This is a genomic window from Streptomyces sp. NBC_01217 (genome assembly GCF_035994185.1).
In the GTDB taxonomy this organism is placed as follows: Bacteria; Actinomycetota; Actinomycetes; order Streptomycetales; family Streptomycetaceae; genus Streptomyces.
Genome location: NZ_CP108538.1, coordinates 8,076,980 through 8,134,650, shown reverse-complemented (window position 1 = coordinate 8,134,650; position 57,671 = coordinate 8,076,980). Strand labels below are relative to the sequence as shown.

Here is a 57,671-nt window from a genome sequence, read left to right as displayed (position 1 = left end):
TCAAGCGGTTCACGTCCGACGCGCTGCTGGAGTGCTATACGGCGGAGCGCGACATCGTCGCCCGCCATACCCCGGGTGTCCCGGTGACCACCAACTTCATGCCGTTGTGGTCGGGGCAGGACGCCTGGGCGTGGTCGGCGCAGGAGGACATCGTCTCCGTCGACATCTACCCGGACCCGAAGGACCCGCTGGGTGGCCAGTACAACGCGATGCTCGCCGACATGACGCGCTCGCAGGCCGCGGGTCCCTGGATGCTGATGGAGCAGGCCGCGGGCCCGGTCAACTGGCGAGGTGTCAACCACCCCAAGCCGGCCGGACTGAACCGGCTCTGGTCGCTGCAGTCGGTGGCGCGCGGCGCCGATGCGGTCTGCTACTTCCAGTGGCGACAGTCCCGGCAGGGCTCGGAGAAATTCCACTCCGGGATGCTCACGCACGCGGGCGAGGAGGGCCGCACGTTCCGGGAGGTCAAGCGGCTCGGCGCGGAACTGGCCACGATCGGGGCGGCCGTCAGCGGCGCGGACGTGCCGGCCGAGGTGGCGGTCCTGCACGACTGGGATGCCTGGTGGGCCGGTGCACAGGAGGGACGCCCGTCCTCCCTGCTCGACTACACCGAGGTGGTGCGGAGCTGGCACCGGGCGCTCTGGGAGACCGGGACCACCACGGAATTCGCCTGCCCGGAGGGTGAGTTGAGCCGGTACAAGGCGGTTGCCGTACCGCAGCTGTATCTGCTCACGGATGCCGCGATCGACAACCTCGTCGGCTATGTACGAGGTGGCGGGACGCTGGTCTGCGGTTTCTTCACCGGGGTCGGCGATGTCGACGACCGGATCAGACCGGGCGGCATGGACGGACGGTGCGTGAGCTGCTCGGCATTCGTACGCTTCATGAGTGGTGGCCGCTCGACGCGGACACGACGGTGCAGTGCGAGGGGTTCCGCGCCCGGCTCTGGTCGGAGGAGCTGGAGCCGGACGCGGAGGTGATGTCCGCATACCGCGAGGGCGAGCTGGCAGGGCTGCCCGCGGTGCTGCGCAAGGGCCGGGCCTGGTTCGTATCGACTCTGCCGGAGCCCGAGGCACTGCGCACCCTGCTCGGCCGGGTGGTACGGGAGGCGGGCGCGCGCCCGGTCCTGGCGGGGCTGCCCGAGGGTGTGGAGGCGGTCCGCCGCGGCGAGCCGCTCTTCCTGCTGAACCATGGGCGCTCCACCGTCACCGTGTCCGTCCCCGGCGAGCAGGTGGATCTGCTCACCGGTGGCACGGTGGACGGCCGTGTGGAGCTGGGCCGCTACGGCGTGGCCGTACTGCGAAGCCGCGGCGTGCGATGAGCGCCGCGCACGCCATGGGTGCGGGGTCCGTCGACGCGCCGTTCCCCGGCACCTGGGAGCCGTGCCCCGCCACCCGCTGGGAGGATGCCTTCCTTGGCGGCAACGGGCGGCACGGCGCCATGGTGTACGGCGATCCGGTGGACGACCGGGTCATCGTCAACCATCACACCCTGGTCCGCCCCAACGGCAGCGAGCACGCCCGTCCGCCGCACCTCGCCGACCGGCTCGAACGCCTGCAGAACGCGCTTCTCGCCGGGGACACCAAGGCGGCGGAGGGGTTCGGGGCGGACCTCCCCCTGCTGTGGGTGCAGCCGTTCCACCCGGCGTTCCGGACCCGGATACGCAGCACCCCGTACCCGGCCCGGCAGTCGGCCGGGGCAGCCGCACCGGAGGCGTACCGGCGTACGGTCGACTTCAGTACGGGCGAGATCGGTGCGGTGCACGGGGACTGGCGCAGCCGGGTCTTCGTGTCCCGGGCCGACGACGTCATCGTCCAGTACGTCACCGGGTTCGGGCCCACGGCGGACCTGATGCTGGACCCGGCCCTGCCCGGCGCCCCGTCACGCCTGGCGATCGGGCGGAGCACCGTACTGACAGCGGACGGGGCCCGGTTGGCGCTGCGGGCGGGCTATCCGGGGAGCGAGCTCGCGTACACGGGGCTCGCCGTGGTCCGGGTGGACGGCGGCAGGGTGTCGGTGGCGGACGAGGGCATCCGGATCGAAGGAGCGCGCGGTGTTCTCCTGCTGACCCGGGTGCGGCGTCACGCGGGGAGGCTGGACCTGGCGAAGGAGTGGGCCGCGCTGCCCCGCGCCGACTACGCGACGCTGCTCTCCCGGCATCAGCCGCTCCACCGCCCCGCCTTCGCACGCGCCACGCTCGCCCTGCGCTGCGATCCCTCCGAACGCGCTCTGCCGGGCAGCGAGCTGATCCGGAGGCACAGGAGCCCGGCGCTCCTGGAGAGGCTCTTCGCGGCGGGCCGGTACCATCTGCTCTCCTCCTCCGGACTGTTCCCGCCCCGGCTGACCGGCCTGTGGACGGGCGACTGGAACACTGCCTGGTCGGGGGCGTTCACCACCGACGCCAATCTCAATCTGCAGATCGCATCGGCCGCCGCGGTTGCGCTGCCCGAGGTCTCCGACGCGCATGCGGCCCTGGTTCACGGCCAGTTGGCGGACTGGCGCGACAACGCCCGGGAGATCTTCGGGGCGCGCGGGATCGTCGCCCCGTCCCACACCGACGGCGAGTCCGGCCACACCCGCCACTTCCAGCGCGCCTATCCGCTTCATCTGTGGACCGCGGGTGCGGACTGGCTGTTGCAGCCGCTCCTGGAGCACACCGAGGTCACCGGCTGCACGGAACCGTGGCTGACCGAGGCATTCACCGAAGTGGCGCAGTTCTACGAGGACTTCCTCACCCGGTACGCCCCGGACGGCACCCTCGCCATCGTTCCCTCGTACTCACCGGAGAATCGCCCGGCCAACGCGAGCTGGGGAACGATCAACGCCACCATGGACGTCGCGGCGGCCCGGCATGCCCTGACCACCGCCGCCGAACGCTCCCCCGGTCACCCGGCCGCCTCCCGCTGGCGCGCCCTCGCCTACCGGCTCCCCCGCTACCGCGTCAACAAGGACGGGGCGCTCGCCGAATGGGCGTGGCCGGGTCTGGAGGAGACGTACGACCACCGGCATCTCAGCCACCTCTACCCGGTGTGGCCGCTGGGCGAGATCAACCCGTACGACACTCCCGAGCTGGCCGGCGCCGCACACCGCGCGCTGGAGCTGCGCGGCGCGGAGAACGACTCCGCCCACGGCCATCTGCACCACGCCTTGATCGCTGCACGGCTGCGGGACGGTGGGCGGGCCCTGGACGCGCTGAACGCCGTGCTGGCGGGCGACTTCTTCCACAACTCGCTGATGAGCTCCCACTATCCGTCCCGCAATGTCTACAACGCGGACGCCGCTCATGCGCTGCCCGCGGCGGTCGTCGAGATGCTCGTCCAGTCCTCCCCGGACCGTCTGGTACTGCTGCCCGCACTTCCCGGCACCTTCCCGTCCGGTGAACTGCACGGGATTCGCACCAGGTTCGGCGCCCGTATGGATCTGTCCTGGTACGACGACGGTCACGCCACGGCCGTACTGCACCCCACCCGTGACGCCCGCGTCGATATACGCGCGGGCGGCGGACTCACGCTCACGGAGCCCTCCACCGAGACCTCCGCCGGAACTCCCGTCACCTTGCTGGACCTGACGGCCGGCGTGGACCGCGTCCTCACTCTGAGACCGAGGTAGCACCTCTCTCCGCCCCATCCCCCCACCCATGGAAGGGACAACCATGGCACGACGCACCCTCAGCAGGTTCGTACTGGCCCCGGCAGCCGCGGTGGCCGCCCTCATCGGCTTCGCCGCAGCCCCCGCCCAGGCCGCGATCTGGTCCTCCTCGGACCAGTGGGGCAACTACACCACCTCCGACGGCTACACCCTCTACAACAACATCTGGGGTTCCGGCGCCGGTTCCCAGACCATCTGGGTCAACTCATCGAGCAACTGGGGCGTCTGGGCCGACCACCCGGACACCGGCGGCATCAAGTCGTACCCCAACGCCAAGAAGGTCGTCGGCAAGTCCATCACGTCGCTGGCCTCGCTCACCAGCAGCTACAACGTCACCGTCCCGTCGGCCGGTGACTACAACACGTCGTACGACATCTGGGACACCGACTACGACTACGAGGTGATGCTGTGGGTGAACTACAACGGTGACGTCGGCGCACTCGGCACCTCTCAGGGAACGGTGACGCTCGGCGGCCACACCTGGACGGTCTACAAGGGCGACAACGGGTCCAACCAGGTCTTCTCGTTCCTGCGCACCTCGGACTCCGCATCGGGCACGGTGAACATCCTGCCGATCCTGAAGTGGATCAAGGACACCAAGGGCTGGTGGGGCAACGAGACCATCGGTGACGTCCAGTTCGGCTACGAGATCACGTCGTCGCCCGGCGGTCTGGACTTCACGACGAACGGATTCAGCGTCTCGTCCGGCTGACCCGGGAAACCGGAGCCAGGAGGAGCCGGCCCCCGCACGGGGGCCGGCTTGTACGTCCAAGGCGCCCAGGGGTCGGCCTGTGCACGCTGCCGTCAGCCTGCGGGCGCCGGTCCGCTGCTCGCCCGTACCGTCAACTCCGGTGCCAGCAGCTCCACTTCATCCGTTCCCCGACCGCCCAGCTTCGCGACGACCTGTTCGACGGCGCGCCGCCCCATCTCCTGCGCCGGAATGGCGACCGAGGTGAGGCGGACCGATGCCTGCGATGCCACCTGCTCGGGGCAGATGGCGACCACCGACACATCCTCCGGCACGGCCCGCCCCTGCTGGCGCAGCAGATTGAGCAGGGGCTCCACGGCCGACTCGTTCTGCACGATGAATCCCGTGGTGCCCGGCCGCTCGTCGAAGATCCGGGACAGGGTCTGGGCCATCGCCGCGTACCCACCCTCGCAGGGCCGGTGCAGCACCCGGGCACCGGTCTCCCGCGCCTTGGCCCGCACCCCGTCCACCGTTCGCTCGGCGAACCCGGTGTGGCGCTCGTACACGGCGGCCGCCTCGCCGATCACCGCGATCTCGCGATGCCCGAGCGCGGCGAGGTGCTCCACACAGAGCGCCCCGGTCGCCTCGAAATCGAGGTCCACGCAGGTGAGCCCGGCCGTGTCCGCGGGCAGCCCGATGAGTACGGCGGCCCGGTCGGTCTCACGCAGCAGCGGGAGCCGCTCGTCGTGCAGTTCGACATCCATCAGGATCATGGCGTCGGCGAGGGAGCTGCCCGCGATCCGGCGCACGGCGGCAGGCCCTTCCTCTCCGGTGAGAAGCAGGACGTCGTAGCCGTGCGTACGGGCCGTGGTGGCGACCGCGATCGCGATCTCCATCATCACGGGAACGTACATGTCGGTGCGCAGCGGCACCATGAGCGCGATGATGTTCGACCGGCTGCTCGCCAGCGCCCGCGCACCGGCGTTGGGGTGGTACCCGAGCTGCTGGATGCTCTGCTCCACCCGCTCCCGGGTGGACACCGAGATGGACCGCTTCCCGCTGAGGACGTAGCTCACCGTGCTCGCGGAGACTCCGGCGTGCTGGGCGACCTCGGCAAGGGTGACCATTCAGGGCTCTCCATCACGGAACGACTTCGGGTACCGGGACATACGCCGACACGTACCGACCTGGTGGGCGAAGCGCTTCGATTTCGACCGGTTCAGCCTGTGACATGCGCGGATGAATCCGAGCCTAATCCCGCCCGTGCGAGCTGTCCAGAGAACTGTCGAAGCGCTTCGACACCCTTCTGTCGCCCTTGCGGACCCGTGAGACCGGGCCGGGACCGGGAGAACCGGTAAGACCGGTACGTCCACGATAGGCGCAAGTATCCCCTGCCCCGCCCCCGCCCCCGCCCGCCGTTCAGCCGGTGATCAGAGCCGGGTCGCTGGTGCCCGCCTCGCCCGTCTCGACGTGTCCTGCGAAGCGACGCAGGAACGCGCTGTCCGTGTCGGAGACCACCGAGATGTCGTACCAGCGGCCGCTCCCCCGCAGGTCCACCGAATGGTTCACGCTCGCGCCCGCGGGCACCGTGAAGGTCTGGACGGATCCGCTGTACGCATCGTTGACGGTCAAGTGGGCACTGCCCGACCCCGTATGAGTCATCGTCAGATCGAGATGACCGTTGGTGGCGTTGTGGCGGGCGGTCACCTCGGGCCCCGCCTTCTTGCCGGGCCCCTTGAAGGTGCGCAGGAAGCCGTTCGGACCGTACACGCTGAGGTTGGTCACCCCCTTCGAGTAAGCCGTGTTCCAGGCGTCGACCAGCGACTTGCCCGCCTCGGTGGTGTACGTCCACGGTCCGTCGCTACGGTTCGCGGACGTCACCAGGAACTGCGCCCCGGCTGTGGCGCCGCCGCTGAAGGTGAGGCCGTACTTCCCGGTCGCCGGATTCGCCGATCCGTCCACGAAGGGCGCGTACGGAAGCGGACGGGTGGGCCGGGAGCCCGGTTCCTGCTTCGGAACGCTTCCGACGGCGGGCGGCACCGGCACGTAGTCGGGGTGCCGGTTGCGGTCCGGCGGCAGGTATCCGGCCGTGGAGGGCAGGGCGGCGGGGGCGGTGTCCGTACGGCGGAAGTCGAACGCGGAGGTGAGGTCGCCGCAGACGGCGCGCCGCCAGGGCGAGATGTTCGGCTCCTTCACGCCGAAGCGCCGCTCCATGAACCGGATGATCGAGGTGTGGTCGAAGACCTCGGAGCAGGAGTACCCTCCGGTGCTCCACGGCGAGACGACCAGCATCGGCACGCGCTGCCCCAGACCGTACGGGCCCGCGGCGTAACTCCCGTTGCCCCCGAAGTAGTCGGCGGAGGTGGCCACGGTGGAGAGTCCCTGCGCGGCCCCGGACGGCGGGTACGGCGGCACTATGTGGTCGAAGAAGCCGTCGTTCTCGTCGTACGTGATGAACAGGGCGGTCCTGCCCCAGACCTCCGGGTTGGACGTCAGCGCGTCCAGCACCTGGGAGATGTACCATGCGCCGTAGTTCGCCGGCCAGTTGGGGTGTTCGGTGAAGGCCTCCGGCGCGGCGATCCAGGAGATCTTCGGCAGGGTACCGGCCTGCACATCGGCCCTGAGCCTGTCGAAGAGTCCGTCACCGTTCTTGGCGTCGGTCCCGGTGCGCGCCTTGTCGTAGAGGGGATCGCCGGGCTCGGCGTTGCGGTAGTCATTGAAGTAGAGCAGCGAGTTGTCGCCGTAGTTGCCGCGGTAGGCGTCGCTGATCCAGCCCCAGGACCCGGCGGCGTCGAGCCCGTCGCCGATGTCCTGGTAGATCTTCCAGGACACTCCGGCCTTCTCCAGCCGTTCGGGGTACGTCGTCCATCCGTACCCCGCCTCGTCGTTCCCGAGCACGGGCCCGCCGCCGGTGCCGTCGTTCCCGGTGTATCCCGTCCACATGTAGTAGCGGTTCGGGTCCGTGGAGCCGATGAAGGAGCAGTGGTACGCGTCGCAGACGGTGAACGCGTCGGCGAGGGCGTAGTGGAACGGTATGTCCTCGCGGGTGAGGTAGGCCATCGTCGTCGCCGACTTGGCGGGCACCCACTGGTCGTAGGCGCCCTTGTTGAACGCCCTGTGGCCACCCGCCCAGTCGTGGTTGAGGTCCTGGATGAACTGGAGTCCGAGGTTGTCGGCCGTGGGCCGGAACGGCAGCACTTCCTTGGTGCCCGACGGCTGGTGCCACACCGTCTTTCCGCTGGGCAGGGTCACCGGCCGTGGGTCACCGAAGCCGCGTACGCCCTTCAGCGTGCCGAAGTAGTGGTCGAACGAGCGGTTCTCCTGCATCAGCACGACGATGTGCTCGACGTCCTCAAGGGTGCCGGTGGCGCCCTTGGCCGGGAGGGAGGCAGCACGGGCGATGCTGTTCGACAGCATGGTGAAGGCGGCTGTGCCTCCGGCGAGTTGCATGAAGCGGCGTCGGTCGAGTTCAGCCATGGGTGAGGCCTCTGTGGGGTGAGGAGGTGTGGGTCGAAAGCGCCTGGAGTGTTACAGAGTCCGCCGGGCCGCGAAAGAGTGCCCCGGTGTGGGCGCGGTGGCGATTCACGGAACAGCGGAGGGCGTCCTGGTACCCGACGGTTGCATCCGTACTGCCGCTCCGTCCCCGGTCCGCCCGGACGGACAGGAGGGCCGCCCGTACAGCTCGGGCGGCCCTCCTGTGCATGTCTTCGACGCGCGTCAGCCGTGCAGCAGGACCGGGAATGCCTCCATGTCGTTCTGCGTCATCACCGGCAGCTTGCGGATCTCCTCGTCCGCGACGGCCGGCCGCAGCCCGGGAAAACGCTCGAACAGTGCGGGCAGGGCGATGGCTGCCTCCACGCGCGAGAGCGCCGCTCCGGGGCAGATGTGGGGGCCGTGGCCGAAGGTCATGTGGCGGATCGGGGTCGGCCGGGTGATGTCGAAGGCGTCCGCGTCCGGCCCGTGCTGCTCGAAGTCACGGCCGATGGCGCGATAGGAGATCACCACGCCCTCGCCCTTCGCGATCACGTCGTCGCCGATCTGGATGTCCTCGGTGGCGAACCGCATCAGCAGATGGGTGGTGGGGGTGTCCCAGCGCAGCGTCTCCTCGACGACCGTGTCCCACGGGATCTCGCCGTCGAGCACCTTGCGCAGCTGGTCGGGGTGGCTGAGCAGCGCGCGTACGGCATTGAGGATCAGTCCGATGGTGGTCTCGTGCCCGGCGGCCACCATCGCCTTGAGATTGCCCACCACCTCTTCCTCGGTGAGCGGCTCCCCGCCCTCTTCGGCGAGGATCAGCGCGCTGGTGAGGTCGTCGGCCGGGCGGGCGGTCCTCTCGCGTACAAGGGCGGCGTAGAAGACGTCCAGCTCCGCCAGCAGGGCCATGCGTTCCTCATGGGGCGTGAGCATGGAGAAGAACGCCTTGTACCGCTTCATCAGCATGGGGTGCTCGGCCTCGTCCACGCCCATCAGCATGCCGACGACCCGCATCGGCAGCGGCTGGGCGAACACGGACTTCAGGTCGACGACGCCGCCCTCGTTCTTCTCGCCCTGCTCGGCGAGGGCATCGAGCAGTTCCTCGGTGAACTTCTCGATCTGCGGACGTATCTCCTCCAGTCGGCGCGGGGTGAGCGCCTGGGAGGTCTTGGTGCGCAGCCGCCGGTGCTCGGCCCCGTCCACGGTGAACATGGAACGCCCGGCATCGATCATGCCGATCAGCGGCCAGGCGTGTGTGACCTCCCCGCTCTGCCAGAGCCCCCAGGCATCGAGATCCTTCACCAGGCGCGGGTCGACGAGCAGTTGACGGGCCACGGCATGCCGGGTGACGGTCCAGGCCGGAACGCCGAGCAGTTCGATCCTGGCGATCGGACCGGCGTCACGCAGCCGCGCCGTCTCACCGTCGAGATCCTGGACCAGGGGGTCGATGATGACGACCCCGCCACCCGAAGTGGCCTCATGGGCAGCGGCGTGCGGGCAGTTCAAGAGAGGTCTCCTGTCGGACGTACGGGGGTGAACCGGACGGGCAGCGCGGTCATCCCGCGCAGGAAGGCGGACTGGCGCCGGACCAGCGCCTGCGCCGGAACGGACAGCTCCAGGTCGGGCAGCCGGTCGAGCAGCACCTCGATACCGGTACGGGCGATGATCTCCGCGATCTCCTGGGCGGGGAAGGGGCAGCGGTATTCGCCGTGGCTGAACGCCAGATGTGCGCTGTTGCCGCCCTGTCCGGAGGGCCCGGCCGTGGTCGAGAGATGCTGCCGGATGTGCGGATCGGCGTTGGCGGCTCCCAGGCCGAGCAGCAGCATGTCTCCGGCGCGGATGCTCCTGCCGCCAAGCTGGGTGTCACGGGCCGCCCAGCGGCCGGCGAGGATCTGGGTCGGGCACTCCTCCCAGAGCACCTCGTTCATGGCCTCCGCGACACTGTGCCGCCCGCCGGAGAGCGCGACGGCGAACTGGTCGTCGGTGAGCATCAGCCGCAGCGAGTTGCCGATCCAGTCGGCTGTGGTGAGGTGCCCGGCGGCCGTGATGGCCATCAGATCGAGCATGTACTCCTCGTCGGTGAACTCGCCGGGGTGCGCCAGCATCCGGGAGGTGACGTCGTTCCCCGGTACGGCCCGCCGGGCCGCCACCAGGCTCTGCATGTGCGCCCCGAACCGCTGATAGGCCTCTTGTGCACCCGGTCCGCCGTCGGCGAGGTCCCTGAGCACCTCGGCGATCTGCGCCCCGTCCTCGTCGGGGAAGCCGAGCAGCTGGGCGAGGACGAGCACGGGCAGCGGTACGGCGAAGTCGGCGATCAGATCGGCCGTACCGCGTTCACAGAATCCGTCGATGAGCCGGTCGGCCAACCGCTCGCAATGGCGCCCGAGCTCGAAGGGCTCGACCTCTTCCAGGGCCGGCCCCACCATCGCGGCGTGCCGCCGGTGCTCGGCCCCCGCCGTGAAGTAGATGGACGGCATCGGGCGCCCGACCATGGGCAGCAGCGGCCAGTCCTCGGGAACGCTCTCCCACTGATTCCACAGTCCGACGTCCCGGGGGAACAATTCGCCGTCGCTGGTGACCTGGTGGAGTTCGCGGTATCCGATGATCAGCCAGGCCGGGAACCCACCGGGCAGTTCGACTGGCACGACGGGCCCGTGTTCGCTGCGCATGGCGCGGTAGACGACCTGGGGCTCGGTGTGGAACGCGGGGCCGCTGAGCGGAACGGCGGATGCCCCGGCGGTCACCGGGCAGCCTCCCCCGGATGCCGACGCGGGCGCCGACGCGGAGGCAGAGGTGGACTCGCGCTCGGGCACGGCGGATACGGGCGTCGTCATCGTACGGACTCTCCTGATGCGGATGGTTTCGCGCGTTGCGGCAGGACGATCAACGCGGCTTCACTATAGGGAAATTCGGTGATCCCTTCGGCACCAACCGCGACCATTCTCACCACTTATACGATCACCTGAGCCCGTTTTCGGCGCATCGTCGCCCATAAGGACGGGGTTGCGTGCGACACACGGACTGGAACGCCGCCCCGGACACCGCCCTGGAACGCGACCGATTACTGAACCGGCAGGACCTACCAGGGCCCGACCACGGTCACCGGCTACACCGGCTGGTCTGCAGCCGTCCCCCTGATCCGGCGGTCGCGCCGGTTGACTATCGTGGCCGGTCGCATGGCGGCGGGAGTGAATGAAGGGCGTACGGATGGAGCACGGGCGGGCCGGCTGGGTGCGGGTGCCGGTGGGCGATGACGCGGCCCGGTGGGCGACGCGGGGGAAGTGTCTGCGGGTCCTCGTCGTCGTACACAACGTGACCGCCGCGACCCGACTGCTCGACGTGCTGCCCTTGTTCGACGACGGCTGGCGTGTCCAGCTGCTGGCCACCTGTACCGGCTCCTCGGCCTTCGCGGCCGGCACGGCCGAGCTGCTGGCCGACACCGGGGTGCCGGTCCTGCCGTGGGAGCAGGCGGCCGAGACACCGGTGGATCTGGTGATCTCCGCCAGCTTCGGCGGCCAACTGGAAGCATTTTCCGGGAAGCTGGCCATCCTTTCGCACGGTGTTGGGTACACTAAAAGGCTGGCAACACCGGACACCGGACACCGGACACCGGACACCGGACACCGGGTCGGGGGCGGGGGCGGCGGCGGTGCCTGCGCCCGTCTTCGGGCTTGCGCCGGAGTGGCTTCTGTCGCGGGGCGCTCCTGTCGCGGACGCACTGGTCCTCTCCCATCCCGAACAGCACGAGCGGCTTCGCGTCGCCTGCCCGGAGGCAGCGCCCACCGCCGTACTCGCCGGAGACCCCTGCTTCGACCGGATACTCGCCGCCCGGCCCTACCGCGAGCGCTTCCGCCGGGCGTTGGGGATACGGCCGGGTCAGCAGCTGGTGCTTCTCAATTCGACCTGGAGCTCCGAGTCGCTCTTCGGTGACGGCCCGGGCGGCGGCGATGTCGTCGCCGCGCTGCTGGACCGGGTCGCCGCCGAGTTCCCCGTGGACGAGTATCGGTTCGCCGCCGTGCTGCACCCCAACATCTGGTACGGCCACGGGCCCGGTCAGATCCGCGCCTGGCTCGATCGCGCGCGACGCGCCGGGCTGGCGCTGATCGATCCGCTGAAGGGGTGGCGGCAGGCCCTGCTGGCCGCCGATGCGGTGATCGGGGACCACGGTTCCGTCACCTATTACGCGGCCGCCCTCGGCACTCCCGTGCTCCTGGGGGCCGCGCCGCTCGACGCCCTCGATCCCGATGCGCCGATTTCCGCGTTCATCAGGGAGGCACCTCGGCTCGAACCCGACGCGTCACTGGCGGCGCAGATCGGGGGACTCATCGGCCGTCACAGGCCGTTGCCGGGGCCCGCCGAGTTCACCACCTCCGTGCCCGGCGAATCCGCGGTCCGGTTGCGTCGGCTCTTCTACTCGATGCTGGGCGCGCCGGAGCCCGACGGGCCGGCTTCCCTGAAGCCTCTCCCGCTGCCCGAACACGAGGCCGGAAAGGCCACCGTCCCGTTGCACGTGCGGTCACGGGTCCTCGGTCCCGGAGAGGTCGCGGTCAGTCGCTGGGCGAGCGCTCGGCCGTGTACGGGATCGGCTCACGACGAGGAGCTGCATGTCGCCGTGCACGAGGACACCCGTGAGGTGGACCAGTTGGATCTGGCCGATGTCATCTTCCGTGACGGGGCACCCGACGATCCGCGTTTCGGGTCCACGTCCATCTGGACCGCCGAGGTGCTCCGGCGCCATCCGGGCTGTTCCCTTGCGGCCTATGTGACCGGGCCGTCCGCGTGTGTGGTCCGGGTGCGTGGCGAAGAGCCGCTCCGGATGGCTGCGGCGCCCGGCGCTGATGCGGAGGATGTGTCCGGCGTGGACCCCGCCGCGTGTGCCTCCGCCCTGTACGCCTGGCTGACCACCGGCGGCCCCGACGCGACCGCAGCCGACGAACGGCTCGCGCGCGTCGTGACCGACGGGCTCTCCGTACGGACAGGCGATCGGCTGCACCGCGTACAGGTCGCGCCTCTGACACCACCGGGAAGAGGGCTTACGGAGTGACGCAGCGTTCCCTCATGCGCCGCAGGTACGACAGGTGGTACTCCGCGCGCTGGCCGTCCAGTGTCGTGATCGCCTCGTCGATCAGCGGCAGTGCCGCCTCGATGTCCTCTGCGTCCAGCCAGGTCTCCGCCAGATCGGTGAGCGTCCGGGCCGTGTTGTACGTATCTCCGCTCGTCCGGAAGCGGCCAAGTGCCGTCCCCAGTCGCTCGCGGGCCTCCTCGGCCCGTCCGAGCCCGCGCAGGGCCCGTCCTCGATGGCGTTCCAACAGGGCCTGGGCGCGTGGCAGGTCGGCGGTTCCCACGTCGTGTGCGCCCATCGTGTTCAGGATGCCGCCCGCTTCGCCGAAGCACTCGTACGCTTCCTGGTAGCGCCACTGCCGCAGCCTCAGCAGCCCCAGGAACTCCACGGCCGAGGCATGACCCCGCTTGTGCGTGGCCGATTCCTCAGCCCGCGCCGCGGCCAGTGTCGCCGCCTCCGCCTCCTCCCAACGCCCCAACTCGGTGAGAGAATGCGCCAGTTGGGCATGAAGTGCTCCGGCGTCAGGGCTTGCCGGGAGATGGGCGTCCGCGAGACGCGCTCCGATGCGCAGTGCCGGCAGCAGCATCTCGTGATGGCCCGCCTTGAGCTGCAGCGGCCACAGAGAACGGCTCAGGCGTACGGCGGTTTCGGGGTCGCCGGACTCCTCGGCACAGCGGACGGCCTCGACCAGATTGCCCAGCTCCGCGAGCAGCGCGTCGAGTGCGGCGCCTCGGTCCTCGTACCGCTGTCCGATCCGGTCCTCGGCGGGTGCCGGGACGCGCCAGCTCTCCGGGAGTGCCTGGTGCGCCGCCGATGCCGCCAGGTCCGCGTAGGCGAGCAGTGTGCGGGTGAGAGCGGCGGAGCAGGCCGCGATCCCGTCCTCGCGGATCGCTGTCGCCTCGGCGTGTGCGCGGACCCCGGGGCGGTAGTGGTAGCGCCCGTCGCCGGATCCGCTCCGACTGTGTTCCAGGAGCATCCTGTCGGCGAGGTCCGCCAGCAGTTCCGCCGCGACCGCCGGGTCCAGGCCGGTGGCCCGTCCGGCCGTCGCGGCGTCGAAGGCGGGCCAGCCGCGCAGCGCCATCAGCCGGTACAGTCTGGCGGATTCCGGCGCCAGGAGCTGGTAGGTGTCCTCTGCCGCCCCTCGCACCGGGTCGCCGTCCGCCGCCGCGGGCCGATGCGGCAAAAACATGGGGGCGGAGAGCCGGTCCGCTGCGGCGCGCAGGGCGTACGGCGATCCGCCGCATCGCGCGAGCAGCGAGGGCAGCGTGGCGCGGGCCGCGGCGACGGTCGATTTGTCGGTGATATCGGTGAGCAGACGCACGGCGTCCCTGTCCGTGAGCGGACCGACGGGAACCCGTACGGCGTCGAGGCCGGGGAACGGGGTCCGGGCGACGACGATCGTGAACACCCCGGGCGCCGATGTGAGGAACGGCCTGACCTGCGCCGCGGAGTGCGCGTGGTCGAGTACGACCAGGAGTCTGCGGTCCGCTGTGCACTGGCGGAAGAACTCACCGAGCAGGTCGGTCGCGGTCGGCATCTCTTCGTCCCGCACACCCAGTTGGCGCAGCAGTACGCGCAGTACGGTGCCTACGTCACGAGCGCTCCCGGCGCCTCCATCGCCGAGGTCGGCGTAGATCCGGCCCTCCGGGAAGAGCTTGTTCGGCTTGGAACCGAAGTGCACGGCGAGCGCGCTGGAGCCCATGCCGTCCGGCCCGTGCACCAGGGCGAGCCGGGGCCTTCCGTCCGCGCGGCGGGAAGCCTCCCGCTGGAGCTGTTTCATCGCCTCCTTCCGGTCGGTGAAAAACCTGATGGAGACGGGGAGATGCGAATGCACGGACCGCACCCGTTCGGGTCTGCCGGGCACGCGTGCGGCGAACGCGCTCCAGGAGGCGGCGAGTTGCGGGTTCGTACGGATCTGCTCGTAGACCAGGCGGGCCACGTCGTCCCGTTCCTCCGGGGCGACGGGCGCGGGGACCTCCCGGCCGACGATTCTCCGTACGACGCCGCCGGTCGACTCCCAGGCCCACTTGCCGGCCTCGTTGGCCATCCCCGATCCAACTGCGCCGAGTACCGCCGAAATGGCCGCCACCGAAGCGGGATCCAGCATGTCGCGCACTCCCCGTTCCCGGTGCTCCGCGCGGTGCGCCCTCCCCGGCACCGCCGCTGTCACCGTGCGGATCAACGTTAGCGTCAGACGGGCCGGGATCCCTGGACATGGCGAGATGGTGATCGTCGTGGCTTGATGTGGCAGATCCGCCCGCCCCTCAGGGCGACTTGAACAGCTCCGGGAAGCGGGGGGCGAGCCAGGGCCTGCGGCCCCAGGCGAGGACATGTCCGCGAGCCATGGCGCCCCACGGGTTGCAGCGGCCGAGGGCCATCACGAGGAAGGTGACCGGTTCGATGAGGATGGTGCAGTCCGGTTGGTCGGGCGGCTGCGGGGTGACGGATACGGCTCCGTCGGCAAACGTGACGCCGAAGCGGGCGCCGCCCCGCAGACGGATCGTGTAGCGGGCGGTCAGCCGGGCGGTGGCAGTTGGGTCGGTCACCCGGGGCATCGCCGTGATCATGAAGGGCAGCGACAGCTCGACGCGGGTGCGGTCGATCATGTGCGGGCGGCCGAGCGCACGGGCGAGGTCGTAGCCGTGGCCGAGCATGTGGGTCAGCAGGTACGAGCCCAGCACCGTCTTGTTCATCGGGCCCAGCGGGGTGACCACACTCTCGTCCGTCGTGCATCGCTCCACCGCCGCGAGGTACGCGTCCGCCTGCGTCACGATCATCTCGGCCAGCGGATCGGCGTCCCGCTCCTCGAAGCCCGCGAGTGCGCGCTCGTTGGCCTCGGCGAGACTCTGCGGCGTTCCGTCGCCGTAGCTGCGTTCCTGTCCGGCAGCGAGGTCCGCCATCAGTTCGTTGGCCTGCGCCAGATGCGCCGCCGCCTGCCCGAGGGTCCACTCCGAGCGGGGAACCGGAACGCTCGTGTCGGTGGTCCCGCGCAGCATTGCGGCGATCTCCTCGGCGGTGGCGCGTATCGCGTCGCCGAGCCCTTCGGGCAGCGTGCCTCGTACATCATGACCGGCCACTGATTCCACGTCTCTCCCCGCCCTCGGCCGCGCCTGTGCGCCCGGATGCGCACGGCCCCGCCCGCAGCCCTGTTACGGATCACCCACGGGTGCCCGCGGTACAGAAGACCAGGTGGCGTGACCAGGGACAAGAGCTGGAGCACCGGAGCCGGAACCCGTCGCTCTCCCCCCGTGCCGGCACCGGCCGCCCAGGAAACGATGGCCGGCGTCACGACGGGGGCGGCGTGAGCTCATCTACGATCGCTCATGTGTGCGCAAACGTCATAGTCGCCGAAGACGACGAGAAGCAGGCCGAACTCGTACGCCGCTATCTGGAACACGAGGGCCACGCGGTCAGGGTCGTCGGGGACGGTCTGGCGGCCCTTGCCGAGGTCCGGCACCGGGAGCCCGATCTGCTGGTGCTCGATGTGATGATGCCGCGGGCCGACGGTCTGGACGTGGTACGTGTGCTGCGCGCCGAGCACCGGGAACTGCCGGTGCTGATGCTGACGGCCCGCAGCACCGAGGACGATCTGCTGCTGGGGCTGGACCTCGGTGCGGACGACTATGTGACGAAGCCGTACAGCCCGCGTGAGTTGATGGCGCGCGTACGGACGCTGCTGCGTCGCACCCGGCGGTTCGCGGAAGGTGCCGGTCCCGTCGCGGAAGCGGATCAGGCGCTGAGAGTGGGTGCGCTCACGGTCGACCCGGTCCGGCACGAGGTGTCGGTCGAGGGCCGGTTCGTGGAGTGCACACCCGGTGAGTTCCGGATTCTCGCCGCGATGGCGGCCGAGCCCGAGCGGGTTTTCACCCGGCAGCGGCTCCTGGAGGAGCTGCACGGCTTCGACCGGTACATCAGCTTCCGCACCGTCGACGTACACATCATGAACCTGCGGAAGAAGATCGAGCCCGCACCGCGTCGGCCCGCCCGGCTGCTCACCGTTTTCGGTGTGGGCTACAAGCTGACGGACCCGGCAAGGAATGCCTCGCGTGCGTCGTCGTAGTCGAAGTCGTAGGGACGGCCGGGTACATGACGCCCCTCCCCGTCATGAGCAGCGGGCGCGGCTGCCGCTCCGCAAGAGTCTCTTCGGCCGTCTGCTGGCGGTATCGGTGCTGGTGGCGGCCTGTTCGGTGGCGGCCACCGCCTGGATTGCCGTGCAGACGACCTCCGGCGCCATCAAGCAGGAGCAGGGGCAGAACCTCACCGCCGACGCCCGGATCTACAACACCCTGCTCGGATACGCGGCGGCCCACCCCACCTGGGACGGCGTCGACGGCACCGTACGTGACCTGGCGCGGCAGTCCGGCCGGCGGATCGCCCTCACCACCGAGCAGCGCCGGCCCCTGGCCGATTCGGCCACCAAGCCGTCCCCTCCCGCCCTGCCGCCGCAGGCGTCGGCGATCGTCGATCCGCTGTCGGTGGACACGGCCCTGTCCCAGACGGTGGGCGAGTCGGGTGCCACGGCGGACCGCGTCGATCCGCGCGCGGTCGGTCCGTTCCGGCTGCCCGTGGCCGAACGTACGGCGCTGCAGCGCGCGGCCAAGCGGAGTGTGGCGTGCCTGAACCGGTCCGGGATCGCCGCGGACGCGGTCATGGGCCCGAGCGGGCGCCCGCGCATAGAGGTCGTGGGCAACGATCCCGACCGGGTGAACGACACCAGATGCACGTCCGACGCCCTGGCCCACCCGACAGCGACCGAACGAAGGGCGCTGACGAAGCTCAACCAGCTCGCCGACGCCTGCCTGAAACGCCAGGGACGCACGGGCGTACAGCTCAATCTGGACCTGACCTGGGGTGACGGCTCCGTACCGGTGCCGAGCCCCCGTAGGGACGCCCGGGCGGCCACCCCCGTGCCCGTGCCGAGCGTGCACACCGGCGATGACGACCGGGCCACCGCCTCCTGCGTGGACACGGCCCGCCGCGAGCAGCTCAGTTCCTATGTCGCCTCGCCCGCGCTGCTGTTCATCGGCGACGAGGGCGGCACGACCGTACCCGGCTTCGACCTCTCCCCGGCGAACACCGCGAAGATCGCGGGCGCCGCGGCGCTCGTCCTGGCGCTCACCGTCGGAGCGACGGTGCTGGGCGGTGCCCGGCTCGTACGGCCGCTGCGTGCCCTCACCGGTGCGGCACAGCGGATGCGGGACGGGGCGGACTCCGCGCCCGTGCTCGTCACCGACGACAACGAGATCGGGCGGCTCGCCGCGGCCTTCAACGACATGTCGGCGCACCGCGCCCGCCTCGAAGGACAGCGCAAGGACATGGTCAGCGACGTCGCCCATGAACTGCGCACCCCGCTGAGCAATATCCGGGGCTGGCTGGAGGCGGCGCAGGACGGTCTGGCCGAGCCCGACCCGGCGTTCATCTCCTCGCTCCACACGGAGGCCGTGCAGCTGCAGCACATCATCGACGACCTCCAGGACCTGGCGGCGGCCGACGCGGGTGCTTTGCGGCTGCACCCCGAGCCGATACGTATCGAGGACGTCCTGGGGCAGGTCGTCGCGGCCCACCAGGGGCGGGCCGAGACTGCGGGAGTCACGCTGACGGTCCGTACGACGCCGGCCGGCGCTCCCGCGCCCGGGCTGACGGCCGACCCGGTCCGGCTGCGTCAGGCCATCGGCAACCTGGTCTCCAACGCGGTGCGTCACACCCCGACGGGTGGCCGTGTCACCTTGCAGGCGTACGGCTGCGAGTCCGCGGACCAGGTCGTGGTGGACGTCTCCGACACGGGCAGCGGCATCCCGGCCGCCGATCTGCCCCATGTCTTCGACCGCTTCTGGCGCGCCGAGAAGTCCCGCAGCCGCCGCACCGGCGGCAGCGGGCTGGGCCTGGCGATCGTACGGAAACTCGCAGAGGCGCACGGGGGCTCGGTGAGCGCGGTGAGCGTCGAGGGGAAGGGCTCGGTGTTCACGCTTCGGCTGCCGGCGGACGCCGCGGGTACGGATCCGGCGGGTACGGATCCGGCGGGTACGGAAGCGGATGGGCCGGGCCGGGCCTGATGCGATGACCACAGCGATCTGACAGCTTCTTCATAACTTCACGCCAGCCTGTCGGCATGCCTCGTGCCCGGTGCGAACCGGCATCCGGGCACCACCGAGGCCGACCTGGAATGGAGCCATGCCCATGCCCCACCGTCTGTCCCTGCGCACCGCCGTCCTTGCCGCTGTCGCGGCGGGCGCGGTGCTCGTCCCGTCCGCCGCGGCCCTGGCAGACAGCACGCCCACGCCCGTCCCGTCCGTCGAGCGGTCCGCCGCGGCCGCGCGGGGAGCACAGCCGTCGGCGGTTCCCCGTGGTGGTGTCGCCGCGGGCGACAGGCCCGCCCCGGCACGGCCCGAGCGTGCGGCTGCGGCCGGGCGCGGGCCTTCCGCCGCTCCGCGTGGTGGCGTCGCCGCGGGCGAGCGGCCTGCCGGGACCTCGGGCGACCGCACCACGCCCCTTGCCGGGTCGGCCGCAGCCGCTCTTCTGCTCGCGGGAGCGGGGACGGTCGTGCTGCGCCGCCGCTCCGCCGCACAGCAGGGCCGCTGAACCGCCGACGCGTCGGTCCCTTCACGGCAGCTGACGATGCACGGCGCTTGACCGTGCAGGGCAGTTGACCGTCCTCATGGCGCCGCCCCGTCGCGGGCGGCGCCACTTCCCGTCCCCGACTCCGCTGCTGTCTCTGCCTGGAGCCCTCATGTCCCGTACGCCCGAACCACTCCGGCGCGCCGCACTCCCGGTGCTCGTCGCTCTCGCCCTTACCGGCTGTGCCCCGGACGCTCCCGGCTCACCGAAGGACACACCGTCCACGGGGACGGCGGAGAAGCGCACGACGTCCGTGCGGCCCGAAAGCCCCGGGAAGCCGGAGTCTGCCGCGAGCCCCACCCATGTCACCATCGCCTCGATCGGGGTGAGCAGCACGCTGATGCGGCTCGGTCTGAACGAGGACGGCACCGTCCAGGTCCCACCGGCCGAGAAGGGCATGACGGCCGGCTGGTACACCGGTGGCGCCGTCCCCGGCGAGCGAGGCGCCGCGGTCCTCATCGGGCACAACGACACCCGCTTCGGAAAGGCCGTCTTCCACGATCTGAGGAAGATCGGCAAGGGCGCGGACATCGCGATCCGCAACGACCGGGGCGCGGAGATCCACTTCAGGGTCACCGGAACGGAGACCGTCGGCAAGAAGGCCTTCCCGACCGAGAAGGTCTACGGCTCCACCGGTGAACGCGCCCTGCGCCTCATCACCTGCGACGGCGCCTTCGACCCGCAGGGCCACCCCGTGGACAACCTCATCGTGTACGCCATCCGGAGCTGACGGTAGGGCGGACACCGGAGGACGGCTTCACGGTGTCGACGTCAGAAGAAGACCCCGCACCGCAGCAGCACATTCGCGTACGGCCGTGCCTCGCCCGTCCGCACCACCAGCCGGGCGCCCGCCGACAGCGCCTTGAGCTCCTCGTGCGGTACGTGGGCGAGTTCGGGGAGTCGTTCGGTCAGGAGGCGTGCGGTCGCCGGGTTGGCCTCCCGTACCTCGTGGGCTGCTGTCGCGCCCTCCACGACCAGTTCGTCCAGCAGCCCGTCGAGCACCTCGGCGAACGACGGGACACCGGCCCGGAAGGCCAGGTCCACGACCCGGGGTCCTGCCGGGATGGGCATGCCCGCATCGCAGATCAGTACCCCGTCGCCGTGGCCCAGCTCGGCCAGTGCTCCGGCGAGATGACGGTTGAGGATTCCTGCCTTCTTCACAGCGCGGACACCTCCTGAGCCGTCGGGAAGGACGCCTGCGCGCCCTGCCTGGTGACGGCCGCCGCGCCCACCCTGACGGCGAACGCGGCAGCCTCGGTGAGCTCCTCGCCCCGGCCGAGCCGCCAGGCCAGGGCGGCGGTGAACGCGTCGCCCGCCCCGGTCGTGTCCACGGCCTGTACCTCGGGACTCGGTACGTGGACGACGTCGTCCCTGCGGCCGTCGGCGACGAGCGCGCCCGCCGCCCCCAGCGTGACCACGACCGACCGCGGGCCGAGCCCGAGCAGCGCTCGCGCCCATTCCTCCGGCGTGGCGCCCGCGGCCGATCCCAGGATGTAGCGCGCCTCGTGCTCGTTGACCACCAAGGGGTCGCAGGCGGCAAGGACCTGGCCGGGCAGGGGTGCGGGCGGGGACGGATTCAGGACCAGCCGGGTACCGGGTGACATGGCATGGGCCACCTCGGCCACCGTCTCCAGCGGGATCTCCAGCTGTACGGAGACGACCCGGGCCGCCGCGAACAGCGCTCCGGCCGCCCGGATGTCCTGTGGGGTCAGCCGGGCATTGGCCCCCGGGGACACCACGATGCTGTTGTCGCCGGAGGGGTCCACCGTGATCAGGGCGACCCCGGTCGGTGCCCCGCCGACCAGGACGCCGCTGGTGTCGACGCCCGCCGCCCGCTGCGATTCCAGCAGCAGACGGCCGTGGGCGTCGTCGCCGACCCGGGCCAGCAGGGCGGTGGCGGCCCCGAGGCGGGCGGCGGCCACCGCCTGGTTTCCGCCCTTGCCGCCCGGGTGGACGGCGAGATCGGAACCGAGCACGGTCTCCCCCGGTGCGGGGCGGCGTTCGACGCCGATCACCAGATCGGCATTGGCCGAGCCCACGACCAGCAGGTCGTATCGGGAGTGGTCGTTGACGTGCATTGTTCCTGCTTTCCGGGGTCGGACCCTGTGCAAGCGCCGTTCAGGAGAAGTCGGCGACGTTCTTCTGGGTGACGACCTTGACCGGCACCTTCACCATGCTGTCGACCTTCTCGCCCTCCACGGCCCGCACCGCGTTCTGCACGGCGATCTTGCCGAGCTCCTTCGGCTGCTGGGCCACGGACGCGTACAGCGTGCCTGCGCCAACCGCCTTCAGGCCGTCCGGAGTTCCGTCGAATCCGACGACGGACACCGACTTCCCTGCCTTGCTGCCGAGCGCCTTGACCGCACCGAGCGCCATCTCGTCGTTCTCGGCGAAGACACCGGTGACATCGGGGTGGGACTGGAGCAGATTGGTCATGACGTCCAGGCCCTTGGTGCGGTCGAAGTCCGCGGGCTGCTTGGCCACGACCTTGATGCCGGGGTACGCCTTGATCCCTTCGGTGAAGCCCGCGCCTCGCTCGCGACTCGCGGACGTACCGGCGGTGCCCTGCAGGACGACGATGCTGCCCTTGCCACCGAGCTTGTCGGCCAGCGCCGCTGCGGCGAGCTTGCCTCCCGCGACGTTGTCGGAGGCGACGAGCGTCGCAGTCTTCGCCTTGTTGACACCGCGGTCCGCGGCGATGACCGGGATGCCCGCCTCGTTGGCGCTGCGGACTGCGGGGCCGGCCGCGTCCGAGTCCACCGGGTTGACGATGATGGACTTCACTCCGGAACTCGTGAAGTTCTGGAGCTGGTTGGCCTGCTGTGACGCGTCGTTCTGCGCGTCGGTGACGGTGAGGTCGACCCCGGCCGCCTTCGCCTCGGCCTGCGCACCTTCCTTCATCTGCACGAAGAACGGGTTGTTGAGCGTGGAGAGCGACATGCCCACCTTGGTGTTGCCGCCGGAGGAACCGGAGTTGAAGTAGGACACCCCGCCCACGACGACGGCCACGCAGAGTGCGGCGATACCGAATTTCACCGCTCCCGCCGCCTTGCGCCCCGATCCTGGCGATCCAGGTGCGCCGGAGGAACCGGCCGAGGGGGCGGACTTGGAGCCGGCCTTGCGGCGCAGCGTGTCCAGCAGCACCGCGAGGGCGATGACGACGCCGATGACGACCTGCTGCCAGAAGGCGGACACGGACAGGAGGTTGAGTCCGTTGCGCAGCACGGCGAGGATGAGCGCGCCGATCAGGGTACCGGACGCCTTGCCGACGCCACCCGCCAGGCTCGCACCGCCGATGACGACCGCGGCGATCGCGTCGAGCTCGTACCCCTGCGCGGCCTGCGGCTGGGCGGAGGTGAGACGGGACGCGAGGACGATGCCCGCGACCGCGGCGAAGAGGCCGGACAGGGCGTAGATGGCCAGCTTCTGCCGCTTGACGCGCAGTCCGGAGAGCCGGGCCGCCTCCTCGTTGCCACCGATCGCGTACATCGAGCGGCCGATGTAGGTACGGGCCAGGATCAGTGCCGTGATCAGGCCCATCGCGATCATCACGAGGACCGGGACGGGCAGCCAGCCGCCGAGTGTGTCGCCGAGCACAGAGACCGAGTCGGGGAAGGCGATCGGGCTGCCCTGCGAGATGACCAGGGACAGACCGCGCGCGATGGACAGCATGGCCAGCGTCGCGATGAACGGCGGCAGTTTGCCGTACGAGACGAGGGCGCCGTTGACGAAGCCGCAGGCGATGCCGGTGGCGACGGCGAGGATGACCGCCAGCCAGACCGGTACGCCCTCCGATGTGGCCGACCAGGCGAGGACGGTCGCGGAGAGTGCGGCCACCGAGCCGACGGACAGGTCGATGCCGGCCGAGACGATGACGAAGGTGACGCCGAACGCGAGGATCGCGGTGACGGCGGCCTGCACGCCGACGTTCAGGAGGTTCTGGGTGGTCAGGAAGTCGCCGGAGAGCAGCGACATCGCCACCAGCAGGACGACCAGGGCACTCAGGGCGCCGTTGTCGAGCAGGAGGCGGCGAACCGTACGTCCTGCGGCGCCACTCGCGCCCGTATTGCTCTTGAGCGTGTCAGTGGCCACGGGGGCTCTCCTCTTCGTTCACGACCGGAGTCGTTGCGGGAGTTGTTGCTGAAGTCGTTGCGGGGGTTGTTGCTGAAGTGGTTGTGGTGGCGGTGCTGACGGCGAGTGCCATCACCGCGTCCTGGGTCGCTTCGTGCGCGGGGAGCTCTCCGGCGATGCGGCCCTGGGCCATGACCAGCACCCGGTCGCTCATGCCGAGGACTTCGGGCAGATCGCTGGAGATCATCAGTACGGCGTGGCCGGAGGCCGTCAGCTCGTTGATGAGCTGGTAGATCTCGACCTTGGCGCCGACGTCGATGCCGCGCGTCGGTTCGTCGAGGATCAGCACCCTGGTGTCGGCGAGCAGCCACTTGCCGATGACGACCTTCTGCTGGTTGCCGCCGGAGAGGGTGCGGACGTGCTGGCCGAGGCCCGCCATCCGTACCCCGAGCTGTCCGGCGATCCGGGCGGCGGCCGTGCGCTGCCCCTTGCGGTCCACGAGCCCGGACCGGCTCGCCGAGCGCAGGGTGACCAGGCCGAGGTTCTCCTGCACGGAGGCGTCGAGCACCAGTCCCTGGGCCTTGCGGTCCTCGGGCACGAGGCCGATCCCGGCGCCCATGGCCGCGGTCACGTCGTACTTGGCCAGCCGCTCGCCGCGTACGTCGACGGTGCCCGCGTCATAGGGGTCCGCACCGAAGACGGCACGGGCGACCTCGGTGCGTCCGGCGCCGACGAGACCGGCGAGGCCGACCACCTCGCCCGCCCGCACATCGAAGCTCACGTCGTGGAAGACACCGTTGCGGGTCAGCCCGCGGACGGTGAGCAGGGGCTCTCCGGCCTCCGCGCGCTCTCGCGGATACTGCTGATCGATGCTGCGCCCCACCATCAGCTGTACGAGCTGTGCCTCGGGCGTCGAGGCGGGCACCTGGTCGATACTGCGGCCGTCGCGCAGCACCGTGACCCGGTCGCCGAGCACCGCGATCTCTTCGAGGTGGTGGGTGATGAAGATGATCCCCACGCCCTCCTCGCGCAGCTGCCGCACGATCCGGAAGAGCTTCTCGACTTCCTCCGAGGTGAGGACCGCCGTCGGTTCATCCATGATCAGGACGCGTGCGTCGAGGCTGAGCGCCTTGGCGATCTCCACCATCTGCAGCCGCGCGATGCCCAGTTCGCGCACCTTGGCCTTCGGTGAGACGTGCAGGCCGACCCGGCGCAGGAGCACTTCGGCGTCCGCCTCCATGCGGCGCCGGTCGATCATCCCGAAGCGGCGCGGCTGACGACCGAGGAAGATGTTCTCCGCGACGGTGAGGTCGGGCACCAGATTGAACTCCTGGTAGATCGTGGCGATCTTGAGCCGTTCGGCGTCCTGTGCGCTGTGGATGCGGACCTCGCGCCCCTGGGCGAAGATCCGGCCGCTGTCCGGGCGGTAGGCGCCGGAGAGCATCTTGATGAGGGTGCTCTTGCCCGCTCCGTTCTCACCGAGCAGGACGTGCACTTCGCCGCCCCGCAGATCGAAGTCGACGCTGTCGAGGGCGACCACGCCGGGGAAGGTCTTGCGTACGCCTTCGATGCGCAGCAACTCGTCCTGAGTGCTCACAGGTTGCTCCTCCGGTTCGACGTGTGTTCGCCGCAGGAACTGCGTACGACAAGGCGGGCGGGAAGGGTGACGGACTGCGGGGACCGTCCCTCGATGAGGTCGACCAGCGCGCGTACGGCGGCTCGGGCCAGCTCGCCGGTCGGCTGGGCGATCGCCGTGATCGGCGGATCGGTGTGCAGGAACCACGGGATGTCGTCGAAGGCCGCGAGCCCGATGTCCTGCGGTACGCGCAGCCCGCGCGCGCGGATCGCGTCCAGTGCGCCGAGTGCCATCAGGTTGTCGGCCGCGAAGACGACCTCGGGCGGTTCGGGAAGGGCCAGGAAGCTCTCGGTGACACGGCGCCCGCTGTCCGCCCGGAAGTCGCCCTGGCCGATGTAGGTGTCGGGCAGGGCGAGCCCGTGCTCGCGCAGCGCCTCGCGGAAGGCCTCGACCCGCTCGTTGCCCGTGGTGGTGGCCGCCGGTCCCGCGATGATCGCGAGCCTGCGGTGGCCGAGACGGTACAGATGGGCGACCAGGTCACGGATGGCTTCGCAGCCGTCGGCACGGACCACGGGGACATCCACGCTCTGGATCCAGCGGTCCACGAAGACCATCGGTGTGCCGCTGCCCGGTGCGAGCGGGGAGCTTCCGTCGGCCGGGGAGACGAGAAGTCCGTCGATCCGGCGGTCGACGAGCGTACGGACGTGATGTTCCTGCAGGTCGGGCCGCTCGTCGGCGTTTCCGATGATCACGCTGTAGCCGAGCGAGCGGGCCTCCTCCTCGACGAAGCGGGCCAGCTCGGTGAAGTACGGATTGAGTACGTCACTGATGACCAGACCGAGCGTGCGCGTCTGATCGGTGCGCAGCGAACGGGCGACGGCGTTGGGCCGGTAGCCGAGTGCGTCGACAGCGGTCAGGACGCGTCTGCGCGCGTCGGGGCTGACGGAGGGATGGCTGTTGAGAACGCGGGAGACCGTGGCGACGGAGACTCCCGCCTCGGCCGCGACATCCTTGATGCTCGCCATTTCCGGACCACCTCCTCGTGGTTTCCGTGAGCCTCGAAACCAGCGGCCCAGAGCCGTGGAATCGATTACAGGGATGATTGGAAACGATTACATGGCCGAAAACAAGACCTCGCAGGGCACCGGGGCCTGATCGTGACGAAGGACACAGATGGGGGACGGAGCAAGTCCTGGGACGGCACACCCCTCCGGTGGGCGTACGGGGCAGCCCGGGGCGCCGACACCGGCCGGCCACACCTCCTCGACGGCGCCCACGGCAGCCATGTCCGACCCCGATCACCTCTGGTACGCCGATGGTGAGACTCCCGTCACCCAACGTCTACCCATGGGTAACTCCCGCTGATTGTATGGCTGTTGCCTGTACCCCCCTCAGCAGAAGCAGGAGACCTCGTGCCGCTCACCGCGCTCCGCCGCACCTCCGGCGTGACCTTGTCCGCCGCGCTCGCCGCCGTCACGCTGCTCGCCAACGCCCCTCAGGCCTCCGCGGCCGACACCCCGTCCCTGCGGGTGCTCACGTACAACGCGTTCCTCATGAGCAAGAACCTCTACCCGAACTGGGGACAGGACCACCGGGCGGCGGAGATACCGAAGGCGTCCTTCTTCCAGGGCCATGACGTGGTCGTGCTCCAGGAGGCGTTCGACAACTCCGCCTCGGACGCGCTGGCGCAAAACGCATCCGCCCAATACCCGTACCAGACACCGGTGGTGGGCCGGAGCAAGAGCGGCTGGGACGCCACGGGCGGCGCGTACTCGGCCATCACTCCGGAGGACGGCGGCGTCACCGTACTGAGCAAGTGGCCGATCGTCCGCAAGGAGCAGTACATCTACAAGGACGCCTGCGGCAGCGACTGGTGGTCCAACAAGGGCTTCGCCTACGCCGAGTTGAACGTCAACGGCACGAAGGTGCATGTGGTGGGGACGCACGCGCAGTCGACCGACCCGGGTTGCGGGGCGGGTGAGGCCGCACAGATGCGCAGTCGGCAGTTCAAGCAGATCGACGCCTTCCTCGACGCCAAGAACATCCCGGCTTCCGAGCAGGTCGTCGTGGCGGGCGACATGAACGTCGACTCCCGCTCCCCCGAGTACGGCTCGATGCTCGCCGACGCCGGACTGACCGGTGCCGATGCCCGCACGGGGCACCCGTACTCCTTCGACACCCAGGACAACTCGATCGCCGCCGACCGCTACCCCGACGACCCCCGCGAGGATCTCGACTACGTCCTGCACCGCACCGGACACGCGAAGCCGGCGGGCTGGACGAACGAGGTGGTCAAGGAGCAGAGCGCGCCCTGGACCGTCTCCAGCTGGGGCACGGACTACACGTACACAAATCTCTCCGACCACTACCCGCTGATCGGCTCCGTCGGCTAGCGGGACCGTGTCAACCGGCCGGCCTCGGAATCATCCGCGTCATACGTCGCGCCGACCGGTGCCGCCTCGACCACAGCCACGATGCGGGGGTACACCACGAAGTGAGGGTGTGCCGTCGGTGGGGCTGCGGGAAGGGCTGTCGTCGGCAGGCCGGTCGCGGGGACGCGGCCTGCGGTTCATCGCCCGGCGGGTCTTGTCGGGGCGCTGGTCGCCCGGGACGTGCTGGGCGACCGTGGTGCTTCGTCGGGCCTGATCAGTAGGCCGAGTTGACGTTGTCGATCGAGCCGTAGCGGTGCGCGGCATAGTTGGCGGAGGCCGTGATGTTGGCGACCGGGTCGTAGATGTTCGTCGAGGTGCCGGCGACGTGGTACGCGTTGAAGGTGGGGTCGATGACCTGCATCAGGCCCTTGGACGGGATGCCCTTCATGGCGTTGGAGTCCCAGTTGTTGATGGCGCTGGGGTTGCCGGAGGACTCGCGCATCAGGTTCTTGCGGATGCCCTCGTAGGTGCCCGGGATGCCCTTCTCGTGCATGACCTTCAGCGACTGCTTGATCCAGGCGTCGACGTTGCCGCCGGACTGGGCGGGGGCGGCGGCCGAGGCGGCCGGGGCGCTGACGACGGTGCCGGCCATGACAGCGGCGCCGGCTGCGATCATGCCCAGCGAGATCTTCTTGGTCCTGGTCATGCGGGCGAACTTCTTGGGCATCGCGGTGATCTGCACGTGGTAATTCCTGTCCTGTCGAGGGTGATGCCAAGAATTGTTAATCGGAAGGGAATCCCGGGTCAATGACCACCTCTTACTACTGCGATTAGTACTGGGTGCAGGAAATGATGGAAATGTGGCTTCACGGCCGGGGAGCGGGCCTCGATGGTCTACTATTCGGCTTCAGAGTGACGGCCGCCATATGGCCCACCCCACACGGCAAATGCCTCAATTCGGCATAAGAGTGACACACGTCATGCGACCCACGTCACAACTAGGGCATTCAATTCACTCACCGTAATGCAATAAAAGCACTCCGCATTCATGGCGATGCGGTGGAATGCCGGCGCTCGTCGGCGGGGAATCCTGGCCGGTGATTGAGAATCGATGGCCGGGGCCTGACGTCTGCCGACGGTATGTACCGGGGCTGATTCAGCGCGGCACGGCCGCGGGAATGCGCCGATTACGGGGCGGGGCTCCCGCCGACGGTCGTGAGGCATGGGCGAACGGACCTCCGCACGCTGATCAGCGGGCGGGATCCTCCTCCGCCGCCTGCGGATCGGCCCCCCGGCGGGGTGGCCCGGCCTCACGCTGCGGGCCGTGGACGACCGCCCACGAACGACACCTGGTGCGCCACGCCGGGAAGAGTCACCGAGATGGACCGGCCACGCGCCAGGGCGTGGGGAGTGTGTATTCCCATCCGGGCTGCCACGGGGAGGAGGCCCCGACGAGCGCTTGCCAGTGGGCGCCGGTGAGCAGACAGTCCAACGCCCAGCGGTTGGCGGAGTGCGCGATCACGAGGACTCGAGTTCCGTCCCGGTCGGCAGCGAGGTCACGCAGGAAGTCATCGGTGGCGGCCTGGACGTCGCGGTAGCTCTGGCCACCGGGGAAAGGTTCATCGATGTGCCGGGCCCGCCGCACCTCCACGAAGGCCACCGACCGGCCGTTGAACTCTCCGTAGTTGCATTCACGCAGTCGGGGGTCCTGGTGGATGGGCAGCGAGGTGTCGGCGAAGGCGATCTGCGCGGTCTCCACGGCGCGGTCCAGATCGGAGGTGAAGACTGCGACAATGCCGTCGTCGCGGCGGCGGCCGAGTTCGCGGGCCTGTAGGCGGCCGGTCGCCGAGAGTGTGCCCGGCAGCCAACCGGTGGCGATCCCCGCCTCGTTGTCGACCGTGGTGGCGTGGGTCTCGTACACGATCTGAATGGACATGCGCGGACTCCTTCGGGATCAAGCGCCTCGGCGAGGGGACATCCGTCGGATCGGGGAACTTCTCCGTCTCCAGCAGGCCCCACAACACCCTTGGCAGACAATCGCGTAGTAGGGCGGGAGACTGCACGACCGGCACTCCACCCCGACCATGTCCCGGACCTGCGTCACGCCGAAGGAACCTCCCCATGGGCCACGCCCTCCCGCCGTTCCACCTCCTGCCCGGCGCGCCCGCGTCACCGGTCCTGCTGCACGTACCGCACTCGGCACGTGTCGTCCCCGACCATGTACGCGCCGGGATCAAGCTGGACGACGAGGCTCTGGATCTCGAACTCGACCACATCACGGACTCCCATACGGCCGAGTTGGCCGCCGAGGCGGCTACGGCCGCGCCTCTCACGCCGTGGCGATTCGTCAACGGTCTGTCGCGACTCGTCATCGATCCCGAACGGTTCCCCGACGATCGCGAGGAGATGCTGGCCGTCGGCATGGGCGCGGTCTACACGCAGACCACGCACCGCGAGCCGCTTCGCTCACCGGACGTGGATCCGCAGCCGTTGATCGACCACTACTTCCACCCGTACGCGGCAGCAATGACCGCCGCTGTCGACGAACGTCTGGCGGCCACCGGACGCGCGGTCGTCATCGACGTCCACTCCTATCCGTCGGCTCCGCTTCCCTACGAACTCCATGGCACCGGACCACGCCCACCGATCTGCCTCGGCACCGACGTCTTTCACACACCGCCGGACCTGCTGGCCCGGGCCGAGGAGGCGTTCGCCGGTTTCGGGGGCACGGGCATCAACAGCCCGTTCGCCGGTACGTACGTACCGCTGAAGCATTACGGCGTGGACCCGCGTGTCAGCGCGTTGATGATCGAAATCCGCCGGAACGTGTACATGCCCGAGCCGGGAGGCCCCGCCCACCCCACCCGATTGACCGCGCTGGCGTCGGCGCTGGCCACCCTGGTCGGCGCGCTGTCCGGTGCGAGCGAACAGGATGCACGGTCGTGACACCCGGCCCATGCCTTTCACTACGACACCGCCGCCTCGCGAGCCCCCGTGCGGGACCAGACAATGGTGACCAGGGCGGCAGCTCCGTGCCAGTCCCTCAAGGAGGTAGCGATGCGTCTGACCAATCTCGTCGGGGAGTCGGCCGAACACGTCAGCGCCCGCGAGGAGCTGCGCCTGGCCGAGATCGAGCTGATGCGCCACCGCGAACGCGTCGCTGACCTGCGCCGCCGACTGCCGCTGGGGCCCGTCGTCGACGACTACGCATTCGAGGAAGGTCCCGCGGATCTCCACGCGGACGATGCGCCGGTGCAGACCGTGCGACTGAGCGAGCTGTTCACCCGGCCCGGGCGCGACCTCGTCGTCTATCACTTCATGTACGGCAAGCAGCAGACCCAGCCTTGTCCCATGTGCACGATGTGGATCGACGGGTTCAACGGAATCGCCCACCACGTCGCGCAGAACGTCGACTTCGCGATTGTGGCCGCGGCCGACCTGCCCACACTCCGCGCGCACGCACGGGACCGGCAGTGGGAGAACCTGCGGCTGCTCAGTGCCGGGGCCGGCACCTTCAAATACGACCTCGGCAGCGAGGACGCCGAGGGCAACCAGGACTCGACGGTGTCGGTGTTCACCCGCGACAGCAACGGCTCGGTACGCCACTTCTACTCGGCACACCCCCGGATGTCCGACGACATCGACCAACGCGGCATCGACCTGCTCAGCCCGGTATGGCACATCCTCGACCTCACCAGCCAAGGCCGGGACAACTGGTTCGCAGAACTGCGCTACTAGGTCCTGTACGGAGTTCAGATCATGCTCGTCGGGTGATGCTGCGTAGCCACAGCATCGTGCCGCACAGGTGGAGTCCGGCCAGGTAGCTCTCGGGAGTCTTGTCGTAGCGGGTGGCGATCCCGCGCCAGTTGCGCAGCCGGTTGATGCACCGCTCGACCGTGTTGCGGTCCTTGTACAGCTCGGCGTCGTGACTGACGGGGCGGCCTCCGCGCGAGCCCTTCTTTTGCGGTTGGCCGTCTGGTCCGCCTTCTCCGGGATCACCGCCCGGATTTGGCGTTTGCGCAGGTAGGCGCGGTTGCGGCGGGAGGAGTACGCCTTGTCGCCGGCGACCGCGTCCGGGCGGGTGCGGGGCCGGCCCCTCCTGCCACGGACCTTGATCTTGTCCACGACCCGCGCGAACTGCGGGCTGTCACCGGCCTGGCCGGGGGTGAGGACGAACGACAGTGGACGGCAGCGCCGTTCGGCTGACAAGTGCACCTTGCTGGTCAGCCCGCCCCGGGAACGACCGAGCTCAGCAGCCTTCAAACGGGCCCGGCGGCGTCGCCGCAACCGCTGCCGCTCGGCTCGTTCCGGGTCCCCGTCCTGATCGTATTGCGGCTCCCGTCCCTTCTTCCCGCCCCCTTTTCGGACTCTGCGGCCTCCACCAGCGCTTCCAACTGCTCTTCGTCCAGAACCATCCCGGCGGCGTGGTGGTGAGCGCGGGAGGTAGCAGAGTCCACGCTGACCAGCGACAGGTCTGCCTCACCGCGTTCTGCGGCATAACCGATGACCGTCTCCATCAGGTGCTGGAAGACGCCCTCGCGCGTCCAGATACGGAAGCGGTCGTAGACGCTCGACCACGGACCGTACTCGGCAGGCACGTCTCGCCAGGGGCTGCCGGCGCGGAACCGCCACATCGTCGCGTTGAAGTGTTTTCGCAGGTCAGGTATGGGTCCGGATACTCCCAGCGGGAGGTGGGGCTCAATCAGGGACCACTGCTCATCGGTCACATCGCCACGTGCCATACCTGATGGCCTATCAAGCGCACACGGTTCCGCGCTGCGGATTGCCCGAACCGTGATCTGAACTCCGTACAGGACCTAAGGGTTGTCCCGTAACTGATCTTGGAGTTGGCGGGAGTGGGGCCAGCTGCCGTGCGGCCCTCCCGCCTGTCCAGCGAGGGTGAGGTTGTGCAGACGGGCAATGCCGAGCATGGCGTGATGGACTCCGTCACCCTTGAGTCGGCAATCGCGCAGGATCTTCCAGCCCTTCATCCGGGCGAAGGTGTGCTCGACGCGGGCGCGAACCTGCTTATGGGAGCGATTGTGCTGCTTCTTCCAGTCCGGAAGCTCTTCGCCTTTGCGGCGGCGGTGCGGGATGACCAGCCCGGTGCCCTGGTAGCCGCCGTCGGCGATCGTCATCGTGTTGCCGACGGCGGCCTTAGCACCGGATTCCTCCCAGCCGCGGGAGTCGTGCCGGTTGCCCGGCAATGGCCGGCCGACTACGACGACCAGGCGAGTGTCAGCGTCGATGACCACCTGATGTGCCGTGGAATAGCGGTAGTTCTTCGACTGCTCGGCGATGGTGTGATCGCGGGTGGGCACCAGTGTGAAGTTCCACCCTGATCGTGGACAGCGGTTGCTTACGCTGCGGGGGTGAAGTCTTGTTGCAGCCTGGCTCGGGTTTCGAGTGGGGTGAGGTACCCGAACTCGGGGTGTTTGCGGAGCCTGGTGCGGTTGTACTCGACCTCGATGAAGCGGAAGACGTCGGCGCGGGCCGCTTCGCGGCTCTCCCAGACCGTGGTGCCGATCTCCGCTTTCAGCAGTCCGAAAAAGCTCTCGGCTGCGGCATTATCATAACATATACCGGTTCGCCCCATGCTCTGCCTCAGGTTCAACTTCCTTATTTCACGGCGGAATTCGCTGCCCGTGTACTCGCTGCCGCGATCGGCGTGCATGATGCAGTCAGGCTGCAGGCCGCCGAGGGCCGCAGCCATCCGCAGTGCGTCGGTGACCAGCCCGGCGCGGTGATGGTCGGCCATCGCGTACCCGATCACCTCGCGTGTCGCCAGGTCGATGACCGTCGCCAGATACCACCAGCCCTCGATCGTCGGCAGGTACGTGATGTCCCCGACAAGCTTCGTGCCGGGTACGGCCGCGGTGAAGTCGCGGCCGATCAGGTCCGGGGCCGGGGCGGCCCTGGTGTCCTGCTTCGTCAGATGGCGGCGCTTGCGGCGGGTGACGCCACGGATGTCACGCTCGCGCATGATCCGCCCGACCTTCTTCCGGCTGATCGCACGGCCCCCTCGCCGCAGCGCGGCGTGGACGCGCGGGGCACCGTACGCGCCGCGCGAAGCGGCGTGGATCTCCCCTATCTCCACCGCGAGTTCGTCCTCCACACGCCGACGCCCGGCGACCGCCGGCCGAGCGGCGAGCCAGGAGCAGCAGGTGGAGCGGCTCACGCCCGCGACCCGGCACAGCAGACTGACGCTGTAGCCGCCGGGGTTGTCCTCGGCGGCCTTCTCCGCGTCGATGAAGCGGCACAATTGGCCTACTTCATCGTGCCCTTCGCGAAGAAGGCCAGACCTTTTTTCAAGATCTCGATCGTCTGCTGCTGTTCCCGGTTCTCCCGCCGCAGCCGCCGCAGTTCTTCCTTCTCGTCGCTGGTCAGAGCACCCTCGGGGCCCTGGCCCCGGTCGGCCTTGGCCTGCTTGACCCAGCCACGCAGACTCTCGGGGCTCACTCCGAGGTCCCGGGCGACCTCGGTAACGGTCTTGCCGGAGGCCAGCGCCAGCTCCACGGCATCGCGCTTGAACTCGGCGGTATACCGCTTGCTCATGCTGCTCTTGCTACTCACTACCTGGACTGCTTCCTCCGGGACCCATCCGTCCCAGTATCAGTCTGTCCAGATCAACGGTGGAACTTCACAGACTGGCGGGCAGCTTCCCACGGTCCGGCGAGTTCGGTGAGCAACTCGCCGAAATGTGCGCGGGAGACACCAGACAGGGCAGGATGGGAACAGACCGCACGGGCCCAGGAAAGCTTCACAACTCACCTAACCCGTGCGGTCCTTCTCATGTCACGGCCCGACCGGGACGATCACTATTTCCCTCAAGGTCGTAAGATGCGCGTGTGCGATTCGCGATCTCCATCCCGCAGTTCTACGCAGATGGCGAGTTCGATCCAGCAGCCTTCCGCACCTACCTCACACGTGTGGAGCAGTTGGGCTTCGACAGTGCCTGGACACAGGAACAGACACTGGGTTCGAGGCCGCAGCTCGGACCGATCGAGACCATGACCTATGCCGCCGCGTGCACCGAGCGCCTCCGTCTCGGATGCGTCGTCTTCGTGTCCACGCTGCACAGCCCTGTGCACCTGGCGAAAAGCATCGGCTCGCTGGACCAGATCAGCCGAGGCAGGATCGAGGTCGGCTTCGGTACGGGCGGCAAGCAACGGCCTTTCGCAGCCTTCGGCGTCGACCCGGAGCGCTACGTCGCCCGCTTCTACGAGGGCATCGAGGTGATGACACGCCTGTGGCGCGATTCCCGAGTCGACCTCTCCGGCGAATTCTGGCAGTTGACCGACGCTGCGATGGAACCGAAACCTTTCCAGAAGCCCAATCCCCGGTTGTGGTTCGGCGGGAGCGGGCGCACCGCGCTGCGACGTGCCGTGATGAGCCCCGGCCTGTTCAGCGGCTTCTTCGGCGCGGGCCAGGTCCCGACCGCGAAGTTCGCCGAGCAGGTCCAGATCGTGCGGCAGGCACTGGCCGAGTCCGACAGGCCGGCAAATGACTTCGCGATCGCCAAGCGCGTCTACATCGCGGTGGACGACGACGCCCAGCGGGCCCGCGACCGGATCAACGCCGAGCTGACCGCGCTGTACATGAAGAGGTCACCCGAGACCGAGGCTGCCGCGATCGCGGGAACTCCGATGGACTGTGCGCGCAAGCTGCGTGAGGTCATCACTGCCGGCGCGGAACTCATCCTGTTCACGCCGCTGTTCGCACCGGCCGAACATGCCGAGCGGTTGGCTTCGGAGGTCATTCCGGAGCTTGGGGTGGCATTCGGGGACGACAAGCCGTAGTTCAGGTGGCGGCGACGGAGCATCTGCCGGTGTCGACCGGGCGCTCCGCACCTCCCACCTCAAGGGCTTGACTGGACCGTGGTCCCACGTGATCCGCGCCGCATGCTTCAGCAGGGTGGGCACGTTCTCGCCCGGCTCCACAGCCGCCTCGCCCATATGCCAGGCCCGGCGCCCGGGTTGATCCACCAGGACCGGGGCGAGTGACGCATGCACCGGGCGCCGCTCGCTGCTCATGGAGTTCTCCACCATCGCGGAACGGATGGGCGGATGACGGAGTCTCAGCCGTCATGCTCCTTCGTCGATGGGCATCAGTCGGCCACGCTCGGCGGGCGCCAGGCCGTCCGGGGCTGCGCGACGCTGCGCGTCGAAGGTGAGGTGCAGCAGCCGGCCGAGGTCATGGGCGGCGAGCAGTCCTGTCGTTCGGTGGCGTCCCGGGGACGGATAAGTATGCGCGGCTCCCCTCAGCGGGTGCGCTGCACCTCGTTCACCCGGTGCAGCCGGTTCATCTCCCGCCGCAACCGGGCCGGGTGTTCCGACTCTCCGGTGGTCAGCCGCTGATCCCGCGGCGTTGCCGTGCAGCAGCCCCGCAGTGGGTCGGCGGGCGCGATGACCGCAATGCCAGAGCGCTTCAGATCCTTGACGACGCCGTTCCGGCTGGAGGAGTCCACGAAGGAGCCGTGCACCAGCACCACCGGCGGCTTGCCGGCCGGGCGGTGAGACTCGATCTCGGTCGCCGTGGTGGCGCCGGCCGGTGTGGTGACCATCAGGGCCAGCGCCGCCGCACCGGCGGCGCTCCCGAGGGCGGCGTATGCCCGGAAAGAGTGGCTCTTGAGCTTGCGGTTCATCGGTGATCTCCCTGTCGGATACAGCATTGACGGCTCCGGGATGCGGACTGTCCGGCGCCATACCAAAAACCCTAGAGCGAAATTACATCGTGCACAAGCTATAGGCGTGCGATGCGTTCGTACACAAGGTGATGGATCACGAGTACAACGCACCTGACCAGCGCCTCGGCGGGGCGGAAGCGCTCCCTGTGACCTGCCCCACCGAATCCACAAAAAAGGGGCAATTGGGTCGCCCTCGCCACTGGGCGACCGGTGAGCGAACATGGTCGGCGCCCCGTGAGGCGCGCAGCCCGGCCACGGCAGCGGCAGCTACGCCGAACCTCACGGCCCCGGCCGGTGCCGGAGTGTGAAGCGCAGATGGCGGACCGGTGCCATATGCGGTGGGCGCACAGATCAGCGGCGGGGCAGTAACCGGGTCAGGCTGCGGAGATGCTGGCCGTCAGGCGCTCAAGGAGGGACTTGACATCCGCGATCTCCCGAGAGCTCAGACCGACGGCGTCCCCGATGGCGGCGGGGACGGCGCGAGCGCGCTCGCGGAGCTCGGTCCCCTGCTCGGTGAGAGTGATCTGCACCGAGCGCTCATCGCTCGCCTGGCGCTCACGCCGGATGAACCCGTGAGCCTGCAGGCGCTTGAGCAGCGGGGTCAAGGTGCCGTAGTCGAGCTGCAGATGCGAACCCAGGGTCTTGATGGGAAGGGCGCCGTGCTCCCACAGCACCAGCATCACCAGGTACTGGGGATAGGTCAGGTTGAGCTCCTCCAGCAGCGGGCGGTAGCGACTGGTCACCGCGCGCTGCGCCGCGTACAGGGCGAAGCACATCTGATCCTTGAGGAGAAGGCTGGCCGCAGCCGCGTCACCCTGCCCGGCACCCGTCTCGATCTCGCTCATCACGACTCCTCCTCCGCGCAGATCTTTCACGCATAGTTAGCATATCCCAAAACTTACATGCTCAACATTATATTGTGCACACTTAATAGATGAGGCCATCCGTCGCTTTGCGACGACCCTCAAGGCACTCACCGCCCCTCAGGAACTCAGGGTTCCGGCACCCCATCGACCCAGGGGGCACAATCGCTCCACGTCCCGGGCGGCGACCCCCGGCCCCAGTGACCGGCCAGGCCACCCCGCCGACTGTTCCCTTTGCCACACTCTCAGTGCCTCAATTTTACTTGTGCACGAGTTAAGTGTCGGATAGGTTCCTGTCAGGTCGAACCGCAGGATGAGCCACTCCACCGCCCGTCCCGGTCCACCACGGCACACCAGGGCCACACATCTCGCCCCGACCGCCGTGATCGCCTGTTTGAACCGTGACGCACAGATGTGCGAATTTCACCGGCATCAAGAAACAAGGACATCCCCATGGATCTGAAACTCGAAATGATCGTGCTGCCCGTCTCCGACATCGACCGGACCAAAGCCTTCTACGAGGCGGTGGGGTTCCGCCTGGACGTCGACCACACAGCCAGTGACGACTTCCGGGCGGTCCACTTCACGCCGCCCGGCTCCGAGTGCTCGATCATCTTCGGCGAGGGAATGACCTCCGTCGCCCCCGGCACGACCCAGAGCCTGTACCTCGTCGTCACCGACATCGAAGAGGCCCACGCCGAGCTCACCGGCCGTGGCATCGATGTGAGCGAGGTGTTCCACGACGCCGGAGGACTCCTCCACCACGGCCACGAATCCGGAAGCGCCGTTCACCACGGCACAGGCCAGGAACGACTGGCCGGCCCCCACCCCGAGCGCGCCTCCTACGGCTCCTACCTCACTTTCAGCGACCCCGACGGCAACGGCTGGGTGCTCCAGGAAGTGACGCAGCGCGCCCCCGGCCGCTGACACCACATCAACCAACCAACGGCGTAACTGCCATGACCAGCCCGGACCGTTACCACCTCGCCCCCCACGGAGCAGCAATGAACGAACCCACCCGCACCTACGACGTGATCGTCATCGGCGCAGGCCCGGTCGGTGAGAACGTGGCCGAGCGCGCCCGCGCCGCCGGTCTCAGCACCGTGATCGTGGAGCGTGAACTGCTCGGTGGGGAGTGCTCGTTCTGGGCCTGCGACCCGAGCAAAGCGCTGCTGCGGCCGGTGGTGGCGCGCGCCGACGCGCGCCGAGTGCCCGGACTGGGTCAGGCGGTCGCCGGCCCGCTGGACGTCGAGGCGGTCCTCGCGCACCGCGACAAGATGTCCTCGTACTGGAAGGACGAGGACCAGGTCGACTGGCTCGACTCGGTCTCCGTCGATCTGATCCGCGGCCACGGTCGCCTCACCGGCCCCCGAAAGGTGAGTGTGCGGACTCCCGACGGCGAGACCGTCGCCCTCACGGCTCGGCACGCAGTAGCCGTCTCCACCGGAACCAGCGCGGCTCTGCCCCCCATCCCGGGCCTGGACACCGTTCGCCCCTGGACGAGCCGTGAGGCGACCAGTGCCGACAAGGTCCCCGGACGTCTGGCCGTGGTCGGCGGCGGTGTGGTGGCCGTCGAGATGGCCACCGCCTGGCAGGCGCTCGGCTCTCAGGTGACCATGCTGGTTCTTGAGGACGCGTTGCTGCAGCGGATGGAGCCGTTCGCCGGGGAGCTGGTGACCAACGGTCTGCGGGAAGCCGGCGTCGACATCCGGTTCGGGACGTCCGTAACCTCCCTGGCGCGCGAGGGCGGCGAGGTCGAGATCACCCTGGCCGACGGCGGACATCTGGCGGCGGACGAGATCCTGTTGGCCACCGGCCGCGCTCCTCGGACCTGGGATCTGGGGCTGGAGACGATAGGTCTCACCCCGGGCGACTGGCTGAAGGTGGACGACACCTTCCGAGTGACCGACGTCGCCGACGGCTGGCTCTACGCCGTCGGCGACGTCAACCACCGTGCCCTGATGACCCACCAGGGCAAGTACCAGGCCCGGATCGCGGGCGCCGTCATCGGAGCCCGCGCCAAGGGCGAGCCGGTCGACGACACCCGGTGGGGTGCGCACGCGGCCACCGCCGACGGCGCCGCCGTACCGCAAGTGGTCTTCACCCACCCGGAAGTCGCCGCCGTCGGCCTGACCACCCGCGAGGCGGAGCGGAGCGGGCGTCGGATCAAGGTGGTGGACTACGACCTCGCACGCGTTGCGGGCGCCCACCAGTACGCCGAGGGATACCGCGGCCAGGCTCGTATGCTCATCGATCTGGACCGTGGCACCGTGGCCGGAGTCACCTTCGCCGGGCCCGGTGTAGGAGAACTTCTGCACTCGGCCACCATCGCCGTCGCGGGTGAGGTTCCGATCGACAGGCTCTGGCACGCCGTACCCGCCTTCCCCACTATCAGCGAGGTCTGGCTGAGGCTGCTGGAGACCCACCGAGGCTGAAGGCAGCCACTGCGGGACGCCCGGGCCTGACCGGTGGCCCAGCTTTCCTGCGGTTCGCCGTACGGGCGCTGGTTCCTCGGCGCCGGCGAGCCGGAAAGCCATCCGGCAGATATCGGCCGGTGCGCGCCTGAGTGCGCGTGCGCCGCAATTGGCCCCGGTTGAAGGCCACTTGATGACGGTCGGAGATCGCACAACTGCGTACACGGCGCTGACCGGCACGCAGTCCGTCCGTTCACCTTCGAGTCCCCCGAGGCGGACCTCAAGGACCTGCGGGCTCGCATCGAGGCCACTCGTTCTGAACCCTGATGCCGTTTGCCGTCAGTGCCCGCATCGAAGCGCACCATCGATACGAAGACGAGGGCCTCGACCGTACGGTCGAGGCCCTCGTCTTCGTATCATCAATTGCTGTTGTGTCCGAGGGGGGACTTGAACCCCCACGCCCGATAAAGGGCACTAGCACCTCAAGCTAGCGCGTCTGCCATTCCGCCACCCGGACCAGGTGATCGGCCCCGGTCTCCCGCGGCGACAAAGAAAACAATACCAGGGGTTCGGGGTGCCCCTCACCTGCGTTTCCGGTGGTCAGTGCGGTGCGCCGGACGCTGTCGGGGCGGTCCGGCGCACCTCGCCCCGGCGTGTGTACGGTCTGCTGCGACGCACTTACGCATGGTGCTGCCCAGGGGTCAGGGCATCAGGTGGTAGTCCGGGAAGTTTCCCGGCAGGCGCTCCCCCGCAGGGCCGTCCGTCACCGCCCTGACCAGCAGTTCGCCTCCCACGAAGGCACCCCGCCAGGACGCGCCGAAGCCGCCGAAGAGTTCGTCGCGGTCGCCTCGGGAGCGCGGTGTGCCGTGGCCCGTCTTGAACGCGCGGATCTGCGGGGCGAGCCGTGCGTACGTTGCCGGGTCGTCGGTCGAGAGCGTGGCGACCAGGGCACCGTTCGAGGCGTTCATCGCGGCCAGCAGTTCCGCCTCCGTGTCGACCAGGACGATCGTGTCCACCGGGCCGAAGGGTTCCGCGTGGTGGAGCGGGGAGGACGAGGGCGGGTTGAGGAGGGTGACCGCGTGGAGGTACGCGCTGGTGTCCTGACCCGGCAGGAAATGGGCGTCGGCCGCCGATCCACGGTGCAGCGGGACCGCGCCGCGGTCGATCGCCTCGGCCACCTGGTCGGACAGTTCCTTGGCCTTGGCCGCGTTGATCAGCGGACCGAAGTCCAGGGCGGGGAGCGGGTCGGCGGGGTCCGCGACCGCCAGTGGATGACCGATGCGCAGGGAGCGGACGGCCGGGAGGTAGGCCGAGAGGAACTGGTCGAAGGCGCTGCGCTGCACGACGAAGCGCGGGTAGGCGGTGCAGCGCTGCTTGCCGTAGTCGAAGAGCCTGGGGATCACGGCGGTCAGGGAGTCCCAGTCCGTGTGGTTCCAGATGCCCCAGGTGTTGAGCCCCTCCTGCTCCAGGATGTGCCGTTTGCCGAGGTCGGCGACTTCCGTGGCGATACGGGCGCCGGTGTCGCGGCCGCCCACGAAGGAGACGCAGCCGATCTCCGGTGAGCGGACGAGGGGTGCGGAGAGCTCGCTTCCGCTGCCGCTGACCAGGGTGAGCGGGATGCCTTCGCGGGCGGCGAGTGCGCAGGCCAGGGTGAGGCAGGCGACGCCTCCGTCGGTCGGGGTCTTGGCGATGACCGCGTTGCCGGCCAGGGCCTGCACGAGCATCGCGTGGACCAGGACGGACATGGGGTAGTTCCAGCTGGCGATGTTGGAGACCGGGCCGGAAAGCGGGTTGCGGGCCTCCAGCATCCGGTCGATGTTGCCGACGTACCAGCGCACGCCGTCGATGGCACGGTCGACGTCGGCCTGGGCGAGGCGCCAGGGTTTGCCGATCTCCCAGACCAGGAGGAGGGCGAGCAGCTCGCGGTGTTCGGCGAGTGCGTCGAGGGTGGCGGCGACCCGGGCGCGGCGCTCGGGGAGCGGAATGTGGCGCCAGGCGCGGTGCCGGTCGAGCGCGGCGCGTACCGCGTTCTGGGCGGTGGGGGCGTCGAGCCGGGGCGGGCCCGCGATGCGGCTGCCGTCCACGGGGCTGGTGGCGGGCAGGACGCGGCCGTCCTGCTGCCAGGTGGACGCCCAGAGGTTCAGGACATGGTCGTCGCGGAAGGCCTCGGGGGCGGTGGCGAGACAGCGGTGCCAGGCGTCGGCCCAGGCTGTGCCCGGTTTGAGGGTGAGGGGTGGGGCGAGGGTGTTCTTCGGGGCCATGTTGTTCTCCGCTCTCGGTGCACAGTCGGGGCGGGAGCTCGGGATGGCGTGCGGTGTGAAGGGGTGCGGGGGCCGTGCGGGGCGGGCCGTAACCGGAGGCTCCGCCCCAGGGCCCCCGCTCCTCAAGCGCCGGAGGGAGTGAAAGAGGGGGTCGGGGTCACCGGTCCAGGCGCTCGCGGACCAAGCGGGCCGTCTCCGTCGGGGTCGAGCCCACCGCGACTCCGGCCGCCTCCAGCGCGGCCTTCTTCGCCTCGGCCGTACCCGACGAGCCTGACACGATCGCGCCCGCGTGTCCCATTGTCTTGCCCTCGGGTGCAGTGAATCCCGCGATGTAGCCGATCACCGGCTTGGTGATGTGGCGCGCGATGTGCGCGGCGGCCCGTTCCTCCGCATCACCGCCGATCTCGCCGATGAGGACGATCAGTTCGGTGTCGGGGTCGGCCTCGAAGGCCGTGAGGCAGTCGATGTGCGTGGTGCCGATCACGGGGTCGCCGCCGATGCCCACGGCCGAGGAGAAACCGATGTCACGGAGCTCGTGCATCAGCTGGTAGGTGAGGGTCCCGGACTTGGAGACGAGTCCGATGCGGCCGGGGTCGGGGGCGATGTCGGCCGGGATAATGCCCGCGTTCGACTGACCGGGCGTGATCACTCCGGGGCAGTTGGGGCCGATGATGCGGGTGCCGCGGGCGCGGGCATGGGCGTGGAAGGCGACCGCGTCGTGGACCGGGATGCCTTCGGTGATGACCACCGCCAGGTCGATCCCGGCGTCGGCTGCTTCGATGACGGCCGCCTTGGCGAAGGGCGGCGGGACGAAGACGACCGTGACGTCCGCTCCGGTCGCGTCCATTCCTTCCCGTACGGAGCCGAAGACCGGCACCTGCGTACCGTCCACGTCGGCCGTGCGGCCGGCCTTGCGCGGGTTGACCCCGCCGACGATCCGGGTGCCCGCAGCCAGCATTCTGCGGGTGTGCTTCATGCCCTCGGCGCCTGTCATGCCTTGGACGAGTACCCTGCTCTCCTTGGTCAGATATATCGCCATGTCCGGTCTCCTCAGGCTGCGTCGGCGAGTTGGGCTGCTCGGCGCGCGGCGCCGTCCATCGTGGTGGCCTGCTCGACCAGGGGGTGCGGGTGTGCGTCGAGGATCGCGCGGCCCCTGGCCGCGTTGTTGCCGTCGAGACGGACGACGAGCGGTTTGGTCAGGCGTACGGACTCCAGCGCCTGGACGATGCCGTCGGCCACCGCGTCGCAGGCCGTGGTGCCTCCGAAGACATTGACGAAGACGGATCGCACTGCGGGGTCGGAGAGGATGACCGACAGGCCGTCGGCCATGACACCGGCCGAGGCGCCGCCGCCGATGTCGAGGAAGTTGGCGGGGCGGGCGCCGCAGCCGGCGACCACGTCGAGGGTGGACATGACCAGTCCGGCGCCGTTGCCGATGATGCCGACCTCGCCGTCGAGCTTGACGTAGTTGAGGCCCTTGGCAGCGGCGGCCGCCTCCAGCGGGTCGCCGTGTACGTCGTCGGCCTCGCTCCCCCAACGGGACCGGCGGAAGCCTGCGTTGTCGTCGAGGGTGACCTTTGCGTCGAGGGCGAGGATCTCCCCTCCGCCCGTACGGACCAGCGGGTTGACCTCGACCAGCAGGGCGTCCTCGCGGACGAGGACCTGCCACAACTGCTGGAGCACGGCGGCCGCTTCCGGGGGAAGCCCCGCCGCCTGCGCGATCCGGGCGGCCTCTGCCCGTGTGACTCCTTGCGCCGGGTCCACCGGGATGCGCGCCACCGCTTCCGGGCGGCTCGCCGCGACCTCCTCGATCTCCATGCCTCCCTCGGCGGAGGCGATGGCGAGGAACGTGCCCGCCGCACGGTCCAGCACGTAGCTCACATAGAACTCGGCCTGGATGTCGACGGGTTCGGCGATCATGACGGTGCGTACCGTGTGACCCTTGATGTCCATGCCGAGGATCTGACGTGCGGTCAGTCCGGCCGCCGACGGGTCGGCCGCGAGCTTCACCCCGCCCGCCTTGCCCCTGCCGCCGGTCTTGACCTGGGCCTTGACGACGACCCGGCCGCCGAGCCGCTCCGCCGCTTCCGCTGCCGCGCCCGCGCTGTCGACGACCTCGGCACGCGGTACCGCTATGCCGTGTTCTGCGAAGAGTTGCCGTGCCTGGTGCTCGTAGAGATCCATAGCCACTCCCGATCGTGCCGATTGTGAAAGTGCCGCACGCCCCCTGGACACCACCCACCGGATGCGGGATAACAAGGTTCATACAGTATTCGTCGACTGTATGCAATATACCGTGGGCATCGGAACAGCTCCCGCGCCCGCTACGAAGGGACGGGGATCGCCGCGCCTGAGGAAAGGCCCGTACAAGCAGCAGAGGAACCGTTGGCATGACCAAAGCTCTTGAGGGCGTGCGCGTCCTCGACATGACACACGTACAGTCCGGTCCCTCCGCCACCCAGCTGCTCGCCTGGCTCGGCGCCGACGTGGTGAAGCTCGAAGCGCCGAGCGGTGACATCACCCGCAGACAGCTGCGCGACCTGCCGGATGTCGACTCCCTCTACTTCACCATGCTCAACTGCAACAAACGGAGCATCACTCTCAACACGAAGAGCGAGCGCGGCAAGGAGATCCTCACCGAACTGATCCGCCGCTCCGATGTGATGGTGGAGAACTTCGGCCCCGGCGCCGTCGACCGGATGGGGTTCACCTGGGAGCGGATCCAGGAGATCAACCCCCGGATCGTGTACGCCTCCATCAAGGGGTTCGGCGCGGGCCCCTACACCGACTTCAAGGCCTACGAGGTGGTCGCCCAGGCCATGGGCGGTTCGATGTCCACCACCGGCTTCGAGGACGGTCCGCCGCTCGCGACCGGCGCGCAGATCGGCGACTCCGGAACCGGCATCCACGCGGTCGCGGGCATTCTGGCCGCGCTGTTCCAGCGCGAGAACACCGGGCGCGGGCAGCGCGTCAACGTCGCCATGCAGCATGCGGTGCTCAACCTGTGCCGGGTGAAACTCCGTGACCAGCAGAGGCTGACGCACGGTCCGTTGGCGGAGTACCCGAACGAGGACTTCGGCGACGAGGTGCCGCGCAGCGGCAATGCGAGCGGCGGCGGGCAACCCGGCTGGGCGGTGAGGTGTGCGCCCGGTGGGCCCAACGACTATGTGTACGTCATTGTGCAGCCGGTCGGCTGGCAGCCGCTCGCCTCTCTGATCGGGCGCCCGGAGTTGGTGGACGACCCCGAGTGGGCGACGCCCGAGGCCCGGCTGCCGAAGCTCGACAAGATGTTCCAGCTCATCGAGGAGTGGTCCTCGACGCTCCCCAAGTGGGAGGTGCTGGAGCGGCTGAACACGCACAACATCCCGTGCGGCCCGATCCTCTCCACCAAGGAGATCATCGAGGACGAGTCCCTGGTCGCCAACGAGATGGTCGTCCAGGTGGAGCACCCCGAGCGCGGCACGTTCACCACGGTCGGCTCCCCGCTGAAGCTCTCCGACTCCCCCGTGGATGTGGTGACTTCGCCGCTGCTCGGTGAGCACAACGAAGAGGTGTACGTCGGTGAGCTGGGCCTCGGCGACGAGGAGCTGCGACTGCTGAAGACGAACGGAGTCATCTGAGCATGGCCGAAACACAGGACCGCGAGACCGTACGGGCGCTGCTCGACTCCGTCCGTGCCGCCGGACGCAGTGCGCTCACCGCACCCGAGGGCAAGATCGTCGCCGATGCGTACGGGATCGCCGTGCCGGGCGAGGAGTTGGCGCAGAATGTCGACGAGGCGGTGGCCTTCGCGGACCGGCTCGGCGGGTCGGTCGTGCTGAAGATCGTCTCCCCCGATGTGCTGCACAAGACGGATGCCGGTGGTGTCGTCGTCGGTGTGGAGGGCGCCTTTGAGGTGCGGGCCGCGTTCCGTCGGATCATCGAGAACGTGCGGGCGTACGCGCCCGACGCCCGGATCGATGGTGTGCAGGTGCAGCAGACGAGGCGCAGTCGATGCTCGACTCGATCGGTGCGGCGGAGATCCTGCGCGGGGTACGCGGCGCGCCGCCGGTGGACCGGTGGGCGCTGGCCGAGCAGATCCGGCGGGTCTCCCAACTGGTCACGGATTTCCCGGAGATCGCGGAGGTCGACCTCAATCCGGTCATCGCCACGCCGGAGGGTGCGATCGCGGCCGACATCCGGGTCCTGCTGTCGACCGGGACCGTCCGGGCCCGGCGCACCTACGGCCGCGAGGAGATCCTCGCCTCGATGCGCCGGCTGATGGAGCCGCGCTCGGTCGCCGTGGTCGGTGCCTCCAACGAGCAGGGCAAGATCGGCAATTCGGTGATGCGCAATCTCATCGCCGGAGGTTTCTCCGGGGAGATCCATCCGGTGAATTCCCGGGCCGATGACATTCTGGGCCGCAAGGCGTACAGGAGTGTCACCGACGTTCCCGGTGAGGTGGATGTGGCGGTCTTCGCGATCCCCGCCGAGTTCGTGGCATCGGCGCTGGAGGAGGTGGGGCGCAAGGGGATTCCCAATGCGGTGCTCGTTGCGTCCGGGTTCGCCGAGACCGGTGAACAGGCGCTGCAGGACGAGATCGTGGCGATCGGCGAGCGGTACGGCGTAAGGCTGCTCGGGCCCAACATCTACGGCTACTACTCGACGTGGCAGGACCTCTGCGCCACCTTCTGCACACCTTACGACGTCAGGCGCGGGGTGGCGCTGACCTCCCAGTCCGGTGGCATCGGCATGGCGATCCTCGGCTTCGCCCGGTCGACGAAGACCGGTGTCTCCGCGATCGTGGGGCTCGGCAACAAGTCGGACATCGACGAGGACGATCTGTTGACCTGGTTCGGTGAGGACCCCCACACCCAGTGCATCGCCATGCATCTGGAGGACCTCAAGGACGGGCGCGCGTTCGTCGAGGCGGCGCGGGCGACCGTACCGAAGAAGCCGATCGTGGTGCTGAAGGCGGGCCGTACGAGTGCGGGCGCCAAGGCGGCCGGTTCGCACACGGGCGCGCTGGCGGGCGACGACGCGGTGTACGACGACATCCTGCGCCAGGCTGGAGTGATCAGGGCGCCGGGGCTGAACGAGATGCTGGAGTACGCGCGGGCGCTGCCGGTGCTTGCGACGCCGAAGGGCGACAACGTCGTCATCATCACGGGCGCCGGCGGTTCGGGAGTGCTGCTGTCGGACGCGATCGTCGACAACGGCCTTTCGCTGATGGAGATTCCGCCGGATCTGGACACGGCGTTCAGGGCGTTCATTCCGCCGTTCGGTGCGGCGGGCAACCCGATCGACATCACGGGCGGCGAGCCGCCGTCGACGTACGAGGCGACGATCCGCCTCGGCCTGGAGGACCCGCGCATCCACTCGCTGGTCCTGGGCTACTGGCACACGATCGTCACCCCGCCGCTGGCCTTCGCCGAGCTGACCGCCCGGGTGGTCCAGGAGTTCCGCGACCGCGGGATCTTCAAGCCCGTCGTGGCGTCGCTGGCCGGTGACACGAAGGTCGAGGAGGCCTGCGCGTATCTCTTCGAGCGCGGCGTCGTGGCCTATCCGTACACGACGGAGCGGCCGGTCGCCCTACTCGGCGCCAAGTACCGCTGGGCCCGCGCGGCGGGGCTGCTGGGCGGTGGTCGATGAACTGACCTCGCCGGGCGAACGAAAGGCATGGGACAGGGGGCGCTGGCCAGGAGCTTTCGACGCAAGGGGTGCTACTTCCACATGACAACCACCGACATCACAACAGCAGTCCCGTACAGAGAGGTCACGGACCGCAACGGCCGTACCTACCGGATCGGCCAGACCGACCGGGACATCATGGGACGACCACGCTGGACCATGGTGCTGTTCCCCTGGATCGGCATGATGGGCATCAGCTCCTCGGAGTACGCCTTCACGTCCGCCGAGGACACCCTGCACGAGGCACATCTGTGGAACAGCGGACACATCTTCTGGCTCATGGGGGTCTGGGTCTTCTTCCAGGCCGCCGTCGCCTTCCCTGCCGGGCAACTGCGCGAGAGCGGGCGGCTGCCCGCCCGGTACGCGATGATGCTGGGTGCTCTCGGCACCTTCCTCGGTTATCTCTCGCTCGCGTACGCCCCGAGTGTCTTCTGGGCGTATCTCGGCTTCGGCGCGTGCAGCGGCATCGGAGCCGGTCTTGTCTACGCGACCTGCGTGAACATGGTCGGCAAGTGGTACCCGGAGCGCAAGGGCGGCAAGACCGGCATGGTCAACGGCGGTTTCGCCTACGGCTCGGTGCCGTTCGTCTTCCTCTTCACGTCGTACATGGATCTGAGCAACTACCAGACCGTGCTGGTCATGGTCGGTGTGATCTGCTGCCTGGTCGTGGCCTTCGCGGGCTGGTTCTTCCGGGACCCGCCGAAGTACTGGTGGCCCGAACAGGTCGACCCGCTGACCGTGTCCGACGATCCGCGGATCAGGCGCGCGCTGGAGAAGAACCCGCCGGCGGTGAAGCAGTACACCCCGAGGCAGGCCGCGCGCACACCCGTGCTGTGGATGATGTGGTTCTGTCTGCTCTGCACGGCGGGAATCAACATCTTCGGCATCGCCTTCCAGGTGCCGTTCGGCAAGGACATGGGATTCGCGGGCGGGATCGTGGCCACCGCCATGTCCCTGAAGGCGATCGTGAACGGGACCGGGCGCGGAGTGATCGGCTGGATCTCCGACCGTTACGGGCGCCGCAACACACTGATCATCGTCTGCGTGGTGCTGGGCACCGCCCAGTTCGGAGTGCTGGTCTCCGGGTCCATGGGCAGCATGCCGTTCTTCCTGTTCTGTTCCATGGTCTCCGGCTTCGGCGGCGGCGCGATCTTCCCGCTGTTCGCGGCGATGACCGCGGACTACTTCGGGGAGAACAACAACGCCTCGAACTACGGGATGGTCTACAGCTCGAAGCTGATCTCCGGGCTGCTGGGCTCCGGTATGGGCGCCGTGGTGGTGGATGCCTGGGACTACAAGGGCGCGTTCGTCATCGCGGGATCGGTCGGGATCGCCTCGGCGGTGCTGGCCCTGTTCCTGAAGCAGCCGGGGCGCCCGGGAGGCAGGCGCCGTATCGAACCCAATCCGCATCCGACAGGTGAGGAGATGGCCTGAATGACCGCGGATCGAATCCCATAGGCCGTGCGGTACGTACGACAACGGGCCTCCCCGCGCGGTGTGCGGGGAGGCCCGTCGTGCGTGGGCCGTGCCGGCTAGCAGCCCTTCTGGCGCAGGGAGTGCAGATAGGCGGCCGAGCGGCGGGCCGTGGTGAAGGAGTCGACGATCGGCTGGTCGTGCTCCACCTGCCAGTGGTGGTCACGGCGGCCGCCGCGCGTCTTGGTGACGGCGCTCAGGAACTTCTTGTAGTCGATGTCGCCGTCCCCGACGTCCACCATGCGGTAGCCGTCGCGGACCGCGTCGTCGTGCTCGCCGTCCTTGACGTGGAAGAGCGGGTAGCGGTCGGGCTGCTTCAGTACGTAGTGCAGCGGGTCGAAGCTGTCGGCTGTGCCGTCCACCCGCTTGCTGAAGCGGAACTGACCGACGTACGCCCAGTAGATGTCCATCTCCAGGAAGACCAGGTCGGGGTCGGTCTCGGCGAGCAGCACATCGTAGAGGCGGACGTCGGGCCGGTCCGTGGCGAAGGAGAATTCTTCGGCGTGGTTGTGCTGGTAGAACTTCATGCCGCGCTTCCTGGCCGCGGCGCCGTAGGTGTTGAAGTCCTCGGCGGCCCGCTTCCAGGCGTCGACCGTCGACCCGTAGCGGAACGGTCCCGACGCGGTGCCGATGTGCTTGAGGCCGAGGGCCTGGGCGTCGTCGAGAACCTGGGTGAGGTTCTGCGCGAAGGTGTAGGCGTTGGGGTTGTTGTCGTCGGCGTAACCGACGTGGCTTCCTATGCCCTGGAGCCCGTGGTCGCGGGTGAGCCGCTTCAGCTGGGCCAGGGTGATGGCGCCGGCCGAACCCTGGGTGTACCCGGCGTACTCGACCTCGTCGTAGCCGTACGCCTCCAGTTCGGCGAAGACTTTGTCGAAGCCAAGGGTCGAGACCTTGTCGCGGAGGGTGTAGAGCTGGATTCCGAGGCGGCCTGGGGGCAGCAGGGGGCTGCCGTGCGGCTTGCTGTGGGCGGCGGCGGTCGGAGCCGCGGCGCCGACGAGAGCGGCGGCGGTGGCTCCGGCGGCGACGCCGAGCATGGAGCGCCTGCTCAGCCTGTGGGCGAGTTCGGCGTCGACGGGGGTGCGGCGGCTCATGGCGGAACTCCTTCTGAGGGTGGGACGTTGTCAGTGCAGTCCGGCAAGCTTGAGGAGCAGGGACTTCACATCGGTGGCCCGGACGGGGCCGGTGAACGCGTGGGGGGTGGAGCACAGGATGAGCGGACCTTCGTCCTCGCTCACGGGGAGGCGGCCGTGGCTGCCGCGAATAGGTGAGGGATCCAGCGGCACGACCGCCATGCGGTAGCGCATGCCGAGCTTCTTGCGGGCGACGGCCGCGGCGGCCTTGACCCGGACGTACGGGTCCTGCGGGTCCAGGAAGAGTTCGACGGGGTCGTAGCCGGGTTTGCGGTGGATCTCGACGAGCTGCGCGAAGTCGGGCGCGTGGGCGTCGTCGAGCCAGTAGTAGTACGTGAACCAGGCATCCGGGTCCGCGACGGCGACCAGTTCGCCGGAGCGCGGGTGGTCCAGGCCGTTGGCCTTCTTGCCCTCGTCGTCGAGGAGCTGCTCGATGCCGGGGAGGTCCTGGAGGGCTTCGCGGGTCGCTTCGAGGTCTTCGGGGCGGCGTACGTAGACGTGGGCGAGCTGGTGGTCGGCGACGGCGAAGGCGCGGGAGGCCATCGGGTCCAGGTACTCCATGCCGTCCTGGGTGTGGACCTCCAGGAGGCCGGCGCGGCGCAGGGCCCGGTTGATGTCGACGGGCCGGTCGACGCGGGTGATGCCGTATTCGGAGAGGGCTACGACGGTGCGGCCCTCGCGGCGCGCGTCGTCCAGGAGGGGTGCCACGGCCCGGTCGAGATCGGCCGCCGCCCTGTACGAGCGGGGGTCGTCGGGTCCGTAGCGCTGCAGGTCGTAGTCGAGATGCGGGAGGTAGCACAGGGCCAGGTCCGGGTGGCGGGTGTCCAGGATGTGCCGGGTCGCGTCGATGATCCACTGGGAGGAGACGAGGTCGGCTCCGGGACCCCAGAAGTGGAAGAGGGGGAACGTGCCAAGTTTCTGGGTGAGTTCGTCGTGCAGGGCAGGCGGCCGGGTGTAGCAGTCGGGTTCCTTGCGGCCGTCGGCGTAGTAGACGGGGCGCGGGGTGACCGTGATGTCGGTGTCGGCTCCCATCGCATACCACCAGCAGATGTTGGCGACGGTGTAGCCGGGGTGGGCGCGGCGAGCGGCGTCCCAGAGTTTGTCTCCGGCGACCAGACCGTTGTGCTGGCGCCAGAGCAGGACGTCGCCGAGCTCGCGGAAGTACCAGCCGTTGGCGACGATGCCGTGCTCGGCGGGGGTGGTGCCGGTGAGGAAGGTCGACTGGGCCGCGCAGGTGACGGCGGGGAGCACGGTGCCCAGGGGCGCGTGGGTGCCGGACTGCCCCAGGGCCTTGAGGTGCGGCATGTGGTCGAGGAGCTGTGGGGTGAGACCGACGACGTCGAGAACGAGGAGGGGGGTGGGTGAACCGGGTGTGCTGGGCGGGATGGATGTGCTGGTCTGCTCGGCTGCGGTCACGGGAGCTCCTTGAGGCCGAGGTCGACCAGGAGGTCGCGGGCGAGGGTGAGTTCGGCGGCGATGCCGTCGGCGAGCTGGGTGCGGGTGCGGGGTCGCAGTTCGGCCGGGAGCGCCTGCCAGGTGTAGGTCTCGACCTCCAGGTGCCTGGTGAGGGGCCGTGCGCCGCCGACCAGTCGGGTCAGCGCGGACCGGAGCACGGGAAGGGTGGAGGTGAGCGGTGGTGCGGGAGGTGCGTGCAGGGGGACGTGAAAGTGGGCGCGCCAAGGGGCGCCGTCGGGCAGGACCCGGCCGGTGACCGCCTCGTCGAGGTCGTCGGTGCCGCGCAGCCCGGCGGCGGTGCTGGTGCGGGTCTGGTGGAGGAAGCGGCGCTCGGCGAAGGCTGCCAGTGCGGTGCGTACCTCGGGGAGGTGGGGGTGTTCGGCGTGCAGTGCGGCGGAGAGCTGCGCCTTGGCGACCGGGATACCGGCTGCGTCGAGCGCGTCGACGGCGGTGTCGGGGTCCTCGAAGGAGGTGGCCAGATGGCAGGTGTCGATGCAGATGCCGATCCGCCGGTGTCCGACAGCGGTGAGCGGTGCGATGGCGTCGGCGGTGGTCTCGACGGTGCAGCCCGGCTCGGGTTCGAGGCCGATGCGGATGGACTTGCCGGTGAGCTCGGCCAGTGCGTCGAGGCGTTCGCCGAGGGTGGTGAGCGCGGTGTGCGCGCGACCGGCCGCCCCGGGGTCCGTGTCGTAGGGGGTGCGCCAGGCGATCGGGAGGGTGGAGATGGTTCCTTCGGTGACGTCGTCGGGGAGCAGGCCGGCCAGGAGCCGGGCGAGGTCGGTGGTGTGGCAGAGCCGCTCCGGGTCCGTCCAGTCCGGCTTGTACACCCGGTACTTGACCTCGTTCGCGCCGAATCCCTCGTACGGGAAGCCGTTGAGGGTGACGACCTCCAAGCCCCGGCGGTCCAGTTCGGCGCGCAGGGAGCGCAGCTGGGAGGGATCGTTGATCAGGCTGCGGGCGGCGTCCCTGGCGAGCCAGAGACCGATGCCGAGCCTGTCCCGGCCGAGCCGTTTGCGGACCGGTTCGCAGTGGTCGCGCAGCTGGGTGCGGACCCCGTCGAGTGTCTCGGCGGGGTGGACGTTGGTGCAGTACGAGAGGTGGACGGTGGAGCCGCAGGGATGGCGGAAGCGCATCGCCTCACTCCCCGCCGCGCAGGATGGAGTTGCCCTCGTGGAGTGGCTGCGGTGCTTCGATGTCGAGCTGGAGCCTGCCGCTCTGTCCGTAGAAGGCGACGGGGTTGCGCCAGAGGACCTGGTCGACGTCGTCGTCGCTGAATCCGGCGGCGAGCATGGCGTCGCCCACCTTGCGGGTCTTGAGCGGGTCGCTCCTGCCCCAGTCCGCGGCCGAGTTGACCAGAACCTTCTCGGTGCCGTGTGCCTTGAGGATCGCGATCATGCGGTCCTCGTCCATCTTGGTGTCGGGGTAGATGGAGAAGCCGGCCCAGCAGCCGCTGTCAGAGGCGTCCTTTACGGTCGTCTCATTGAGGTGATCGAGCAGGACCCGCTCCGGGGGGAGGTGGGATTCGCGGATGACGTCGATGGTGCGGTGCAGACCGGCGAGCTTGTCGCGGTGCGGGGTGTGGACGAGGGCGGGCAGGCCGTGGTCGGCGGCGAGCTGGAGCTGGGCGGCCAGGGCGGTGTCCTCGGCCGGGGTCATGGAGTCGTAGCCGATCTCGCCGACGGCGACGACGGAGTCCTTGACGAGATAGCGGGGCAGGGCGTCCAGGACGGGGGTGCAGCGGGGGTCGTTCGCCTCTTTGGGGTTGAGGGCGAGCGTGCAGTGATGGGCGATGCCGTACTGGGCGGCGCGGAAGGGTTCCCAGCCCAGCAGGGCGTCGAAGTAGTCGAAGAAGCTGGCGGGCGAGGTGCGGGGCTGGCCGAGCCAGAAGGAGGGTTCCACGAGGGCGCGGACGCCCGCGTCGTACATCGCCTGATAGTCGTCCGTGGTGCGGGAGGTCATATGGATGTGGGGGTCGAAGATGCGCATCAGGACTCCTCCGTGGGGGCGGCAGGGCCGGGAGTGGTGAGGTCGAGCACCCGGGTGAGATCGGCGGGCACACTGCGTCCCGCGGCGATGCGTTCGGCCGCGTAGTCGCCGAGCATGCGGGCGAGTTCCGCGTCGCCGCGCGAGCGCCGTGCCAGTTGGTCGACGGCAGCCACGGGAACGCCGGTGAAGAGGCATTTGAGGATGGCGTGGCGCCAGTTGTGCGCATCGAGATGGGCCGCGGCGTACGGGCCGACGGCCGCGGCGACCAGCCGGGTGTCATTGGTGCGCAGGGCGTCCTCGACGAGCGGAAGGGCGGTGGGGCCGAGGTCCAGCCGGTGCAGGGTCAGCAGGACGGCGCGTCGTTCGGCGGCGGTGCCCTGCTCGTACAGCCGGGTCAGGGCGGGCAGTGCGGCACGGGCCTCGATGAGCAGCAGGGCGCGTACGGAGTCGGCGTGTTCGAGTCCGCAGTACCGGCCTGCGGCGGCGTACCGCAGCTCCCACGGCGGTACGGCGTACGGGCCACCGGGCTGTTCGGTGTCCTCGCGGGAGGCGGCGTGTTCGGCCTCGGCGAGAGCCTCGTCGAGCCAGGCGCGCGCGGCTCCGCCGAGTTGTGTGTCGAGTTCTCTGCGGGTCAGCAGCGGGGTGGTCGTCGGGGTCATCGGCATGGCGTCGCTCCCTTCGGCGGTTTCAGCGGCTCGACGGGCTGTGCTTGCGGAGGAATTCGATGGAGGTGCGGGCGAGTTCGGGGCCGGCGTGGGAATGACGGGGCAGTTCGACGACGGTGAGGCCGCGGTAGCCGGTGTCCGAGAGGGCGTCGAGCGCTTCGAGTACGGGCGGGAAGTCGATCTCGCCCTCGCCGAACGGGAGGTGTTCATGGACGCCGCGGCGCATGTCCTCGATCTGCACGTGCCGCAGCCAGGGGGCGGCCGCGCGGAGGCAGTCGACGGGCGGGGCGGGTTCAAGGCATTGGCAGTGGCCGATGTCCAGGGTGAGTCCGAGCGGTGGCGGGTCGCCGCTGAGGACGCGCAGGTGGTGAAAGCCTGCGAGGTCGGCGAGGAGGTGTCCGGGCTCGGGTTCGATCGCCAGGGGGATGCCGGAGCGGTCGGCGGCGTCCAGGACGGGGGCGAGGGCTTCGGCGAGCCGCTGCCAGGCGGTGTCGGGGGTGGTGTCGGGCGGGGTGATGCCGCTGAAGCAGTGCACGGCGTGGGCGCCGAGGTCGGCGGCGACTGCGACGGCCCTGACGAGCAGCCGGGTGCGGGCCGCACGGGCCTCGGGGTCCGGGTCGAGGAGGGACGGGCCGTGCTTGCGGCGGGGGTCGAGGACGTAGCGTGCGCCGGTCTCGACGGTGACGCCCAGGCCCAGCTCCTGGAGCCTGGACGCCACGTGGCGGGTGCGCGCGGCCAGGTCCGGGGCGAGGGGGTCGAGGTGCATGTGGTCGAGGGTCAGGCCGACCCCGTCGTACCCGAGATCGGCGAGGAGCCCGAGCGCGTCGTCCAGGCGGAGGTCGGTGAGCCCGTTGGTGCCGTAACCGAGGCGGATCGTCATGTGAGGCTCACCTTCCGGGCGAGGGTGCGGGCGAGGGGCACGAGTCCCATGACGGCGAGCCCTGTCCCGGCTGCTCCGGCGCGGGCGGCGAGGGCGGCCTGGAGCGGGATCATCGCCCGGATGCCGCTGCCGACGGCGCGCTGGGTGAGCGGCGGGGACGGGTTGAGGGCGGCGTGAAGGAGGGGGCCCGCGGCGGTACGGAAGTAGGAGCCGGTGAGCGCGGCAAGGAGGAGGCGGGGGGCGGTTGCTCCGCGCGGGGGACGGTGGTTGTCCCCCTGCCCACCCCTTCCCGGAACCGGGGGCGGGCCCCCGGCCCCCCGCCGTTCCCGCACCGTGACGGCGCCGAGCGCGACCACCGCCGCGAGTGCGCCGAGGGGCGCGGCCGTGGACCCGCCCTGCGCCTCGTGGCGCGAGACGGCGGTAACCGCATAGGTGTGCGCCCCGAGAAGAACGGCGGCGGGGACGGCGGAACGGACGACGGGAAGGACAGCGCGCGTGGGAGGCACGGTGCGCGTGGGAGGCACGGTGCCGGCGCTGGCGGCCGGTCGCGTCGTACCTGTCGCGTCCGTCGGGAGGTTGACGCCGCTGTGCCCTGCCCGCGCACCCACTGCCGGCCCCGCCGTCGCCGTCGCCGTCGCCGTCGCGCCCAGCAGTAGGTCCAGACCTCGTGCCGCTGCCATCGCCGCCGGTCCCGCCGGGGTGTGCTTGAGGTGCAGGTCGTACGCCCAGACCGTCGCCGCCAGCCCCGTGGCGACGGTGAGGGCCGGGCGGCCGGCCCGTGCCGCGAGGCTCAGACCCGCGGCCGTCAGCGCGCCCGCGGCCGCGAGGGCCGCGCCTGGAGCGATGCGGCCCGAGGGGATCGGGCGGTGCGGGCGGTCCACGGCGTCCTCGTCGCGGTCGGCCCAGTCGTTGAGCGCCATGCCCGCCTCGTACAGGCAGAGCGACGCGCCGACGGCGAGCACGGTGCCACGGTCGGGCCGCCGGCCCGTCGCCGCCGCCCCCGCGAGGGCGTCGCCCGGGACGGTGAACAGCGCCGACACCCGTAGCAGCTCCGCCCAGGCCCGTACCGTCACTTCTCCCCCCGGAGCGTGTCGGCGAAGGCGAGCAGCGCCACGTACTGCTCGAAGAGGGCGGCGGGTCCGCCGTCCGGGTCCTTGAAGTAGAAGCCGAGCTGGGGCAGGGGGCCGGTCAGCCCCTTCTCGTGGGCGCGGGCCACGAGTCTGGCCAGGTCCAGGACCAGGGGTGCGGCCAGTGCGGAGTCGCACCCCTGCCAGGTCGTCGTCAGGACCATGCGCGCCCCGAGGAAGCCGTCGAACGCGATGTGGTCCCAGGCGGTCTTCCAGTCGCCGAGGGCCGGTACGTCGTCGATGTGGACCTCGCCCTCGGGGGCGGTTCCCAGCGTGTCGGCGAGTACGCGTTCCTTGCCCGCGTTCTTGGCCGCCGCCGCGCCCGGGTCGGCCAGCGCCGCTCCGTCCCCGCCGCCGAGCAGGTTGGTGCCCGACCAGGCCCGTACGGGCAGGGCGCGTTGCACGAACATCGGGGCGAGTACGGAGCGGAGCAGCGTCTGGCCGGTCTTGCCGTCGCGGCCCGCGTGAGGAAGTCCGCAGCCCGCGACGGTGTCCTGGAGGGCGGGGGCGCGCAGCCCGGTGGAGGGGGTGAAGTTGATGTACGGGCAGCCTGCCCGCAGTGCCGCAGCCGCGTAGAGCGAGCTGGCGGGCAGCCGCCGCTCGCCGGGGTCCGGGACGGGTTCCGTGGAGGCGACGTTGATGACGACCGTCCTGGCCAGGTCGTTGCGGTGCCCGAAGTCGGCGAGGTCGGCGGCGAAGGCGGTGATGAGTTCCTCGTCGCTGCGGATGTCGCCGGGCAGTGGCCCGCCGGGGCGTATCTCCGCGTCGGCTGCGGCGAGTTCGGAGCGTACGGCCGAGGGCAGGCCGTGCGGCAGCACTCCCCCGGCGGCCAGTGCCTCGGCCCGTTTGGGCAGCGGACAGCCGACGGTGTCGTGTCCGCCGAAGACGAGTGAGGTGAGGGTGGGCAGCCCGCTGTCGGCGAACGGTGGTGTCTCGGTGACCATGCCCGCCGCCGGGTGGAGCCCCGCCGCGACCGCCGCGCACCCCGCCGTGGCGGTGGTGGCGACGGAGCCGCGTGCTCCGATGAACCAGACTCCGGTACGAACGGCGGATGCTGACACGGGCTGCCTCCCTGGCTGGGGGTCCTGGCTGGGCAGAGCAAGTGGCGCTGTGCGACAAAGGGACAGGGGACGCGGTCGGGTGGTGACGGCGGGCGGGGAGGATGTCCCTTCCCCGCCCGCCGTCGGCCGGAGGGAGCGCCCTACGCCGAGGGCAGTTCCTTCAACTCGATGTTGCGGAAAGACACATGGTCGTTGGCACCGTGGTTCTGGATGCCGATGTAGCCGTTCTTCAGGCTCCGTACCGGATCGGTGTTGGTGAAGTCGTTGATCTTCACTCCGTTGAGGAAGACCTGGAGACGTTCGCCCTGGACCTTGATCTCGTAGCTGTTCCACTGCCCGGGCGGCCTCAGGACCTGGTCACGGGCCTTGATGTTCGCCGCCTTGAAGGTGTAGATCGAGCCCGTGGTGCGGTCGACCGCGTCGGTGGCGTCGATCTGGACCTCGTAGCCGTTGTTCACGGCGGACCAGGGGTCGTCGGACGCCGGGAAGCCGAC

Annotated in this window: 44 protein-coding genes, 1 tRNA gene and 4 pseudogenes (2 of these 49 running past the window's edge); 17 read left to right on the top strand and 32 right to left on the bottom strand. The window is 69.6% G+C overall.

Going from position 1 to position 57,671, the window contains the following annotated elements; all coding sequences use genetic code 11:
• From OG507_RS36310 to OG507_RS36300, 3 genes and pseudogenes are all read left to right on the top strand, one after another.
• Nucleotides 1-1,321, top strand: a pseudogene (locus OG507_RS36310) (beta-galactosidase) (it extends 652 nt beyond the left edge of the window).
• A complete protein-coding gene (locus OG507_RS36305) occupies nucleotides 1,318-3,609 on the top strand; it encodes a glycosyl hydrolase family 95 catalytic domain-containing protein (protein WP_327371340.1) in 2,292 nt (763 codons plus the stop codon). The pseudogene OG507_RS36310 and the gene OG507_RS36305 overlap by 4 nt, the downstream one beginning before the upstream one ends.
• A gap of 43 nt (nucleotides 3,610-3,652) precedes the next feature.
• A complete protein-coding gene (locus tag OG507_RS36300) occupies nucleotides 3,653-4,360 on the top strand; it encodes a GH12 family glycosyl hydrolase domain-containing protein (RefSeq protein WP_327371339.1) in 708 nt (235 codons plus the stop codon).
• A 92-nt stretch (nucleotides 4,361-4,452) separates the two neighbouring features.
• Here OG507_RS36300 and OG507_RS36295 read toward each other — a convergent pair whose 3' ends face one another.
• The 4 genes from OG507_RS36295 to OG507_RS36280 form a co-directional block, all read right to left on the bottom strand.
• Nucleotides 4,453-5,463, bottom strand: a complete 1,011-nt coding sequence (locus OG507_RS36295) for a LacI family DNA-binding transcriptional regulator (protein ID WP_327371338.1) — start codon at nucleotides 5,461-5,463, stop codon at nucleotides 4,453-4,455.
• Nucleotides 5,464-5,755: 292 nt separating this feature from the next.
• Nucleotides 5,756-7,813 (bottom strand): phosphocholine-specific phospholipase C, encoded by a 2,058-nt coding sequence (locus OG507_RS36290; protein ID WP_327371337.1) that lies wholly within the window; start codon nucleotides 7,811-7,813, stop codon nucleotides 5,756-5,758.
• Between the two features lie 240 nt (nucleotides 7,814-8,053).
• Entirely contained in the window at nucleotides 8,054-9,316 is a 1,263-nt protein-coding gene (locus tag OG507_RS36285) for a cytochrome P450 family protein (RefSeq protein ID WP_327371336.1), read from the bottom strand.
• Complete coding sequence (locus OG507_RS36280) at nucleotides 9,313-10,644, bottom strand: cytochrome P450 (protein ID WP_327371335.1); 1,332 nt, start codon at nucleotides 10,642-10,644, stop codon at nucleotides 9,313-9,315. The genes OG507_RS36285 and OG507_RS36280 overlap by 4 nt, the downstream gene beginning before the upstream one ends.
• 815 nt (nucleotides 10,645-11,459) lie before the next feature.
• Between OG507_RS36280 and OG507_RS36275 the strand changes: the two genes are divergently transcribed.
• Nucleotides 11,460-12,854: a hypothetical protein gene (locus OG507_RS36275; protein WP_327371334.1), complete on the top strand. Its 1,395-nt coding sequence runs from the start codon at nucleotides 11,460-11,462 to the stop codon at nucleotides 12,852-12,854.
• Here the strand turns inward: OG507_RS36275 and OG507_RS36270 are convergent.
• Nucleotides 12,844-14,979: a tetratricopeptide repeat protein gene (locus OG507_RS36270; protein ID WP_327371332.1), complete on the bottom strand. Its 2,136-nt coding sequence runs from the start codon at nucleotides 14,977-14,979 to the stop codon at nucleotides 12,844-12,846. The two genes, OG507_RS36275 and OG507_RS36270, sit on opposite strands and share 11 nt — an antisense overlap.
• Before the next feature lie 157 nt (nucleotides 14,980-15,136).
• The gene (locus tag OG507_RS36265) at nucleotides 15,137-15,958 is read right to left on the bottom strand and encodes a maleylpyruvate isomerase family mycothiol-dependent enzyme (RefSeq protein ID WP_327371331.1); all 822 of its coding nucleotides are present in this window, start codon (nucleotides 15,956-15,958) and stop codon (nucleotides 15,137-15,139) included.
• 239 nt (nucleotides 15,959-16,197) lie between these two features.
• On the opposite strand from OG507_RS36265, the gene OG507_RS36260 reads away from it, so the two are divergent.
• The 4 genes from OG507_RS36260 (at nucleotide 16,198) to OG507_RS36245 (ending at nucleotide 20,217) form a co-directional block, all read left to right on the top strand.
• Nucleotides 16,198-16,932, top strand: a complete 735-nt coding sequence (locus OG507_RS36260; protein WP_327371330.1) for a response regulator transcription factor — start codon at nucleotides 16,198-16,200, stop codon at nucleotides 16,930-16,932.
• Entirely contained in the window at nucleotides 16,910-18,925 is a 2,016-nt protein-coding gene (locus OG507_RS36255; RefSeq protein ID WP_327371329.1) for a HAMP domain-containing sensor histidine kinase, read from the top strand. Before OG507_RS36260 ends, OG507_RS36255 begins: the two co-directional genes overlap by 23 nt.
• A gap of 124 nt (nucleotides 18,926-19,049) precedes the next feature.
• The gene (locus OG507_RS36250; RefSeq protein ID WP_327371328.1) at nucleotides 19,050-19,451 is read left to right on the top strand and encodes a hypothetical protein; all 402 of its coding nucleotides are present in this window, start codon (nucleotides 19,050-19,052) and stop codon (nucleotides 19,449-19,451) included.
• 148 nt (nucleotides 19,452-19,599) lie between these two features.
• Nucleotides 19,600-20,217, top strand: a complete 618-nt coding sequence (locus OG507_RS36245; RefSeq protein ID WP_327371327.1) for a class F sortase — start codon at nucleotides 19,600-19,602, stop codon at nucleotides 20,215-20,217.
• 41 nt (nucleotides 20,218-20,258) lie between these two features.
• On the opposite strand, the gene rbsD is transcribed toward OG507_RS36245, so the two are convergent.
• From rbsD to OG507_RS36220, 5 genes are read right to left on the bottom strand one after another with little or no spacing between them, the layout of a single operon-like run.
• A complete protein-coding gene (gene rbsD, locus OG507_RS36240) occupies nucleotides 20,259-20,648 on the bottom strand; it encodes a D-ribose pyranase (RefSeq protein ID WP_327371326.1) in 390 nt (129 codons plus the stop codon).
• Nucleotides 20,645-21,565, bottom strand: coding sequence for a ribokinase (locus OG507_RS36235; protein ID WP_327371325.1), 921 nt, complete (start codon nucleotides 21,563-21,565; stop codon nucleotides 20,645-20,647). The genes rbsD and OG507_RS36235 overlap by 4 nt, the downstream gene beginning before the upstream one ends.
• 40 nt (nucleotides 21,566-21,605) lie before the next feature.
• Entirely contained in the window at nucleotides 21,606-23,579 is a 1,974-nt protein-coding gene (locus tag OG507_RS36230; protein ID WP_327371324.1) for an ABC transporter permease/substrate-binding protein, read from the bottom strand.
• Entirely contained in the window at nucleotides 23,569-25,155 is a 1,587-nt protein-coding gene (locus OG507_RS36225; RefSeq protein WP_327371323.1) for a sugar ABC transporter ATP-binding protein, read from the bottom strand. Before OG507_RS36225 ends, OG507_RS36230 begins: the two co-directional genes overlap by 11 nt.
• Nucleotides 25,152-26,159: a LacI family DNA-binding transcriptional regulator gene (locus OG507_RS36220; RefSeq protein ID WP_327371322.1), complete on the bottom strand. Its 1,008-nt coding sequence runs from the start codon at nucleotides 26,157-26,159 to the stop codon at nucleotides 25,152-25,154. Before OG507_RS36220 ends, OG507_RS36225 begins: the two co-directional genes overlap by 4 nt.
• A 387-nt stretch (nucleotides 26,160-26,546) precedes the next feature.
• Here OG507_RS36220 and sph point away from each other — a divergent pair, with 387 nt between their 5' ends.
• A complete protein-coding gene (sph, locus tag OG507_RS36215) occupies nucleotides 26,547-27,527 on the top strand; it encodes a sphingomyelin phosphodiesterase (RefSeq protein ID WP_327371321.1) in 981 nt (326 codons plus the stop codon).
• A gap of 253 nt (nucleotides 27,528-27,780) precedes the next feature.
• Here sph and OG507_RS36210 read toward each other — a convergent pair whose 3' ends face one another.
• Nucleotides 27,781-28,233: a transglycosylase SLT domain-containing protein gene (locus tag OG507_RS36210; protein ID WP_442811130.1), complete on the bottom strand. Its 453-nt coding sequence runs from the start codon at nucleotides 28,231-28,233 to the stop codon at nucleotides 27,781-27,783.
• Between the two features lie 645 nt (nucleotides 28,234-28,878).
• A complete protein-coding gene (locus tag OG507_RS36205; RefSeq protein WP_327371320.1) occupies nucleotides 28,879-29,442 on the bottom strand; it encodes a histidine phosphatase family protein in 564 nt (187 codons plus the stop codon).
• A gap of 185 nt (nucleotides 29,443-29,627) precedes the next feature.
• On the opposite strand from OG507_RS36205, the gene OG507_RS36200 reads away from it, so the two are divergent.
• Together OG507_RS36200 and OG507_RS36195 are read left to right on the top strand one after the other, a co-directional pair.
• The gene (locus OG507_RS36200; protein WP_327371319.1) at nucleotides 29,628-30,452 is read left to right on the top strand and encodes an N-formylglutamate amidohydrolase; all 825 of its coding nucleotides are present in this window, start codon (nucleotides 29,628-29,630) and stop codon (nucleotides 30,450-30,452) included.
• A gap of 111 nt (nucleotides 30,453-30,563) precedes the next feature.
• Nucleotides 30,564-31,244 (top strand): DUF899 family protein, encoded by a 681-nt coding sequence (locus tag OG507_RS36195; protein ID WP_327371318.1) that lies wholly within the window; start codon nucleotides 30,564-30,566, stop codon nucleotides 31,242-31,244.
• Nucleotides 31,245-31,263: 19 nt separating this feature from the next.
• Here the strand turns inward: OG507_RS36195 and OG507_RS36190 are convergent.
• From OG507_RS36190 to OG507_RS36175, 4 genes and pseudogenes are all read right to left on the bottom strand, one after another.
• Nucleotides 31,264-32,248: pseudogene (locus OG507_RS36190) on the bottom strand (IS5 family transposase).
• Between the two features lie 75 nt (nucleotides 32,249-32,323).
• Nucleotides 32,324-32,833, bottom strand: a pseudogene (locus tag OG507_RS36185) (transposase); the annotation flags it as partial.
• Between the two features lie 32 nt (nucleotides 32,834-32,865).
• Nucleotides 32,866-33,768: an IS3 family transposase gene (locus tag OG507_RS36180; protein WP_327371317.1), complete on the bottom strand. Its 903-nt coding sequence runs from the start codon at nucleotides 33,766-33,768 to the stop codon at nucleotides 32,866-32,868.
• A gap of 5 nt (nucleotides 33,769-33,773) precedes the next feature.
• Nucleotides 33,774-34,061 (bottom strand): transposase, encoded by a 288-nt coding sequence (locus tag OG507_RS36175; protein ID WP_327371316.1) that lies wholly within the window; start codon nucleotides 34,059-34,061, stop codon nucleotides 33,774-33,776.
• Nucleotides 34,062-34,354: 293 nt separating this feature from the next.
• Here OG507_RS36175 and OG507_RS36170 point away from each other — a divergent pair, with 293 nt between their 5' ends.
• Nucleotides 34,355-35,305, top strand: a complete 951-nt coding sequence (locus OG507_RS36170; protein ID WP_327371315.1) for an LLM class flavin-dependent oxidoreductase — start codon at nucleotides 34,355-34,357, stop codon at nucleotides 35,303-35,305.
• Nucleotides 35,306-35,766: 461 nt separating this feature from the next.
• Here the strand turns inward: OG507_RS36170 and OG507_RS36165 are convergent, their stop codons facing one another.
• Both OG507_RS36165 and OG507_RS36160 read right to left on the bottom strand, forming a co-directional pair.
• A complete protein-coding gene (locus OG507_RS36165; RefSeq protein ID WP_327371314.1) occupies nucleotides 35,767-36,150 on the bottom strand; it encodes a hypothetical protein in 384 nt (127 codons plus the stop codon).
• Nucleotides 36,151-36,566: 416 nt separating this feature from the next.
• Entirely contained in the window at nucleotides 36,567-37,037 is a 471-nt protein-coding gene (locus OG507_RS36160; protein ID WP_327371313.1) for a MarR family winged helix-turn-helix transcriptional regulator, read from the bottom strand.
• 471 nt (nucleotides 37,038-37,508) lie between these two features.
• On the opposite strand from OG507_RS36160, the gene OG507_RS36155 reads away from it, so the two are divergent.
• Together OG507_RS36155 and OG507_RS36150 are read left to right on the top strand one after the other, a co-directional pair.
• Entirely contained in the window at nucleotides 37,509-37,982 is a 474-nt protein-coding gene (locus OG507_RS36155) for a VOC family protein (RefSeq protein WP_327371312.1), read from the top strand.
• 77 nt (nucleotides 37,983-38,059) lie between these two features.
• On the top strand, nucleotides 38,060-39,490 hold the full coding sequence (locus OG507_RS36150; RefSeq protein WP_327371311.1) for a dihydrolipoyl dehydrogenase family protein: 1,431 nt from the start codon (nucleotides 38,060-38,062) through the stop codon (nucleotides 39,488-39,490).
• Nucleotides 39,491-39,901: 411 nt separating this feature from the next.
• Here OG507_RS36150 and OG507_RS36145 read toward each other — a convergent pair.
• From OG507_RS36145 to sucC, 4 genes are all read right to left on the bottom strand, one after another.
• Nucleotides 39,902-39,986, bottom strand: a tRNA-Leu gene (locus tag OG507_RS36145).
• A 184-nt stretch (nucleotides 39,987-40,170) separates the two neighbouring features.
• A complete protein-coding gene (locus tag OG507_RS36140; RefSeq protein ID WP_327371310.1) occupies nucleotides 40,171-41,730 on the bottom strand; it encodes an aldehyde dehydrogenase family protein in 1,560 nt (519 codons plus the stop codon).
• Between the two features lie 157 nt (nucleotides 41,731-41,887).
• A complete protein-coding gene (sucD, locus tag OG507_RS36135; RefSeq protein ID WP_327371309.1) occupies nucleotides 41,888-42,769 on the bottom strand; it encodes a succinate--CoA ligase subunit alpha in 882 nt (293 codons plus the stop codon).
• Nucleotides 42,770-42,780: 11 nt separating this feature from the next.
• Entirely contained in the window at nucleotides 42,781-43,914 is a 1,134-nt protein-coding gene (gene sucC, locus OG507_RS36130; RefSeq protein ID WP_327371308.1) for an ADP-forming succinate--CoA ligase subunit beta, read from the bottom strand.
• Nucleotides 43,915-44,120: 206 nt separating this feature from the next.
• Here sucC and frc point away from each other — a divergent pair, with 206 nt between their 5' ends.
• The 3 genes and pseudogenes from frc (at nucleotide 44,121) to OG507_RS36115 (ending at nucleotide 48,834) form a co-directional block, all read left to right on the top strand.
• Nucleotides 44,121-45,350, top strand: coding sequence for a formyl-CoA transferase (gene frc, locus OG507_RS36125; RefSeq protein WP_327371307.1), 1,230 nt, complete (start codon nucleotides 44,121-44,123; stop codon nucleotides 45,348-45,350).
• Nucleotides 45,351-45,352: 2 nt separating this feature from the next.
• A pseudogene (locus OG507_RS36120) lies at nucleotides 45,353-47,361 on the top strand (acetate--CoA ligase family protein).
• Nucleotides 47,362-47,442: 81 nt separating this feature from the next.
• The gene (locus tag OG507_RS36115) at nucleotides 47,443-48,834 is read left to right on the top strand and encodes an OFA family MFS transporter (protein WP_327371305.1); all 1,392 of its coding nucleotides are present in this window, start codon (nucleotides 47,443-47,445) and stop codon (nucleotides 48,832-48,834) included.
• A gap of 98 nt (nucleotides 48,835-48,932) precedes the next feature.
• On the opposite strand, the gene OG507_RS36110 is transcribed toward OG507_RS36115, so the two are convergent.
• From OG507_RS36110 to OG507_RS36070, 9 genes are all read right to left on the bottom strand, one after another.
• Nucleotides 48,933-49,964, bottom strand: a complete 1,032-nt coding sequence (locus OG507_RS36110) for a sugar phosphate isomerase/epimerase family protein (protein ID WP_327371304.1) — start codon at nucleotides 49,962-49,964, stop codon at nucleotides 48,933-48,935.
• Between the two features lie 30 nt (nucleotides 49,965-49,994).
• Nucleotides 49,995-51,419, bottom strand: a complete 1,425-nt coding sequence (locus OG507_RS36105) for a nucleotide pyrophosphatase/phosphodiesterase family protein (RefSeq protein ID WP_327371303.1) — start codon at nucleotides 51,417-51,419, stop codon at nucleotides 49,995-49,997.
• Nucleotides 51,416-52,591 (bottom strand): metabolite traffic protein EboE, encoded by a 1,176-nt coding sequence (gene eboE / locus OG507_RS36100; protein WP_327371302.1) that lies wholly within the window; start codon nucleotides 52,589-52,591, stop codon nucleotides 51,416-51,418. Before eboE ends, OG507_RS36105 begins: the two co-directional genes overlap by 4 nt.
• 4 nt (nucleotides 52,592-52,595) lie before the next feature.
• Nucleotides 52,596-53,444: a TatD family hydrolase gene (locus OG507_RS36095; protein ID WP_327371301.1), complete on the bottom strand. Its 849-nt coding sequence runs from the start codon at nucleotides 53,442-53,444 to the stop codon at nucleotides 52,596-52,598.
• Entirely contained in the window at nucleotides 53,444-54,103 is a 660-nt protein-coding gene (locus OG507_RS36090; protein ID WP_442811129.1) for an EboA domain-containing protein, read from the bottom strand. The genes OG507_RS36095 and OG507_RS36090 overlap by 1 nt, the downstream gene beginning before the upstream one ends.
• 28 nt (nucleotides 54,104-54,131) lie before the next feature.
• A complete protein-coding gene (locus OG507_RS36085; RefSeq protein WP_327371299.1) occupies nucleotides 54,132-54,989 on the bottom strand; it encodes a sugar phosphate isomerase/epimerase family protein in 858 nt (285 codons plus the stop codon).
• On the bottom strand, nucleotides 54,986-56,062 hold the full coding sequence (locus tag OG507_RS36080) for an SCO3242 family prenyltransferase (RefSeq protein ID WP_327371298.1): 1,077 nt from the start codon (nucleotides 56,060-56,062) through the stop codon (nucleotides 54,986-54,988). Before OG507_RS36080 ends, OG507_RS36085 begins: the two co-directional genes overlap by 4 nt.
• The gene (locus OG507_RS36075; RefSeq protein WP_327371297.1) at nucleotides 56,059-57,177 is read right to left on the bottom strand and encodes an inositol-3-phosphate synthase; all 1,119 of its coding nucleotides are present in this window, start codon (nucleotides 57,175-57,177) and stop codon (nucleotides 56,059-56,061) included. Before OG507_RS36075 ends, OG507_RS36080 begins: the two co-directional genes overlap by 4 nt.
• 140 nt (nucleotides 57,178-57,317) lie before the next feature.
• Nucleotides 57,318-57,671, bottom strand: partial view of a ThuA domain-containing protein gene (locus tag OG507_RS36070; RefSeq protein ID WP_327371296.1) — the 3' end only. The gene runs 3,381 nt beyond the window's last position; the window shows 354 of its 3,735 coding nt (coding positions 3,382-3,735); its start codon lies off the right edge, out of view — the gene reads right to left on this strand; it ends in the stop codon at nucleotides 57,318-57,320.

Coding starts and splice junctions, on each gene's coding strand:
- OG507_RS36195 (WP_327371318.1), top strand. CDS start 30,564: ATGCGTCTGACCAATCTCGTCGGGGAGTCGGCCGAACACGTCAGCGCC.
- OG507_RS36110 (WP_327371304.1), bottom strand. CDS start 49,964: ATGAGCCGCCGCACCCCCGTCGACGCCGAACTCGCCCACAGGCTGAGC.
- OG507_RS36160 (WP_327371313.1), bottom strand. CDS start 37,037: ATGAGCGAGATCGAGACGGGTGCCGGGCAGGGTGACGCGGCTGCGGCC.
- OG507_RS36090 (WP_442811129.1), bottom strand. CDS start 54,103: ATGACCCCGACGACCACCCCGCTGCTGACCCGCAGAGAACTCGACACA.
- eboE (WP_327371302.1), bottom strand. CDS start 52,591: ATGCGCTTCCGCCATCCCTGCGGCTCCACCGTCCACCTCTCGTACTGC.
- OG507_RS36270 (WP_327371332.1), bottom strand. CDS start 14,979: ATGCTGGATCCCGCTTCGGTGGCGGCCATTTCGGCGGTACTCGGCGCA.
- OG507_RS36300 (WP_327371339.1), top strand. CDS start 3,653: ATGGCACGACGCACCCTCAGCAGGTTCGTACTGGCCCCGGCAGCCGCG.
- OG507_RS36220 (WP_327371322.1), bottom strand. CDS start 26,159: ATGGCGAGCATCAAGGATGTCGCGGCCGAGGCGGGAGTCTCCGTCGCC.
- OG507_RS36255 (WP_327371329.1), top strand. CDS start 16,910: ATGCCTCGCGTGCGTCGTCGTAGTCGAAGTCGTAGGGACGGCCGGGTA.
- OG507_RS36295 (WP_327371338.1), bottom strand. CDS start 5,463: ATGGTCACCCTTGCCGAGGTCGCCCAGCACGCCGGAGTCTCCGCGAGC.
- OG507_RS36115 (WP_327371305.1), top strand. CDS start 47,443: ATGACAACCACCGACATCACAACAGCAGTCCCGTACAGAGAGGTCACG.
- frc (WP_327371307.1), top strand. CDS start 44,121: ATGACCAAAGCTCTTGAGGGCGTGCGCGTCCTCGACATGACACACGTA.
- OG507_RS36140 (WP_327371310.1), bottom strand. CDS start 41,730: ATGGCCCCGAAGAACACCCTCGCCCCACCCCTCACCCTCAAACCGGGC.
- OG507_RS36150 (WP_327371311.1), top strand. CDS start 38,060: ATGAACGAACCCACCCGCACCTACGACGTGATCGTCATCGGCGCAGGC.
- OG507_RS36305 (WP_327371340.1), top strand. CDS start 1,318: ATGAGCGCCGCGCACGCCATGGGTGCGGGGTCCGTCGACGCGCCGTTC.
- OG507_RS36210 (WP_442811130.1), bottom strand. CDS start 28,233: ATGCCCAAGAAGTTCGCCCGCATGACCAGGACCAAGAAGATCTCGCTG.
- OG507_RS36085 (WP_327371299.1), bottom strand. CDS start 54,989: ATGACGATCCGCCTCGGTTACGGCACCAACGGGCTCACCGACCTCCGC.
- OG507_RS36290 (WP_327371337.1), bottom strand. CDS start 7,813: ATGGCTGAACTCGACCGACGCCGCTTCATGCAACTCGCCGGAGGCACA.
- OG507_RS36175 (WP_327371316.1), bottom strand. CDS start 34,061: ATGAGCAAGCGGTATACCGCCGAGTTCAAGCGCGATGCCGTGGAGCTG.
- OG507_RS36250 (WP_327371328.1), top strand. CDS start 19,050: ATGCCCCACCGTCTGTCCCTGCGCACCGCCGTCCTTGCCGCTGTCGCG.
- OG507_RS36280 (WP_327371335.1), bottom strand. CDS start 10,644: ATGACGACGCCCGTATCCGCCGTGCCCGAGCGCGAGTCCACCTCTGCC.
- sucD (WP_327371309.1), bottom strand. CDS start 42,769: ATGGCGATATATCTGACCAAGGAGAGCAGGGTACTCGTCCAAGGCATG.
- OG507_RS36205 (WP_327371320.1), bottom strand. CDS start 29,442: ATGTCCATTCAGATCGTGTACGAGACCCACGCCACCACGGTCGACAAC.
- OG507_RS36235 (WP_327371325.1), bottom strand. CDS start 21,565: ATGCACGTCAACGACCACTCCCGATACGACCTGCTGGTCGTGGGCTCG.
- OG507_RS36245 (WP_327371327.1), top strand. CDS start 19,600: ATGTCCCGTACGCCCGAACCACTCCGGCGCGCCGCACTCCCGGTGCTC.
- OG507_RS36200 (WP_327371319.1), top strand. CDS start 29,628: ATGGGCCACGCCCTCCCGCCGTTCCACCTCCTGCCCGGCGCGCCCGCG.
- OG507_RS36165 (WP_327371314.1), bottom strand. CDS start 36,150: ATGAACCGCAAGCTCAAGAGCCACTCTTTCCGGGCATACGCCGCCCTC.
- OG507_RS36155 (WP_327371312.1), top strand. CDS start 37,509: ATGGATCTGAAACTCGAAATGATCGTGCTGCCCGTCTCCGACATCGAC.
- OG507_RS36095 (WP_327371301.1), bottom strand. CDS start 53,444: ATGCGCATCTTCGACCCCCACATCCATATGACCTCCCGCACCACGGAC.
- sucC (WP_327371308.1), bottom strand. CDS start 43,914: ATGGATCTCTACGAGCACCAGGCACGGCAACTCTTCGCAGAACACGGC.